Consider the following 57,671-nt stretch of genomic DNA (forward strand, 5'->3'; position numbering starts at 1 on the left):
CGGGCGCGGAGTGGATCGTCGAGACCGCCGCCCCGGGCACCGTCGACATCGACGCGCTCATCGAGCGGACCGAGTTCGACGCCGCAGCCGACGACGCCGCACTGCTCGAGATCGCCTCCGCCGCCGTGGATTCCGCGCTGGACCGGCTCGATCCCGAGGCGGGCGTGGTGGTCCGGTTCGTGTGGCTGGAACCCTCGGACCCCGCCCGCGCGGGCCGGTTGGTCGTCGTCGCGCACCACCTGGTGGTGGACGGCGTGTCCTGGCGCATCCTGGTGCCCGACTTCGTCGCGGTCTGGGGACAGCTCTCGGCCGGGCAGACCCCCGAACTGGTCGCCCCCGCCACGAGCATGCGCACCTGGGCGCACGCGCTGGAGCGGGCCGCCGCCGAACGCGGCCACGAACTGGACTGGTGGCGCGCGGTGGTCGAGGGACCGGACGCGCCGCTGACCGAGCGGCCGTTCGATCCGGCCGTGGACGTCACCGGGGTGATCGACAAGCATCGGGTGGAGGTCTCGCCCGAGGTCACCCGCTCGCTGCTGACCACCGTCCCGGCGCTGTTCCACGGCGGCGTGAACGACGGCCTGGTCACCGCGCTGGTGCTGGCCGTCGCGAAATGGCGTGCCCGCGAGGCGGATTCGCTGCTCATCCGGATGGAGGGCCACGGCCGCGAGGAGGAACTGGTGCCGGGCGCGGATCTGTCGCGCACGGTCGGCTGGTTCACCGCGATCTTCCCGGTGCGGTTCGATCTGTCCGGCATCGACATCGACGCCGCGCTGGCCGGCGGGGCCGCCATGGGCCGCGCGGTCAAGGCGGTCAAGGAGCAGTTGCTCGCCGTGCCGGACAAGGGCCTGGGTTACGGCCTGCTGCGCTACCTGAACCCGGAGACCGCGCCGCTGCTGCCGGAGCGGCTGCCCGGCCAGGTGAGCTTCAACTACCTGGGCCGCGTCTCCGACTCCAGCGTGCCCGAGGCGTTGCGCGGCTTCGGCTGGGTGCCCGCCCCCGAACTGGGTGAGCTGGGCGGCGCCTACGACGCCGATATGCCCGCCATGGCCCCGCTGGACATCAACGCCATCGTGGCCGGGGACCGGCTCAGCGCGCAGATCGGCTACCCGACCACGCTGCTCGCCGCCGACGAGGTCGCCGAATTCGCCGCGCTGTGGGTGCGGGCGCTGGAAGCCGTTGCCCGCCACGCCGATTCGGCCGACGCGGGCGGGCACACACCGTCCGACTTCCCGCTGGTGCGGGTCGCGCAGACCGATATCGACAGCTGGGAGCGGCGCTTCCCGCAGCTGACCGACGTGTGGTCGCTGTCCGCGCTCCAGGGTGGCCTGCTGTTCCACGCCCAGCTCGCCGCCGAATCGGTGGACGTCTACACCGCGCAGGCCGTGCTGACCCTCACCGGCCGCGTGGACGCGGCGCGGCTGCGGGCCGCCGCGCAGGCGCTGGTGGACCGCTACGAGAATCTGCGCACCGCGTTCGTGACCGACGCGCACGGCAATCCGGTGCAGGTCGTGCTCGACGGCGTGCCGGTGACCTGGGCCGAACACGATCGCCGCCGCGGCGGCGACGCGACCGATCTCATCGAGGCCGACCGGATGCGCCGGTTCGACCTCGCCGAACCGCCGCTGATCCGGTTCACCCTGATCCGGGTGGCCGAGCAGCGCTGGTCGCTGGTCGTGTCCAACCACCACATCCTGCTCGACGGCTGGTCCATGCCGCTGCTCATGCGGGATCTGCTGGTGCTGTACGCCACCCACGGCGACACCGCCGCGCTGCCCGCCGTGCGGTCCTACCGCCACTTCCTGGAATGGGTTGCGCGCCAGGATCATTCGGCCTCGCTGGCGGCGTGGACGACCGCCCTGGCCGGGGTGTCGGAGCCGACGCTGCTGACCCGGCCCGATTCGGCGCACGAGATCACCAGCCTGTCCGGCGAGTACTTCTTCGAACTCGACGAGACCACCACCGGGCGGCTCACCGAGCTGGCCGCGCGCCTGGGCGTCACCCCGAACACCGTGCTCCAGACGGCGTGGGGAATCCTGTTGGGCCGCATGACCGGTCGCGAGGACGTGCTGTTCGGCACCACCGTCTCCGGTCGCCCGCCGCAGCTGGCGGGCGTGGAGTCGATGGTGGGCCTGTTCATCAACACCGTCCCGGTGCGGGTGCGGTTCGATCCGGCCGAGCCCGCGCGGGCGCTGCTCACCCGGACCCAGGGCGAGCAGGCCGATCTGCTCGACCACCACTACATCGGGCTGGCCGACATCCAGTCCGCGGCCGGGATCGGCGGGCTGTTCGACACCCTCGTGGTGTTCGAGTCCTACCCGGTCGACGCCGAGGGCCTGCAACGCCAGGCCGCCGATATCGACGGCATGAGCGTGACGGGCCTGGACGCCGCCGACGCCACGCACTACCCGCTGACCCTCATCGCGCAGCTGGACTCCCGCCTGCGCGTGCGGGCGGGCTATCTGCGGGACCTGTTCGACGAGAACACCGTTCGACGCGTCGCCGACCGGCTGGTGCGGGTGCTGACCGCGATCACCGCCGACCCCGAGGCGCCGGTGGGCGAGATCGATCTGCTCGACGCCGCGGAGCGCGAGACGGTGGTCGAGCGGTGGAACGCCACCGACTTCGACCTCGACACCACCGCGACCCTGGTGTCGCGGTTTCAGGACCAGGTCGCCCGCACCCCCGACGCGACCGCGGTCGGCTTCGAGGGGACGAGTCTGTCCTATGCCGAGTTCGCCGACCGGGTGAACCGGCTCGCGCGCTGGCTCATCGAACGCGGCGTCGGCGCGGAATCCTTTGTGGCGCTGGGTATGCGGCGCTCGATCGATCTGGTCGTCGGCATGTACGCGGTGACCGTCGCGGGCGGCGCGTACGTGCCGCTGGATCCGGATCATCCGGCCGAGCGCACCGAGTACATCCTGGCCACCGCCGATCCGGTGTGCGTGCTGACCTCCGGCGAGGATCTGCCGATCGATACCGCGCAGGTGCGCATCGATCTGCTGGATCTGGCGAACCACTCCGGCGAGCCCGTCACCGACGCCGACCGGCGTCATCCGCTGCGGCCGTCGGACACCGCGTACGTCATCTTCACCTCCGGGTCGACCGGTCGGCCCAAGGGTGTGGCGGTGCCGCATTCGGCGATCGTCAACCGCCTGGTGTGGATGCAGTCCGCGTACCGGCTCACCGCCGACGACGTGGTGTTGCAGAAGACCCCGGCGACCTTCGACGTGTCGGTGTGGGAGTTCTTCTGGCCCTTGCAGATCGGCGCGCGGCTGGTCGTCGCCAAGCCGGACGGGCATCGCGATCCGGTCTACCTGGCCGAGCTGATCGCCGCCGAGGGCGTGACGGTCACCCACTTCGTGCCGTCCATGCTGGCGGTGTTCGTCGCGGAAGAGGCTGCCGCGCAATGCGGTTCGCTGCGGATGGTGTTCGCCTCCGGTGAGGCGTTGTCGCCCAAGCCCGCTCATCGGCTGCGCGAGCTGACCGGGGCGGAGCTGCACAACCTGTACGGCCCGACCGAGGCCGCGGTCGACGTCACCTATCACCGGGTGGTCGACGCCGACACCGAGTCGGTGCCGATCGGGCGGCCGGTGTTCAACACCCAGGTCTATGTGCTGGACGGCCGCCTGCGGCCGGTTCCGGTGGGTGTCGCGGGTGAGCTGTATCTCGCGGGCGTCCAGCTGGCGCACGGGTACGTGGCCCGGCCGGACCTCAGCGCGGACCGGTTCGTCGCAAGTCCGTTCGGGGACAGCGGTTCTCGCATGTACCGCACCGGTGACCTGGTGCAGTGGACCGAGGACGGCGAACTCGAGTACCTGGGCCGCACCGACTTCCAGGTGAAGCTGCGCGGCCTGCGCATCGAACTCGGCGAGATCGAATCGGCGCTGACCGCGCTGGACGAGATCGCCCAGTCGGTGGTGCTGGTCCGCGGCGACGCGCACACCGGCGATCAGCTCGTCGCGTATGTGATTCCCGCACAAGGGCTTTCGGTGGACGTCGACGATGTCCGCGAACAGCTGGCCGAACGCCTGCCCGCCTACATGGTGCCGTCGGTGTTCCTGGTGCTCGACGAGTTCCCGCTGAACGCCTCGGGCAAGCTGGACCGCAAGGCGCTGCCCGCGCCGGTGTTCGAGGCCGCGGTGTTCCGGGCCCCGACCACACCGGTCGAGGAGATCGTGGCCGGGGTGTTCGCCGAGGTGCTCGGCGTGCAGCGGGTCGGCCTGGACGACGACTTCTTCGCGCTCGGCGGCAACTCGCTCATCGCCACCCAGGTCGCCGCGCGGCTGTCGGCCGCGCTGGACATGCGCCTGGGCGTGCGCGAGATCTTCGAGGGCTCCACCGTCGCCGCGCTCGCGGCCCGCGCCGAATCCGGTTCGGGCGCGGGCGGACGCGCCGCGCTGACGCCGCAGCCGCGCCCGGATCGGGTGCCGCTGTCGCTGGCCCAGCAGCGCATGTGGTTCCTGAACCGCTTCGATCCCGAATCGGCCGTGGACAACATCCCGGCGGCGGTGCGGCTCTCGGGCCTGCTCGACCGGCAGGCGTTGCAGATCGCCGTCGCCGACGTGCTCGCGCGGCACGAGTCGCTGCGCAGCTACTACCCGGAGGCCGACGGCACGGCCTACCAGGAGGTCGTGCCGACCGCCCGGGTCATCCCCGACCTGACCCCGGTCGAGGTCACCGAGGCCGAACTGCCGCACGCGCTTTCGGCGCTGTTCCTGACCGGCTTCGACGTCACCGCCGAGGTGCCGTTCCGGGCCCGGCTGTTCGAGGTCAGCCCCACCGAGCACGTGCTCGCGCTGGTGGTGCACCACATCTCGGCCGACGGTTTCTCCATGGGACCGCTGACCCGCGACGTGATGACCGCCTACGGCGCCCGCGTCGACGGCGGCGAACCGGCCTGGCAGCCGCTGCCGGTGCAGTACGCCGACTTCGCGCTGTGGCAGCGGGCGGTGCTGGGCCGCGAGGAGGACCCGGAATCGGTTATCGCCCAGCAGATCTCGTACTGGCGCGACCGGTTGCGCGGGCTGCCCGAGCAGTTGGACCTGCCCGCGGACCGGCCGCGTCCGGCCGTGGCCTCCGGCCGCGGCGCGACCTACTCGTTCCGCATCGACGCCGACATCCAGGCGCGGCTCGCCGAGCTGGCCCGCGCGCGCGGCGCGACGCTGTTCATGGTCACCCACGCCGCGCTGGCCGTGCTGCTGTCGCGGCTGTCGGGCGAGCGCGACATCGCCATCGGCACGCCGGTGGCGGGCCGCGGGGAGCGGGCGCTCGACGATCTGATCGGCATGTTCGTCAACACGCTGGTGCTGCGGACCGAGATCGAGCCGGGCGCCTCGTTCACCGATCTGCTCCAGGACGTGCGGACCGGCGACATCGCCGCCTTCGGGCACGCCGATCTGCCGTTCGAGCGGCTGGTGGAGATCCTGAATCCGGCGCGGTCGCAGGCGCGGCATCCGCTGTTCCAGGTGATGCTGGCGTTCCAGAACCTCGGCCAGAGTTCGCTCGAGCTGCCGGGGCTGACCGTCAGCGGCGTCGACCTGCCCATCGACACCGCCAAATTCGATCTGCAACTCGTGCTCACCGAGGAGCCGGGCGCGGGCATCGACGCCCAATTCATCTACGCCACCGACCTTTTCGACGCCGATACGGTGGCGCAGTTCGCGCGGCGGTTCACCCGCCTGCTCAAGTCGCTGGCCGCGACGCCGGACCGGCCGGTCGGCGACATCCCGCTGCTGGACGCGCGGGAGGCGCTGCACGAACTGCGCGGCTGGAACGCGACCGGGCACGAGCTCGGCGCGGGCGCCACGCTGGTGGAGCTGTTCGCGGCGCAGGCCGCGGCCACGCCGGACGCCGTCGCCGTCGTGGACCGCGAGGCCGGGCGGACCCTGACCTACGCCGAGTTCGGCGAGCGGGTGCACCGGCTCGCGCGGCGGTTGGTCGCGGCCGGGGTCGGGCCGGAAACCCTGGTGGCCCTGGGGCTTCGGCGCTCGCTGGACTTCGTGGTGGCCGCGTACGCGGTGCTCGAGGCGGGCGGCGGTTACGTGCCGCTGGATCTGGATCAGCCCGCCGAGCGGATCGGGTACGTGCTCGACACCGCGGGACCGGTCTGTGTGCTGACCAACGCCGCCGACGACTTCACCGCGGGCGAGCTGCCCGTGGTGCGGGTCGATGCCGAGGACGGCGAGGGGTCGGCCGCGCCGCTGACGGACGCGGAACGGATTGCGCCGCTGCGGGATTCGAATCCGGCGTACGTGATCTTCACCTCCGGGTCGACCGGCCGCCCGAAGGGTGTGGCCGTGCCGCATTCGGCGGTGGTCAACCAGATCCGCTGGATCACGGGCGAATACGGCATCGACGCCGACGACGTGGTGCTGTTCAAGACGCCCGCCACCTTCGACGTGTCGGTGTGGGAACTGTTCGGGCCCTTGGCCGTCGGCGGCCGGATGGTCGTGGCGAGCCCCGACGGGCACCGCGATCCGCGGTATCTGGCCGAGGTGATCGCCGCCGAGCGGGTCACCATGACCTCCTTCGTGCCGTCCATGCTGACCGTGTTCGCCGCGGCGGTGACCCCCGAGGCGGTGGCGTCGCTGCGCGCGCTGCTGATCGCCGGTGAGGCGTTCACCTCCGACGCGGTGCGGAAGTTCCGGGCGCTGAGTTCCGGGATCGAGCTGTACAACCTGTACGGCCCCACCGAGTTCACCGTGCACGCCACGCACGCGCCCGTCGCCGACGACGTGCAGGGCGCGGTGCCGATCGGCCTGCCGGTGTGGAACGCGCAGGCGTACGTGCTCGACGGCCGCCTGCATCCGGTGCCGCCGGGTGTCGCGGGCGAGCTGTACCTCGCGGGTGATCAGCTGGCGCGCGGCTACTTCGGCCGCCCCGACCTCACCGCGGATCGCTTCGTCGCCAACCCCTTCGGGGACGGGGACGGCAGTTCCCGCATGTACCGCACCGGTGACCTCGTGCGCCGGGCCGCCGACGGCCAGATCGTCTACCTGGGCCGCACCGACTTCCAGGTGAAGCTGCGCGGCCTGCGCATCGAACTCGGCGAGATCGAGGCCGCGCTCACCGAACACGATTCGGTGTCGCAGGCCGTCGCGCTGGTCCGCTCCGACGCGCGCACCGGCGATCGGCTGGTCGGCTACGTCGTGCCCGCGGGCACCGACATCGATGTCGCCGCGCTGCGCGCGCACCTGGCCGGGCGGCTGCCGTCCTACATGGTGCCCGCCGCGCTCGTGGTGCTCGACGCCATGCCGCTCAACCCGAACGGCAAACTCGATCGCCGCGCCCTGCCCGAACCGGTCTTCGAGGCCCGCGAATTCCGCGCGCCCACAACGCCGGTCGAGGAGATCGTGGCCGACACCTTCGCCGAGGTGCTGGGCCTGGGCGAGCCGGTCGGCCTGGACGACGACTTCTTCGAACTGGGCGGCAACTCGCTGATCGCCACCCAGGTGACCGCCCGCCTCGGCGCGGCCCTGGACGCCCGCGTCCCGGTGCGGGTGCTGTTCGAGGCCCCGACGGTCGGCGCGCTGGCCGCCCGGGTGGAGAGCCACGCGGGTTCGGGCCGCCGCCGCGAACTCACCGCGGGACCGCGACCGGAGGAGATCCCGCTGTCGCTGGCGCAGCAGCGCATGTGGTTCCTCAACCGGTTCGACACCGCCAGCGCGGTCAACAACATCCCGCTGGCCGTCCGGCTGACCGGAACGCTGGATGTGGACGCGCTGCGGGCCGCCGTGCGCGATGTGGTCGACCGCCACGAGGTGCTGCGCACGGTGTACCCGGCCGACGCCGAGGGCCAGGGCGTGCAGGTGATCCTGCCGGTCGGCACGAATATCGCGGAGCTGGAACCGATTCCGGCGACCGAGGCCGAGATCGCCGATCGCGTCGGCGAGGTCGTGCTCACCGGATTCGACGTCACCGCCGAGGTTCCGGTGCGCGCCCGGCTGTTCCGCGTCACCGACGCCGAACGGCCCACGCACGTCCTGGTTTTCGTGGTGCACCACATCTCCGGCGACGGCTGGTCGGTGCGGCCGCTGGCCCGCGACGTGATGATCGCCTACGCGGCCCGCTCGCGCGGCGAGGAGCCCGGCTGGGCGCCGCTGCCGGTGCAGTACGCCGACTTCGCGCTGTGGCAGCGCGAGACCCTCGGTTCGGAGGACGATCCGGCCTCGCTCATCACCCAGCAGGTCGCCTACTGGTCGCGCACGCTGGCCGGGCTGCCCGACCAGCTGGACCTGCCCTCGGACCGGCCGCGTCCGGCGGTCGCGTCGGGTCGCGGTGACGTGCACGAGTTCTCGATCGACGCCGACCTGGTGCGCGGGCTCAACGCCCTCGCCCGCGACCACGGCGCGAGCCTGTTCATGGTCGTGCACGCGGTGTTCGCGGCGCTGCTGGCCCGGTTGTCGGGCGGCGACGACATCGCCGTCGGCACCGCGGTCGCGGGCCGCGGCGAGGCCGCGCTCGACGACGCCATCGGCATGTTCGTCAACACGCTGGTGCTGCGCACGGCCGTCGACTCGGGCGAGCCGTTCACCGAGCTGCTGGCCCGCACCAAGGACGCGGACCTCACGGCCTTCGGGCAGGCGGATCTGCCGTTCGAGCGGCTGGTGGAGATCCTCAACCCGGCCCGGTCGCAGGCGCGGCATCCGCTGTTCCAGGTGATGCTGTCGTTCCAGAACACCGGCCAGGCGTCGTTCGAACTGCCCGACCTCGAGGTGGCCGGGGTGCCGCTGGACGTGGTCACCGCCAAGTTCGATCTGCACCTGAACCTGACCGAACGCTTCGACGCGCACGGCGCGGCCGAGGGCATGAGCGCCGAATTCGCCTATGCCACCGACATGTTCGACCCGGCCACGGTCGCGGCGTTCGCGCGGCGGCTGGTGCGGATGCTGGCGGCGGTGGCCGCCGATCCGACCGTGGTCGTCGGCGACGTCGAACTGCTCGACGACGCCGAACGCCGCAAGGTCCTCGACAACTGGAACGCCACCGCCTACGACATCGACCGCGTGGTGCTGGGCAAGGCCGCGGGCAGCACGCCGCTGACCCTGGCGACGATGTTCCAGCGGCAGGTCGAGCGGACCCCGGACGCGCCCGCGCTGACCTTCGAGGGCGAGACGCTCACCTACGCGGAGTTCGCCGCTCGCGTGAATCGTCTTGCGCGCGAACTCATCTCGCGGGGCGTCGGCCCGGATTCGATGGTGGCGCTGGGGATGCGGCGCTCGATCGAACTGGTCGTGGGCATGTACGCGGTGACCGTCGCGGGCGGCGCGTACGTACCGCTGGATCCGGACAACCCGGCCGAGCGCAACCAGTACGTGCTCGAGACCGCGCGCCCGGTGTGCGTATTGACCACGGCGCGAGACGCGTTCGCCGCCGGAATCGAGATCGACACGCTCGAGATCGACACCCTGGACGTGTCCGCGCGCGCGGACGATCCGGTGACCGACGCCGAGCGCGTCGCGCCGCTGCGCCCGTCGAACACCGCGTACGTCATCTTCACCTCCGGTTCGACCGGCCGTCCCAAGGGCGTGGCCGTCAGCCACGAGGCGATCGTCAACCGCCTGGTGTGGATGCAGGACGAGTACGACCTCTACGAGGACGACGTGGTCCTCCAGAAGACGCCCGCCACGTTCGACGTGTCGGTGTGGGAGTTCTTCTGGCCCTTGCAGGTCGGTGCGCGCCTGGTCGTCGCCAAGCCCGACGGCCACCGCGATCCGGCGTACCTGGCCGACCTCATCACGGCCGAGGGCGTGACCACCACGCACTTCGTCCCGTCCATGCTGTCGGTGTTCGTCGCGGAGCCGAAGGCCGCGGAGTGCACGACGCTCGCCAACGTCTTCGCCTCCGGTGAGGCGCTGCCCGCGACGACCGCGCAGCAGCTCATCGAGCTGACGGGCGCGCGGCTGCACAATCTGTACGGCCCGACCGAGGCCGCGGTGGACGTCACCTATCACGAGGTGACCGCGGCGGATCAGGCGTCGGTGCCGATCGGCCGCCCGGTGTTCAACACCGGTGTCTACGTGCTGGATTCGCGCCTGCACCCGGTCGCGCCGGGGGTCGCGGGTGAGTTGTATCTGGCGGGCGCGCAGCTGGCCCGCGGCTACGTCGCGCGGCCGGATCTGACCGCCGACCGGTTCGTGGCGAACCCCTTCGGAGACCGGGAGGGGCGGTCCGGTTCCCGCATGTATCGCACCGGCGACCTGGTGCGCTGGACCGCGGCCGGGGAGATCGAATACCTGGGCCGCACCGACTTCCAGGTGAAGCTGCGCGGCCTGCGCATCGAACTCGGCGAGATCGAGGCCGCGCTCACCGCGCTGCCCGCGGTCGCGCAGGCCGTCGTGGTGGTGCGCTCGGACGACCGGCTCGGCGATCAGCTCGTCGGCTATCTGGTGCCCGACGCGGGCGCGATCGACCTCGACGCCGTGCGCGCGGCGCTGGCCGAGGAACTGCCCGCGTACATGGTGCCGTCGGCGTTCGTGGTGCTGGACGCCTTCCCGCTCAACGCCTCCGGCAAGCTGGACCGCCGGGCGCTGCCCGCGCCGGTGTTCGAGGCCAAGGTCTTCCGCGCCCCGTCCACCCCGATCGAGGAGATCGTGGCGGGCACCTTCGAGGACGTGCTCGGCCTGGCCCGGGTGGGCGTGGACGACGACTTCTTCGAACTGGGCGGCAACTCGCTGATCGCCACCCAGGTGACCGCGCGGCTCGGCGCGGCCCTGGACACCCAGCTCGCGGTGCGCGATCTGTTCGAGGCCAGCACGGTCGCGGCGCTCGCGATCCGGCTCGAGCAGGGCGCGGGCACCGGCCGCCATCGGCCGCGGCTGGTGGCGGGCGAACGGCCGGAACGGATTCCGCTGTCCCCGGCCCAGCAGCGCTACTGGTTCCTCAACCAGTTCGACACCGCCACCTCGGCCGTCGACAACATCCCGCTGGCCGTGCGGCTGTCGGGCACGCTCGACGTGGCCGCGCTGGAGCAGGCCATCGGCGATGTGTTCGCCCGGCACGAGGTGCTGCGCACGACCTACCCGAGTTCGCCCGAGGGGCCGCGGCAGGTCATCCTGCCCGCGTCCGAGACCGCGCCGTCGCTGACGCCGGAGCCGGTCGACGAGGCCGAGATCATCGGCCGCATCATCGAATTCGCGCTCACCACCTTCGACGTGACCGCCGAGGTGCCGCTGAAGGTGGCGCTGTTCCAGGTCACCGGGACCGACGAGCACGTGCTCGCCTTCACCGTGCACCACGTCGCGGCCGACGGCTCCTCGATGGGCCCGCTGGCGCGCGACGTCATGGCCGCCTACATGGCCCGGGTGCGGGGCGAGGCGCCGCAGTGGACGCCGCTGCCGGTGCAGTACGCCGACTACGCGCTGTGGCAGCGCGCCGTGCTCGGTTCCGAGGACGATCCGGATTCGCTTGCCGCGCAACAGGTCTCGTACTGGACCCGGACGCTGGACGGACTGCCCGACCAGCTGGAGCTGCCCACCGACCGGCCGCGCCCGCCCGCGCAGTCGTTCCAGGGCAAGGCGATCCGCTTCGAGATCGACGCCGACCGGCACGTCCGGTTGCAGGAGCTGGCGCGCGCCAACAACGCGTCGCTGTTCATGGTCGTGCACGCCGCGCTGGCCGTGCTGCTGGCCCGGCTCTCGGGCACCGACGACATCGCGGTCGGCACCCCGATCGCGGGCCGCGGCGAACGCGAACTCGACGATCTGATCGGCATGTTCGTCAACACGCTGGTGTTCCGCACTCGGGTCGACGGCGGCGCGGGCTTCGACGCGCTGCTCGCCGAGGTGCGCGAGCGCGACCTCGAGGCGTTCGCCAACGCCGACGTCCCGTTCGAGCGGCTGGTCGAGGTCATCAACCCGGTGCGCTCGACCGCGCGCAACCCGCTGTTCCAGGTGGGTCTGTCGTTCCAGAACCTGGCCGAGACCGCCTTCGAGCTGCCCGGCCTGTCGGTGAGCGCGGTCGACTTCGATTCGCAGCTGGCCAAGACGGATCTGCACGTCACGCTCTACGACCGGTACCACGAGGACGGCACCCCGGCCGAGATCGTCACCGAATTCGGTTACGCCGTGGACCTGTTCGACGAGTCGACGGTGCAGGGCTTCGCCGACCGCTTCGTGCGGGTGCTGGACGCGATCATCGCCGACACCGCGGTGCCGGTGGGCGATATCGATCTGCTCGACGCCGACGAGAGCGCCCGCATCCTGCGCGCCTGGAACGAGACGACCCGGGACCTCCCCTCCGGCACGCTCGCCGGACTGCTGGACGCCTCGGTCGCCGCGCAGCCCGACGCCGTGGCGCTGGTCGCCGACGAGACGGGTTCCGGTGCGCCGCAACAGGTCCTGACCTACCGCGAACTCGACGCCCGGGTGAACCGGCTGGCGCGGCACCTCGTCGAGCGCGGGGTGGGCGCGGAGGATCGGGTGGCGCTGGCCATCCGGCGTTCGGTGGATCTGGTCGTCGCCATGTACGCGGTCACCCGCACCGGCGCGGCCTACGTCCCGATCGATCCCGCCCTGCCCGCCGAGCGCGTCGACTACATCCTCGAGACCGCCGCCCCGGCGTGCGTGCTGACCACCTCGGCGGAGGAGTTCGACGCGCCCGGCGCGGTCCGGCTCGACGAACTGGATCTCGCGGAATACGCCGACACCCCGCTCACCTCCGACGAGCTGGTGCGCGGCTTCGGCCCGGACAACACCGCCTACGTCATCTTCACCTCCGGTTCGACCGGTCGGCCGAAGGGCGTGGCGGTGCCGCACGGCGCGATCGTCAACCAGTTGCGCTGGGAGACGGCCGAATTCGATCTGGGTCCGGCCGACGCGATCCTGCTCAAGACGGCCGCCACCTTCGACCTGTCGGTGTGGGAGTTCTGGACCGCCGCGGTGTGCGGCGGGCGGCTGGTCATCGCCGCGCCCGAGGGGCATCGCGATCCGGCGTACCTGAACGAGCTCATGCTCACCACCTCGGTGACCACGCTGCACGTCGTGCCGTCCATGCTGGACGCGCTGCTCACCGATGCCGGTGGGACGCTGAGCGATTCGCTGCGCCGGGTGCTGGCCATCGGCGAGGCGCTGCCCGCGGCGACCGCGCGGCGGTTCCGCCGCGCCAACGCCGCCGAGCTGTTCAACCTGTACGGCCCGACCGAGGCGGCGGTGTCGATCACCAGCCACCGGGTCACCGACGCCGACGAGGTGTCGGTGTCGATCGGCGCGCCGGAGTGGAACAGCCGGGTCTACGTGCTCGACGCGCGGCTGCGGCCGGTGCCGGTGGGCGTGCCGGGTGAGCTGTACCTGGCCGGCGCCCAGTTGGCGCGCGGCTACTTCGGGCGGCCGGACCTCACCGCGGACCGGTTCGTGGCGTGCCCCTTCGGGGACGGCGCGGGCGCCCGCATGTACCGCACCGGCGACCTGGTGGCCTGGACCGCCGGCGGCGAACTGGAGTACCTGGGCCGCACCGACTTCCAGGTGAAGATCCGCGGCTTCCGCATCGAACTCGGCGAGATCGAGGCGGCCCTGCTGCGGCAGGACGCCGTCTCGGCGGCGGCGGTGCTCGCGCACAGCGATCCGCACACCGGCGACCGGCTGGTGGCGTACGTGGTGGCGAGCGGGCCCGGCGAACTCGACAAGCAGGCGCTGCAATCGGCGCTCGCGGCCGAACTGCCGTCCTACATGGTGCCGTCGCTGTTCATGCGGCTGGACGCCCTGCCGCTCAACGCCAACGGCAAGCTGGATCGCCGGGCGCTGCCCGAGCCGGTGTTCGAGAAGGCGGTGTTCCGGGCCCCGGTGACGCCGATCGAGCAGATCGTGGCGAACGTCTTCGCCGAGGTGCTGCGGATCGAGCACGGCGGCGTGGGACGCGACGACGACTTCTTCGCCTTCGGCGGCAACTCGCTGCTGGCCACCCAGGTCGCCGCCCGGCTGGGCGAGGCGCTCAACACCCGAGTGCCGGTGCGCATGCTGTTCGAGGCGTCCACGGTCGCCGCGCTGGCGGTGCGGGTCGAGCAGCACGCGGGCGCGGGCGGGCGCAAGGCGCTCACCGCGGGCCCGCGGCCGGAGCGGATCCCGCTGTCGCTGGCGCAGCAGCGGATGTGGTTCCTCAACCGCTTCGACACCCAGTCCGCGGCCTACAACGTGCCGATCGCGGTGCGGCTGTCCGGCGAACTGGACGTGGCCGCCCTGCGCGCGGCGATCGCGGATCTGGTCGCCCGCCACGAGATCCTGCGCACGGTGTACCCGCAGACCGGCGACGGCCCGGTGCAGGTGATTCTGCCCGCCGCGCAAGCGGTTCCGGAGCTGGAGGTGCGCACGGTCGCGCTCGACGGCGTCGAGGAGGCCGTGGTCGCGCTGACCAACACGGTCTTCGACGTCACCGCCCGGGTGCCGGTCCGGATCGCGCTGTTCGAACTCGACGGCGCCGCACACGAATACGTGCTGGCGATGGTGGTCCACCACATCTCCGGCGACGGTTCCTCGGTCGGCCCGCTGACCCGGGACCTGATGATCGCCTACGCGGCCCGCTCGATCGGGGAGGCCCCGAACTGGGCGCCGCTCGCGGTGCAGTACGCCGACTACTCGATCTGGCAGCGCGAGCTGCTGGGCAGCGACGACGATCCGGAATCGTTGGCGGCCAAGCAGGTCGAGTACTGGAAGACGGCGCTGGCCGGGCTGCCGGATCAGCTGGATCTGCCCTCGGATCGCCCGCGTCCGCCGGTGCAGTCCTTCGCCGGTGGCAAGGTCGACGTCCGCATCGACGCCGAAACCCACCGGGCGCTCATCGAATTGGCCCGCACCGAGGGCGCGACCCTGTTCATGGTCGTGCACACGGCGTTGGCGGTGCTGCTGGCCCGGCTGTCGGGCACCGACGACATCGCCATCGGCACCCCGATGGCCGGGCGCGGCGAGGCGGTGCTCGACGATCTGATCGGCATGTTCGTCAACACCCTGGTGTTCCGCACCCGGATGACGGCCGACGAGCCGTTCACCGAACTGCTGGCCCGCCAGCGCGAGGTGGACATCCAGGCGTTCGCCAACGCGGACGTGCCGTTCGAGCGGCTGGTCGAGGTGCTCAACCCGGTCCGCTCGACCGCGCGGCACCCGCTGTTCCAGGTCGGCCTGTCGTTCCAGAACCTGGCCCAGTCCAGCCTGGAACTGCCCGGCCTGCGGGTCGCGGGACTGGACTTCGACACCCAGATCTCGCAGTTCGATCTGCACCTGATCGCCACCGACCGCTACGGCGAGACCGGTGAGCCGGAGGGCATCACCGGGTTCTTCACCTACGCCACCGACATGTTCGAGCGGGACACGGTGCAGGGCTTCGTGGATCGGTTCACGCGGCTGCTCGGCACGATCATCGCCGCCCCGCGCACGCCCGTCGGCGATATCGAGCTGCTCGCCCCGGCCGAGCGCGCCGAGGTGGTCGAGGCCCGCAACGCGACCGGGCACGGCCTGCGGCCCCCTCATGGTCCCGCCGAAGGCGGGGACGCGACCCTGGCGTCGCTCCTGACCGCCACCGCGGCGACCAACCCGACGGCGGTCGCGCTCATCGGTCCCGACGGCGCGGTACTCACCTACGCTGAACTGTCGCGCCGCGTGAATCGCCTTGCGCGCCATCTGATCTCGCTGGGCGTGGGCCCGGAGTCGCGGGTGGCGCTGGCGTTCCGCCGCTCGACGGATCTGGTCGTGTCCATGTACGCGGTGTCGGTCGCGGGCGGCGCGTACGTGCCCGTCGATCCGGATCAGCCCGCCGAGCGCACCGGCTACATCCTGGAGACCTCGGCCCCGGTCTGCGTGCTGACCGACGCGGCCGTCGGCTTCGAGACCGACATCGCGCCCGTGGTGTGGCTCGAGGATCTGACCGCCCGCGAACTCGCGGACACCCCGGTCACCGACGCCGAGCGGGTGCGTCCGCTGCGGCCGGAGCACACCGCGTACGTCATCTTCACCTCCGGTTCGACCGGGCGGCCGAAGGGTGTGGCGGTGCCGCACGCGGCCGTGGTCAACCAATTGCTGTGGAAGACGGCCGAATTCGGGCTGGGCGTGGACGACGCGGTGCTGTTGAAGACCGCGGCGACCTTCGACCTGTCGGTGTGGGAGTTCTGGTCGGCGGCGGTGTCGGGCGGGCGGCTCGTGATCGCCACGGCCGACGGCCACCGCGATCCGGCCTACCTGAACGACCTGATGGTCCGGGAGAACGTGACCACGCTGCACGTCGTGCCCTCCATGCTCGACGCGCTGCTGGTGGAATCCGGTGGGACCCTGGCGCGTTCGCTGCGCCGCGTCCTCGCCATCGGCGAGGCGCTGCCCCCGGCGACCGCGCGGCGGTTGCGGTCCGCCAACCCGCACATCGCGCTGTTCAACCTGTACGGACCCACCGAGGCCGCGGTCTCCATCACCACGCACGAGGTGACCGACGCCGACACGCTCTCGGTGTCGATCGGCGCGCCGGAGTGGAACAGCCAGGTGTACGTGCTGGATTCGCGGCTGCACCCCGTGCCCGACGGGGTCGCCGGAGAGCTGTACCTGGCCGGTGCGCAGCTGGCGCGCGGGTACTTCGCGCGGCCCGACCTCACCTCGGATCGGTTCGTGGCCAACCCCTTCGGCGCGCCGGGCAGCCGCATGTACCGCACCGGTGACCTGGTGGCCTGGCACGAGGGCGAACTCGAGTACCGGGGCCGCACCGACTTCCAGGTGAAGATCCGCGGCTTCCGCATCGAACTCGGTGAGATCGAGGCGGCGCTGCTGGCGTTGCCCGAGATCGCTCAGGTGGCCGTGCTGGCCAAATCCGATGAGCGGACCGGTGATCGGCTGGTCGCGTATCTGGTGCCTTCCGGCACGGATCTCGATGTGCCGCAGGTGAAGTCGGCCCTGTCGACGGCGTTGCCGTCGTACATGGTGCCGTCGGCGTTCGTGGTGTTGGATGCGTTGCCGTTGAACGTGAACGGCAAGCTCGATCGGAAAGCGTTGCCGGAGCCGGAGTTCGAGAGCACGGTGTTCCGTGCGCCGTCGACGCCGATCGAGGAGGTCGTGGCGTCGGTGTTCGCCGAGGTGCTCGGGGTGGAGCGGGTCGGCGCGGACGACGATTTCTTCGCCCTCGGCGGCAACTCACTGCTGGCCACCCAGGTCGCCGCCCGCCTCGGCACGGCCCTGAACACCCGCGTCCCCGTGCGCTCCCTGTTCGAGGCCGCCACCGTCGCGGGCCTGGCCGCCAAGGTCGAACAGCAGGCCGGAGCGGGCGGCCGCCCGCCGCTGGTCGCCGGGCCGCGCCCCGACCGGGTGCCGCTGTCGCTGGCCCAGCACCGGATGTGGTTCCTCAACCAGTTCGACACCTCGTCGTCGGTGGAGAACATCCCGGTCGCCATCCGGCTGTCCGGCGACCTCGACGTGGCCGCGCTGCGGCAGGCCGCCGCGGATCTGGTCGTGCGGCACGAGGTGCTGCGCACGATCTACCCCGAAACGCCGGAAGGCCCGGTGCAGCAGGTGCTCTCGCCCGCCGAGGCGCCGCTGGACCTGACCCCCGTGCGGGTGTCCGAGGACCGCGTCCTCGCCGAGGTGGCCAAGCTGGTCTCCGGCGGATTCGACGTCACCACCGAGATCCCGTTCCACATCCGGCTGTTCCGGGTCACCGACACCGAGCACGTCCTGGTGTTCGTGGCCCACCACATCGCCGCGGACGGCTGGTCCATGGGACCGCTGACCCGGGACCTGATGGTGGCCTACGTGTCCCGCTCGACCGGCGAGGCGCCCGCCTGGGCCCCGCTGCCGGTCCAGTACGCCGACTACTCGGTGTGGCAGCGCGATCTGCTCGGCCCGATCGACGACCCGGACAGCCTGCTGGCGCAGCAGGCCGACTACTGGCGTCAGGCGCTGGCCGGGGTGCCCGACGAGCTGAACCTGCCGACCGATCGGGCGCGCCCGACCGTGCAGTCCTTCGCGGGCGGCCGCGTCGTGTTCCCCGTCCGCCGCGAGCTGCACCAGGGCCTGCAACGCGTCGCCCGCGAGCAGAACGCGACGCTGTTCATGGTCGTGCACAGCGCGCTGGCGGTGTTCCTGGCGCGCATGTCCGGCACCGACGACATCGCGATCGGCACCCCGATCGCGGGCCGTGGCGAGGCCGAACTCGACGATCTGATCGGCATGTTCGTCAATACGCTGGTGCTGCGCACCCACGTACGGGGCGAGCTGACCTTCGGTGAACTGCTGGCGCACGCCCGGGAGGCGGACCTGGCGGCCTTCGCCCACGCCGACATCCCGTTCGAACGGCTGGTGGATCTGCTCGAACCCGAGCGCTCCACCGCGCGGCATCCGCTGTTCCAGGTGGCGCTGTCGTTCGAGAACCTGCCGGAGAGCTCGTTCGAACTGCCCGGCCTGCACGTGCGGGCGGTCGACTTCGACGTCGACATCGCCAAGTTCGACCTGTCGCTGACCATGCGGGAATCCGACGACGAGACCAACGGCATGTACGCCGAATTCTCGTTCGCCCGTGACCTTTTCGACGACGCGACGGTCGAGGTGTTCGCGCAGCGGTTCAGCCGCCTGCTCGAGGCGATCGTGGCGCGGCCGGACACCCCGGTCGGCGACCTGCCGCTGCTGGCGGCGAGCGAATACGAACTGCTCACCCAGGTGCACGGCGACGAGGTCATGGCGACCGGGCTGCTGCCGGACCTGATGACCAACGGGCTGCGGCTGGGCCGCGACCGGATCGCGGTGCGCTACAACGGGCGTTCCATCACCTACGGTGAGATCGACGAACAGTCCTCGCGGCTGGCTCGGGTGCTCATCGGCCGCGGAGTCGGGCCGGAACGTCTTGTGGCCGTGTCGTTCCCGCGTTCCTACGAGATGGTGCTGGCGGTCCTGGCGATCACCAAGGCCGGCGGCGCGCACGTGCCGGTGGACCCGAACTACCCCGAGGACCGGGTGCGGCACATGCTCACCGACTCGGCGGCGGTGCTCGGCATCACCGGGTCGGCGCACGTCGACGGGCTGCCCGACGACGTGGACTGGCTGCTGCTCGACGATCCGGCCACCGACGCCCTGTGCGCGGCCGAATCGGCGGACCCGATCACCGACGCCGACCGGCTCGCGCCGCTGCGCATGTCGCATCCGGCGTACGTGATCTACACCTCGGGTTCGACCGGAAAACCCAAGGGCGTCACCGTGACCCACGCGGGCTTGGGCGGACTGGCCGACGTGGCGACCGGACTGTACGAGCTGGAACCGCAACACCGGTTCCTGCACATCTGCTCGCCGAGCTTCGACCCGTCGGTGCTGGAGTGGGTGTGCGCCTTCTACATCGGCGCCACGCTGGTCATCGTGCCCGGCACGATCATCGGCGGACCCGATCTGGCCGAACTGCTGCGGACCGAGGGGGTCACCCACACCATCATCACCCCGGCGGTGCTGGGCACGATGGATCCGGCCGGGCAGGAACAGCTGCTGGTCACCTCCGTCGGCGGTGACGTCACCACGCCGGAACTGCTGGCCAAGTGGCAGCCGGGGCGCAAGTACTTCAACGCCTACGGCCCCACCGAGACCACGATCATCTCCTCCTACGCGCGGTTGTTCCCGGGTCGCCACATCACCATCGGCACGCCGGTGCACGGCATGTCGGCGCTGGTGCTGGACGCGCGGATGAATCCGGTGCCGCCGGGCGTGGCGGGCGAGCTGTACCTGGCGGGCGGCGCGGTGGCGCGCGGCTACCAGAACCGGGCCGGGCTGAGCGCGGAGCGGTTCGTCGCCAATCCGTGGGGTGCGCCGGGCAGCCGGATGTACCGCACCGGTGACGTGGTGCGCTGGTTCGCCGAACCCGATGAGCGGCACGGCAATCTGGCCTCGCCGCGGGTGCACTGGGAACTCGACTACGTGGGCCGCTCGGACTTCCAGGTGAAGATCCGCGGCTTCCGCATCGAACTCGGCGAGATCGACGCGGTGCTGGGCCGCCATCCCGACGTCGAGTTCGCGTTCACCATGGGCCGCGAAACCGCCGCGGGCGCAACGATTCTGGTGTCCTACGTGCTCGGCGCGCCGGACCGCGCGGTGGATCCGGCCCGGTTGACCGAGTTCGTGGCGCGCACGCTGCCGCCGCACATGGTGCCCTCGGCGATCGTGGTGCTCGACGAGATCCCGCTCACCCCGGTCGGCAAGCTGGATCGGCGGGCGCTGCCGGAACCGGAACTCGCCCCGCGCGAATTCCGCGCCCCCGCCAGCGAGATCGAGGCGGTCATCGCCGCCGTCTTCGCCGAGGTGCTCGGCGTGGAGCAGGTGGGCCTGGACGATTCGTTCTTCGCCCTCGGCGGCGACTCGATCCTGTCCATCCAGCTGGTGTCGCGGGCCAAGGCGCGCGGTGTGCAGTTCACCCCGCGCGACGTGTTCGAGCGGCGCAGCGTCGCCGCCCTGGCCGAGATCGCCACCTTCGGCGCGGAGACCGAGCAGCAGCGCCTGCCGGAACTGCCCGGCGGCGGCGTGGGCGAGATCCCGCTGACGCCGATCATGAGCTCGATCCTGTCGAGCGGGTCGTCCTACCAACGCTTCTCGCAGTCGATGGAGCTGCGGTTGCCCGACGGCATCGACCGGCCGACCCTGGTCGCGACCATCGCGGCCGTGTTCGAGCACCACGATGTGCTGCGAACCCGCTTGCGGCGCACCGAGAATCGGTGGGTCTTCGAGGCGCTGGACCGGCACGCGGTCGACGTCGAGGCGCTGGTGCGCCGGGTCGACCTGCCGGGCGACATCTCCGATGCGGAGCTGACGCGGCGGGCGAGCGTCGAATACGACGCGGCGCTGGGCCGATTGGATCCGGCGAACGCGGCCATGGCGCAGTTCGTGTGGTTCGCGTTCGAGGGCGCCGGGCGGCGGGACGTCCTCCTGGTCGTGGCGCACCACTTCGTGGTCGACGGCGTGTCCTGGCGCATCCTCATCCCGGATCTGGCCGTGGCGTGGTCGCAGCTGGCCGCGGGGCAGCCGGTGGCCCTGCCCGCCAACGGGACCTCGATGCGGCGGTGGGCGCACGCCCTCGCCGACGCGGCCACCGATGCCGATCGGGTCGCGGAACTGCCGTTCTGGCAACGGGTTTCGGCCACGCCGGATCCGCTGCTGGGCGACCGCGCGTTCGATCCCGTCGTCGACACCTTCGCGACCGTGGACCGGGTCGAGGTCAGCCTGCCGGAGGACGTCACCGACGCGGTGCTGACCGCCATCCCGGGCCTGTACCGAGGCGGCGTCAACGACGGACTGCTGTCGGCGCTGGCGCTGGCGGTGTCGCGCTGGCGCGGCGCGGACCACGGCGACGCGACGCTGGTCAAGCTCGAGGGTCACGGGCGCGAGGAGGACGTGGTCCCGGGCGCGGATCTGTCCCGCACGGTCGGCTGGTTCACCAGCGCGTACCCGGTGCGGCTGGATCTGGCGGGCGCGGACCTCGACGACGCGTTCGCCGGGGGCGCGGCCCTGGGCGAGGTCGTGAAGTCGATCAAGGAGCAGCTGCTGGCGGTGCCCGACAAGGGGCTCGGCTACGGCCTGCTGCGCTACCTCAATCCGGAGACCGCCGATCAGCTCGGCGGCGCGGGCCAGATCAGCTTCAACTACCTGGGCCGCGTCGCGGGCGCGGACGGCGACGCGGTGTCGCGGTTCGCGGAGCTGGGCTGGGTGCCGACCGCCGACCTGGGTCGTCTCGACGCCGAGATGGACACCGACATGCCCGCCAACGCGACGATCGATATCAACGCGATCGTCACCGACGGCGCGGCCGGCCCGCGCCTGGGCGCCTCGTTCGCCTTCCCGACGGGTCTGCTGACCCGCGAGCGGGTGGCCGAATTCGCCGACCTGTGGGTCGCGGCGCTGACCGCGCTGGCGCGGCACGCGCAACGGCCGGACGCCGGGGGTCTCACCCCGTCGGATCTGCCGCTGGTGACGGTCGAGCAGTCGGATATCGAAGTGTGGGAACGGGATTACCCCGCGCTCGACGATGTCTGGCCGCTGTCGCCGTTGCAGTCGGGTCTGCTGTTCCACGCGCTGATGACGCAGGCGACGGTCGACGTGTACACCATGCAGGCGGTCGTCGACCTCGGCGGCACGCTGGACGTGGCCCGGTTGCGGGCGGCGGCGCAGGCGATCCTGGACCGCTACCCGAACCTGCGCACCGCCTTCGTCACCGACTCCGACGGGCATGCCGTGCAGGTCGTGCTCGATCGGGTGGAGGCGCCGTGGCGGGAGGTGGATCTCACGCATCTGCCCGAGCCGCAACGACTTCCGGAGTTGCAGCGGTTGGTCGAGGTGGATCGCCGGACGCACTTCGACATGGCCGTCGCGCCGCTCATGCGGTTCACGCTGTACCGGACGGGCGCGGATCGGTGGAGTTTGGGCATCACGACCCACCACATCCTGCTCGACGGCTGGTCGATGCCGCTGCTCATGCGCGACATGCTGGTGCTGTACGCGGTGCGCGGCGATCAGACCGCGCTGCCGCGGGTGACGTCCTACCGCAGCTTCCTGGCCTGGCTCGCCGCGCGCGATCGCGACGCGTCGCTGCGGACCTGGGCCAAGGCACTGTCGGGGGTGGACGAGCCGACCGCGCTCGCGCCGCAGCCGCGCGCGTCCGAGGACTACGAGATCGGCAAGCTGATCACCGAGATCGACGCCGACCGCACCCGCCGCATCACCAAGCACGCCGCCGAACTCGGCGTCACGGTGAACACGCTGGTGCAGGCGGCGTGGGGCATCCTGCTCGGGCGGCTGCTCGGACGCGGCGACGTCGTGTTCGGCGCGACCGTGTCGGGTCGGCCGCCGGAACTGCCCGGCGTCGAGTCGATGGTGGGTCTGTTCATCAACACGCTGCCGGTGCGGGTGCGGGTGGACGACCGGCTCACCGTCGAGGAACTGCTGGGCCGGTTGCAGCGCGATCAGGCGGATCTGCTCGAGCACCACTACGTCGGGCTGACCGATATCCAGCGAATCTCCGGCGCCGGAGCGCAATTCGACACGCTGCTGGTGTTCGAGTCGTATCCGATGGACAAGGAGGCGATCGCCGCCGCCAGCTCCATCGACGGCATGTCGGTCACCGGTGTGGGCGTCAACGACGCCACGCACTACCCGCTGACCCTACTGGTGACCGCGGAGTCGACGATCGAGCTGACCTGGAAGTACCTGGGCAGCCGGTTCACCGCCGACGAGGTGGCCACGCTGTCCGGACGCATGCTGCGGGTGCTCGAGGCGCTGCTCGGCGACACCGACGCGCTCGTCGGCGACATCGACATCCTCGACGAGGACGAACGCGCCCGCATCCTCGCGGGCTCGGGCGATCCCGCCGCGACGGGCGCGGACCGGCCCGCCCGGGTCGGCGCCCGCACGGTCGCCAAGGCCCTCGGCGAGGTGGTCGAGGAGGATCCGCAGGCTCCCGCCCTGCTCGTCGACGGCGCGGAAGTGCCGTACCACGTGGTGGATTCGCGCTCCTCGCAGCTCGCGCGGGTGCTGATCAACCGCGGCGTCGGCCCCGGCGACATCGTGGCGATCGCGCTGCCCCGCTCCCTGGACGCGGCGGTCGCGGTCTGGGCCGTCCACAAGGCGGGCGCCGCGGTACTGTTCGCCGACGGCCTGTCCTTCGGCGAAATCGTCTCCGCCGGAGCCGGTTTCGGCATCGCCCTCGAACCGGCCGCCAAGTCGGTCCGCTGGCTGGTCCCCACCAACCCGAAGGTCCGAGCCGACATCACCGCCGCCCCCGCCCACCCGGTCTCCTACGCCGACCGAGTCCGCCCCCTCCACGAGGACCACCCGGCCTTCATCACCCGCGCCTCCGACGGCACCTGGGTCCGACTGACCCAGGACCAGGCCCTCGACCGAGCCGAATCCCTGCGCGAGACCCACGAAGTCGACTACGAGTCGACGACGTACACCCGCTCCGCCGCCGGCCCCGCGCTCCTGGCCGAGTTCCTGGCGAGCGCCACCGCCGGTGCCCTGTCGGTGCTGCCGAGTGGGGACGCGGACGCGGATGTGACGGACGGGGAGGTCACGCACTGGTTCGTGGACGCGGGGGAGTCGGTGGAGGCCGAGGATGAGGTTCGGGTGATCGTGGTGGAGTGAGGGTTTCGTCTCCGGCCGTCGTGGGGCGTCCGGAGGTGGGCTCGGAGGTAAGCTCCGTTCTTCGTTCAGGAGCGGGGATTTGCTGGCCGAGGATAGGGGAGCCGATGTTCATGCCCGAGATGGCAGCCGTATTTCCGCCCGTCCTGGGCAGATGGACGGCCGCGGATCTCGACCGCATTCCCGAGAACGGTCTCAGGTACGAGGTCCTGAACGGCCAGCTGGTCGTCAGTCCCGCCCCGACGCCGTTGCACCAGAAGCTCTTGACCGGGCTGTTCGCTGTCCTGGAAACGGCTGCGCCGCAGTCCTTTTGGGTGCTCCCCGGCGTCGGTGTACTCAGCGGCGAGGACGAACCCATCCCCGACCTGATCGTCGGTCGAGGGCGAGTGGACATGGACGCGACGGGAATTCCCGCCGACCAGGTACTGCTCGCCGTCGAGATCGTGTCACCACCCACGAGCTTGCAGGATCGTCTGGTCAAACCCCTGCTGTATGCCCAGGCCCGCATCGCGAACTACTGGCGTATCGAAACCGGCCCCTTCGAAGGTCATCGGCCCGGCGAGCAACCTCCGGTGCTGTTCGCGCACGCGCTGGCCCGCGGCCGATACGAGCTGACGCACCGCGTCGCCGCCGGGCGGCCGGTGACGCTGGGTTCACCCTTCGCGGTCACCCTCGATCCCGCGACGCTCCTGAGGTAGGCGGGCGCGTCCGTCCGTTCGCCAGAGCCGGTCGATGTCGCGGGCTCGGATGGCCGTGGCGAGCGCTGATCGAAGGGCCGCGTCGATTGTCTCGGGGATTCCGGTCGTGCCCAGGTCGTGTCGGGCGGTTTCCAGTAGTTCGTCGTCGAGGTCGATGAGGTGTTTTCCCATGGTGCCTTCGTCTTGTCGGGGTACTGTGGATGTTTATCGCCGGGTTTGTCCGGTGTGGGGGTGGGGGCTCTCGACACGCGGGGATTAACAGAACGGGGTGGGGATGGCGATTCCGTAGGGTGGGTCGACTGTTCTGGCTTGGGTTGGAGGAGGGGAGCTTTGGAAACGGATAATTCGCCTGCTTTGCGATTGAGTGGGTTGTACAAGGGATTCGGTGGGCCCTGGGTGGTGGACGGGGTCGCGCTCGAGGTGCCTGCCGGGTCGTTCTTCGGGCTGGTCGGGCCGAACGGGGCCGGGAAGACGACGACGCTGTCGATGGCCGTGGGACTGCTGCGGCCGGACGCGGGGCGGTCGGAGATCTTCGGGTTCGACGTGTGGTCGGATCCGGTGCACGCCAAGACGATCGTGGGCGTGCTGCCCGACGGGCTGGCGTTGCCGGAGCGGCTCACCGGACGCGAATTGCTCACCTACACAGGGCTTTTGCGCGGGATGGCGCCGGGCACGGTGGCCGAGCGCGCCCAGGAACTGCTGAGCGTGCTCGAACTCGACGGCGCCGAGAACACCCTCGTGGTCGACTACTCCGCGGGTATGCGCAAGAAGATCGGCCTGGCGACCGCGCTGCTGCACGCGCCGCGCCTGCTGGTGCTCGACGAACCGCTCGAGGCCGTGGATCCGGTGTCCGCCAGGACGATTCGCACCATCCTGCAACGCTTCGTGGCCTCCGGCGGCTCGGTGGTGCTGTCGAGCCACGTGATGGCGCTGGTGGAGAACCTGTGCGATCGGCTCGCGGTGATCAATCGCGGCCGGGTCGTCGCGGCGGGCACGGTGGACGAGGTGCGCGGCGCGGGCACGCTGGAGGAGGCGTTCGTGCGGCTGGTCGGCGGGCGCGTCGCGGGCGACGAGGGGCTGGCGTGGTTGGCGTCCTGATCCGCATGCGGTGGCGGCTCACCACGCGGGCGATGAGCGGCGGCCGGGCAGCGGTGGGCTTCTGGATCGGGCTGGCGGTCGGCGTCGTCGCGGCCGTCGCCACGGCGGGTCTGCTGGCGGGCGTCGGCTACGCATGGGACGTGCGCGCCGCCACGAACGCCGCCGCCGCGCTGTACGCCGTGTGGACGCTGGGCTGGATCTGCGGCCCCGTGCTCACCGGCAGCAGCGACGAGACATTGCAGCCCGAGCATTTCCGGCTGTTGCCGATCAGCTATCGGCAGCTCGCGGTGGGTCTGCTGGCCGCGGCCTTCACCGGTCCCGCCGCGCTGGTGAATCTCGTGGCGTTCGGCGGGCTGGTCCTGCTCGGCGCCCAATTCGGTGTGCTCCCAGCACTTTTCGCGGTCGTCGGGGCGATCGCGCAGCTCGTGTTCGTGGTCGTGCTGTCGCGGGTGCTGCTGGCGTGGATCGGCGCGGCGATGCGATCGCGGCGCGGCAAGGATCTCGGCGTCGTGCTGGCCGCCATGAGCGGTCTCGCGTACTACCCGATCCAGCTGCTGATCAGCTATGTCGGCCCCCGGCTCGAGCACGCCTCGCCGCCGGTGGCCCTGGCGCTGCGGATCTCCCCGTCGGGCTGGGCGCCGTACGCGGTGGAGGCGGCGGCGCGTGGACAGTGGTGGTTCGGTACGGCCGCGGTGGGTGGTTCGGTACTGCTCTCGCTGCTGCTGTGGCAGGCGTGGGCGGTGCTGCTGCGTCGTCGGCTCACCACCCCCGAGGCCGCGGCCGGTCGGGTGCGCGCGAATTCCGGTGTGGGAGTGCTGGATCGGCTGCTGCCGGCCGATCCGCTGGGCGCGGTGGTGGCCAAGGAGTTGCGCACCTGGTGGCGGGACAGTCGCCGCCGGGCGGCGCTGCTGCCGCTCATGCTGATCGGCATCGTGGTGCCGATCTTCCTGGCGCTGCAACACAATCAGGGCGCCCTGCCGTTCGCGGGCGCGTTCGTGGTGTGGATGGCGGCCATGGCCAGCGCCAACATGTACGGCTTCGACGGCACGGCCATCTGGCAGACCCTGGTGGTCCCCGGCGCCGCCCGCGCCGACGTCCGCGGCCGCATGCTGGCCTGGGTGCTCATCGTCGCCCCGTTCGGCCTGCTCCTCACCCTCGTCCTGCCCCCCGTGGTCGGGCTCGCCAAGCTGTACCCGTGGGGCTTCGCCACCCTGCCGGTACTGCTCGGGGTCGGAATAGGTACGGCCATGTACCTGTCCGTGTACGCCGCGTATCCCGTGCCACAACAACGAGGCAACCCCTTCGCGGGCGGCGGCGCCAACCCCGGCTGCGCCCGCGCCCTCCTCCAGATCACCGTGGGCACCGGCCAGATCATCTTCTGCGCGCCGGTCATCGCGATCCTGACCACGGGGGCCTTGCTGAAAAGCTGGCTGCTCCAATGGGTTGCGGTCCCGGTCGGGATAGCCATCGGTCTCGGGGTGGCGTTGTTCGCGGCTCGGTTGGCCGAGCGGCGGCTACTGGAGCGGGGGCCGGAGCTGTTGGCGGAGGTCAAGCCCCGGTAGGGGGGCTACCCGGTGGCCGTGGGTTTCCCCTTGTCCCTGCTGTTCGGGGGTGGGCTCCCCACGTCCCTGCTGTCCGGGTGGGCTCCCCACCTGCCTGCCGTTCGGGCGTGGGCTTCCCATGTGCCTGCCGTTCGGGCGTGGGCTTCCCATGTGCCTGCCGTTCGGGCGTCGGCTCCCCCATGTCCCTGCCGTCCGCCCGTGGGCTTCCGTTACCCCTCCTCCCGGGCCGTGGGCCTCCCCTTTGTCCCTGCCGTCCGGCCCCCAGGGCCGGACGGCAGGGCTTACCGCACCAGCGGAAAATCCATGGCGGCGGCCATGATTCGCGCTCCCTCGTCGTTCAGATGCAGCCCGTCGCCGCTGTCCAGATCCGGGCGGATGAGGTCCGGATCGTCGGGCGACGCCACGGCCGCGGCGACATCGAAGACGCGATCGAAGACCGTTGTGCCACGCAGCCATTCGTTGATCTCGTGCCGAGCGGGAATGCCGGTGTCGACGCTGAGCCCCGGATAGACGACACCGGCGAACGGCCCCACCGTATTGGCGTAGATCGGCAGCCCCGCGGCGTGCGCGCGGCGAGCGAGTTCGGTGTAGCCGTCGATCAGATCCCTGATCGACGCCGTGCCGTCGAGGATCAGATCATTGATGCCGAAGTTGGCGAGCACGTGGGTGACACCCGGCACCGCCAGCACGTCACGCTCGAAACGGGCCAGCCCGTGCGCGCCCACTTCGTCGGTGAGCAACCGGTTTCCACCGATGCCCTGATTGACGATCCACCCCTCGCGCAGGCGGGCGTTCAGGAAATCGACCGAGCGGTGATTCGCCCCGACGGTGGTCCCCGCCCCCTCGAACCACGAATCCCCGAAGGCCACCACGACCGGTGCGGCCGCGGGCGCGAGGACGTCCACCCCGGTGACGAAGAATCGCGACGTCGACTCCTCGGCCTCGGCGAGATCCGGCGCGGCGACCCGATCGCCCGGCGCGATATAGGCCCTCTCGAACGCGCTGTGCGTGAAGGTGGCGAGCCCGGTCGCCTCGGGCAGGTACAGGCTCAGCACCAGGTCGTCGCCCGCTTCGACGGCCAGATCGATTGCGTCGCTGACGATTTCGTCCCCCGCCTGGATCGTGACCTGATCCGCTCCGTCGAACCGCACGACCCGCTCGGTCTCGCCCACGATCTCCGCACCCGCCTTGCGCAGGGCCACCCGCGCGGCCGCGACCACGAGCGGCTCGGTCCCGTACCGATTACTGAGCCGAACCCGTACCCGCGCACCGCCACCCACCAGGCGCAGCACCTGCCGCACCGTCTCGTCGGCGAAGCCGCGCGACGCTTGCAGCTGAATCCGCTCGTAGGGGCTGATCACCGCGGACCGGAAACCCGCCAGCCAGGTGGACGACATCACGACCTCCAAGTAGTTGCGTCGAGGAATATCCTCGCCGCAACGGTAGGTTCGATTTGTTACGCGTGTCAACTATCCGCGCGGCAAGTTTTTGTTAGAGTGGCGGATATGGACCACACCGACCTCTTCGACGATCCGCGGCTCACCGAGGTGGGCCTGTTGTTCGAGGCCGGGCGGGGTCTACGCATGAAACTGGAGGAGACGTGGTCGGCCAACGGCCTGTCGCTGCTGGACTTCATCGCGCTCATGCGGCTGAGCCGTTCGCCCGGCTCCCGGCTGCGCATGACGGTCCTCGCCGCGCAGACCCAGCTGTCCACCAGCGGCGTGACCAGGCTCGTCGACCGTCTCGAACGCAACGGCCTCGCCCGCCGCGAGGCCGACCCGACCGACCGCCGCAGCTCCTACGCGGTCCTCACGCACGCGGGCGCGGCCCGCCTGGCCAAGGTCCTGCCCGAGTACATCGAGGTCGTCGACCGCTGGTTCTTCACCCCCCTCACCCCCGACCAACGCGAGGCCCTCGTCACCAGCCTGCGCATCATCCGCGACGCCACCTTCCCCGAGGCAACCCAGGTCTCCGACTGACCGAACCCGTCACCCCCCGCCGCTAAGGTGCGCCCATGACGACCGTCACCCACATCAATCCCCCCGACATGCACAGCAACCCGGCCTACAGCCAAGCGGTTCGCATCCCCGCGGGCTACGACACCCTCCACATCGGCGGCCAGAACGGCACGGACGCCACCGGCAGCCTCGTCGGCCCCGACCTGAAATCCCAGTCCCGCCAAGCCCTTCTGAACATCCAGAGCTGTGTCCGAGCCGCGGGCGGCGATCTGGAGAACATCGTCAAGTGGACGATTTTCATCAAAGCGGGCGAGCCCCTTCAGGAAGGCTTCGCCGCCTTCCAGGAAATTTGGGGTCGACGACCCAACCCGCCCGCTATCACGGGAGTCTTCGTCTCCGGCCTGGCGGTCCCGGGGGCATTGGTCGAGATCGAGGCCATCGCCGCCCTTCCGCCCGAGTAGTTCACCTCGCGACATTCTCTTCGCTGGGTCGATGATGGCAACTTCTCGTGAGTAGGGGCACTTGGAATCCGGTTCGGCCCCTACTCTTCGTTTGCGTTATCGCCTTGCTCGCGGTCTCGCCGCTGTCGTTGTTTCTCGTTCACTTCTCCGGCGAACTCTGTACCATCGAAATCCCATCCGCCGAACTTGTCGGACAGATGAAACCGCTCTTCCGGTGGCACGGCATCCTTCTTCCGCTGCCACTCGGCGGCAGAGGCCAACATGCGAGCGACATGTTCCTCGGACGGTGGGTTGGGGTTTTTCCTGAAGGTCTTTCCCCCGATTTCCTTCGACACGGCTATCCCCCTACATTTCATTGCCTGCGACCGGGATGGATTCCGGCGATGATTGCTCGGATTCGGCAATGACCCATCCCCGATGTGCGGGCGTGGGTCCAGCGACATCGTACATGTCCACCGCATTGGGGACAGGATTCTAGGTCGTTGCCCCCGCCGCCAGGGCCGCGCGCCAGCTGCCGTACTCGCTGATGTCCTTGCCCGCCGCAGCCGCGGCGCCATCGCAACCGAAAGCCGTTGTCCAGCAACCATTGTCGAGTTCCACCTTGCCCAGCTGCATCGGGGCCGGGAGGGCGGCGAGGAAGTGACCGAGGGCGGCGGGGGAGAGGAGCCAGCGTTCGCCTGCTATCGAGACGCCGGATTCCTCTGGGGGGCAGCGGGTTACGGCTGGTTTGGGTGGGGTGGTGTCGAGGGCGGCCAGGCGGTAGTGGGGGGACGTACGGACCTCGCCCGCCCAGCGGGCGCCGAGGTCGGTCAGTTGGTGGGCGAGGGGTTGGTCGCGGAGGTGGGCGCCGAAGACGACCAGGTCGTGGGTGGGGGCGATGCGGGTGGGCCAGGGGTGGGTGAGGGGGTGGCCGGTGATGAGGGCGGCGATGTCGAGGGCGATCGCGTCGTCGAAGGCGCGGGCCAGGACGGTCACGCCGAAGCCGGGGGCGCCCGCGGGGACGGATACCGCGCACAGGTCGAAGAGGTTGCAGAAGTTGGTGTAGGTGCCGACTCGGGCGTTCACGCCGATCGGGTCGGCGGTGACGGCCGCGATGGTCGGCTGGATCGGCGCGGTGGGGGTGAGCAGGGCGTCGGCCCCGGCGAGGCTCGCCATGGCGATCGTGCGCAGGCGCTCGACCTCGGCGCGGTCGGTGACGAGGCGATGGGCGGGGATGTCGCGCGCGCCGCGGATGATCGCGCCCACGGTCGGATCGAGGTGTTCGGGGGCGGTGTCCACGAAATCGCCTACGGCCGAGTATCTTTCGGCGACCAGCCCGCCCTCGTACAGCAGTCGCGCGGCGGCCAGGAACGGTTCGGGATCCACCGCGACGAGCCGCGCCCCGCGTTCCCGCAACACGGCCAGCGTCCGCTCGTAGTCGGCGACCCAGTCCGGATCCAGATCCGGCAGCGGATCGAACACCGCCACAACGGGTTCCGGCGGCGCGGCCAGCCGGGTATCACTCGGCCACGCCCGGCCCGGCGCACCCGCGGCCAGCACGCCCATGGCGCGGTCGGCGAGGGCGAGGTCCGCCGCGAGGATCGTCACGCAGTCGTACGAGCGGCAGGCGGGCACGACGCCCGCGGTGGAGATCACCCCGACCGTCGGCTTGATTCCCACGATGCCCTGGAACGCGGCGGGTACGCGTCCCGAACCGGCCGTATCCGTGCCGAGGGCGATATCCGCCTCGCCCCGCGCGACCGCGACCGCTGAACCGGAACTCGAACCGCCCGAGACGAATTCGGGCCGCCGGACGTCGGGTACGACACCGTAGGGGGAGCGCGTGCCGACCAGCCCGGTCGCGAACTGGTCGAGGTTGGTCTTGCCGACCACGACCGCCCCGGCCGATCGCAGCGCGGTGACGGCGTCCGCGTCACGCTCGGGCGAATACGCGTACTCCGGGCATCCGGCCGTGGTGGGCAGCCCGGCCACGTCGATATTGTCCTTGACCGCCAGGCGTAGACCAGCCAATTCCCCTGTGGTCGAGGAGGTTTCGGCGTCGATCTCGCTGTCGGTGCGGCGGCTGATCCAGGTGGTCATGCCTAGCGGGTTCCCTTCGTCTCGGCCAGTTCGCCCGCGGCCCGCCAGGAGTTGCGTTCGGCGGTGAAGGCGGCGGCCTGGCGGGTGCGGAAGTCGGCGATGGAATCGGCGTTGGCCGTGAGGAATTCGCGATAGTCGGCGAGCCGGAACTCACCGTCCTCGGTCCGCAACCGGCAGTCGCCCGCCGCGAAATCGGCTCGCAGATCGAGCAATTCCTCCGCCGACACCGGATACCAGCGAATGCGATCGAAATAGTCCAGCAGCCACGGCCTTTCGGCGTCGCCCGGCGCCCAGCGGTGATTCCACACCTGAGTGGTGCGGCCGACGAACTGGTAGCCGCCCGGCCCCTCCATCCCGTAGACGCACAGGTACGCGCCGCCGATGCCGACCGCGTTCTCCGGCGTCCACGTCCGCGCCGGATTGTATTTGGTGGTGACCAGCCGATGCCGCGGATCGGTGGGCGTGGCCACGGGCGCGCCCAGATAGACGTCGCCGAGGCCGAGCACCAGGTATTCGGCCGCGAAAACGGTGTCGAAGACCTCCGACACATCGGCCAAACCGTTCATGCGCCGGATGAATTCGATATTCCACGGACACCACGGCGCGTCGGCGCGCACCCCGTGCATGTAGCGGATGATGGCCTCGCGGGTGGCCGGATCGTCCCAGGACAGCGGCAGATGCACCGTGCGGCTGGGCACCACGAGTTCCGTCACCGACGGGAGCAGCGCCTCCGCCTCGCGCAGCAGTCGCAGCAGTTTCGGGGTGGCGAGCCGGTCGGGATCGAAGCGGACCTGGAGCGAGCGGACGCCCGGCGTCAATTCGGTGATGCCCGGTTCGCCGCGTTCGAGGAGATGCCGGTGCAGCGCGTGCACCCGGGCGCGCAATCCGAGATCCAGGGTCATATCCCCGTATTCGACCAGTACACCGTCGTTTCCGGCGCGACGATAGGTCACCGACGTGGTGTCGTCGGCGTCGTCGCGGGCCAGCACGCCGTCATCGGCGTCGCCGCCGGAGGACAGTACGAACGGCCACTGCGCGCGTCGGGCGGGACCGGTCTCGCGCAGCGACGCCGCCCGCTCCGCGCGGACCGGGACGAACCGGACCTTGTCGCCCGGCGCGAGCTGGCCGAGCTTCCACCGATCGGCGGCCACCACCGTGACCGGGCAGACGAATCCGCCCAGGCTCGGGCCGTCCGGGCCGAGCAGGATCGGAGTGTCGCCCGTGAAGTCCAGCGCGCCCACGGAGTACGCGGTGTCGTGGATGTTGGACGGGTGCAGGCCCGCCTCACCGCCGTCGGTACGGGCCCACTGCGGGCGAGGTCCGGTGAGGCGCACGCCGGTGCGATCGGAGTTGAAGTGCACCTCGTAGTCGGTCCCGAGAATGGTGTCGAAGTCGGCGCGGGTGAAGAACTCCGGCGCGCCGTGCGGCCCCTCGGTGACGGCCAGCTCCCAGCGTGAGGAGATGACCGGGCGCTCGTCGCCGGGCACCGCGGCGGCGGTCGGGCCGTATTCCGTTCCGAGAGTGAGGCGGTCGTCCACCCGCAGCGCCGCACCCGTCGCGCCGCCGAACCGTCCCAGCGTGAAAGTCGCCGCGCTGCCGAGGTATTCGGGAATCTCGAGTCCGCCCGCGAACAGGATGTAGCAGCGCATTCCCGGTCCGCCGACCGCCCCGACCTCGAGCACCCCGCCCGCCGGGACGGGCACCGAACGCCATTGCGCCACAGGGCTTCCGTTCACGGTCACCGCTGTGGGCGCGCCTGTCACGCACACCGTGGTCGCCGCGGTGAAGCGCAGCACCGGCCCGCTCAGCGTGCACTCCAAACCCGCTGCACCCTCGGAGTTCCCGAGCACCCGATTGCCGAGCCGGAACGACAGATCGTCCATCGGCCCCGACGGCGGCACCCCGACATGCCAGTACCCGACCCGGCCGGGCCAGTCCTGCACGGTGGTCAGCATCCCCGGTCGTAGCACCTCGACATGGCGCGCGGCGGTCACTCGGCTGCGATCCGTCGGCTCCGGACTCCGAGGTCGAGGTTCTTGTTCGGTGATCGCGTGGCCGCCGTCCGTTGTCCCCGGACTCCGGACCTCGGGCTCGCGCGCGGTCATAGCGTCACCACCATCCGTACCGGAGTGGGGTCGAAACCGTTGCAAGGGTTGTTGATCTGGGGGCAGTTGGAGATCAGGACGAGGGTGTCGGTGTCGGCGCGGAGGGTGACCTTCTTGCCGGGGGCGGAGCGGCCGTCGACGATGCCGAGGGTGCCGTCCGGCTCGACGGGGACGTTCATGAACCAGTTGATGTTCGACACCAGATCGCGTTTGCCCAGACCCCACTTCAGGCCCTCGGCGAGGAAGTTCTCCACGCAGGCGTGCTGGTGGCGGGTGTGGTGGCCGTAGCGCAGGGTGTTCGACTCCTGGGAGCAGGCGCCCGCGACGGTGTCGTGATTGCCGACCTCGTCGGCGACGACGGTCATCAGGGCCGTGCCGTTCTCGGTGTAGAGGACGCTGCCGGTAGTAAGAAAGATATTGCGCTGCGCGGTGATCGTGGCCTGCGCGCTGTACCGGTCGGTGGTGTCGGCGGCGGCGTAGAGCAGGCAGTCGACGGCCTGGTTGCCGTGCAGATCGATGATCTCCAGCCGCTCACCCGCGCGGACCACGGTCGACCACGGGGAACGGGCGGGGACGGTCTCGTCGAGAACGATCGTGCTCATGCCGGTACCTCCTGCGGATGCGCTGCGCGCCAAGCGGTTTCGGTGTTCTCGACGGCGCGGCGGTATTCGGGTTCGGTGTTGTACTCGCGGGTGAGATCGCCGGGCGCGGACCAGGCGACCAGATCGAGGTCGGTCGGCGGGGCAGGGTCCAGGGGATGTTCGGCATTGACGACCAGCAGGGTGACCGGCAGATGGATGAGCAGATCGACCGAGGTCCCCGCGCCCGCGCTTCCGGTCGGGACGAGCGCGCCGTCCGACGCCACGCGCACGCCGCGGAACAGGGAGACGGTGGGGCCGATGTCCCGGGGCTCGAGACCGTGTTTCGTACCGGCCAGCCGGAGGATTCGCCGGGCGGCCTGGCCGGGGCCGCAGAGGGCGTCGTGATGGGTGGAGGTGTCGGCCACGATGGTCGCCAGGACGCGGCCCTGATCCGAGAGCAGCGGATGCCCGGGACCGAGGTACGCCTGCCAGGGGACCTTCACCGTATCGGCGACATTCAGCCGCTCCCAAGGGGATTCGGCGCGCAACAGCAGGAGATGGGCGCAGGCCGCGCCGGCGGGATCGCTCAACCGGACCCGAGTTCCCCGGGCCAGGACGATATTCGCGTAGCCGTGCGCCGGGATGCGTTGGGCGACAAGAACTTTGTCGCTGTCTACCTCGTCGGGGAGAGTAGGGGCGGTGATCGTCGCGCTCGCCGCTTGGGCGCGGGCGTGCTCGCGTGCGCCGGTCGTGGACGCGGTGGTCATGGTCTTCCTCTCGTCGGGCCCCGGCCGTCGGGTGCCGCCTTCGGCCGGGGCTTTCGGGTGGGGCGTGCGGCTCAGGCAGGTTGCGGTACGGGTGCGGCCGCGGCGGCGGGCCGGGCGACCACGACGCGGTGCACCACGATGCCGACCAGGATCGTGAGGGCGACGAAAAGCGGTGCGGCCCAGAGCATCCACCAGCCGCCGCCGTTGGGTGTGTAGACCTCCGCGCGCGGCCAGGCGAGGTTCACCGCCATGGCGATGCCCCAGACCACGGCCGCGGCGTTCACGGGGATGCCCCAGCGGCCGAGCGCGAAAAGCCTTTCGCCGGAGTCGGTTTCGGCGGCGGGCCAGCCGGAGATCCGCCGGACGAGCAGGGGCACGGTCACCAGGAGGTAGGCGAGGTACAGGGTGACGATGCAGACGCTCGCGAGGGTGGCGAACAGGGCCGCGTTGCCGAGATTCACCACCAGCAGGGCGATGCCGAGCACACCGATCACCACGGCGGGCAGGACGGGCGTGCCGAAGCGGGGGTGCACGGCCGCGAGCCGACGGGCGAAGGGCAGTTTGCCGTCGCGGGCCATGGAGAACATCAGCCGCGAACCCGCCGTCTGAATCGCCAAGGTGCACACCGTGATAGCGACCGCCACGCAGGCCAGCAACACCTTCCCGGCGGGGCTGTCCAGCTTCGAGGAGATCACGTACGCCAGCCCCTCGGTGCCCAGCTTGCCGTCGTCGAGGCTGGGGGCGGCCATGAGCGCGCCCAGCAGCATCAGGCCGCCGCCGATCCCGGAGACCGTCAGCGCCGTGAGGATGGTGCGCGGGGCGACCCGGCGCGGATTCTTCGTCTCCTCGGAAAGCTCACCGGCGGAATCGAATCCGACCATCACGTAGGCGGCCATGAGACCCGACACCAGGAACGCCGCCCAGTACGGGCCGGGCGCGGCGGTCGAGGTGTCGAACACGACGCCCGGACCGCGATCGGTGTGGGTGAAGAACAGCGCCACCGTGGCGAGCACGCCGACGATCTCGATCGTCACCCCGATCGTGTTGATCCGCGACATGAGTTCGATGCCCACGACATTGACGACCGTCGTCACCACCAGCAGCGCGCTGCCCAGCAGGACCGCGTTCGTCGCGCCCGAGGGGGAGGTCAGCGCGGTGTCGGTGCCGACGAGCTGGAAGCCGCTCCAGATCGAGGGCAGCACCACCTGGAGGGCGATCGCGGCGGCCGCGGCGGTCACGATCTGGGCGATGATCATCATCCAGCCCGCGAACCAGCCGACCAGCTCCCCGGCCAGTCGGCGCGACCACTGATAGATGCAGCCCGAGATGGGGTAGCGCGCGGCCAGTTCCGCGAAGTTCAGGGCCACCAGGAACTGCCCGGCGAAGACGATCGGCCAGGTCCAGAAGAACCCGCCGCCGCCGAAGCCGTAACCGAAGCCGAAGAACTGGAAGATCGTGGTCAGAATCGAGACGAAGGAGAACCCGGCCGCGAACGAGGCGTAGCGGCCGAGCTTGCGATGCAGCACCGGGCGATAGCCGAACCTTTCCAGGTCGGCGTTGTCGGTGAGTTCGGGGGTGAGGGTGGTGGCCATGGGCGGAATCCTTCGGCGTGGTCGCCAATATCTATCGCTCGAAAGTTTTCCAAGCCCGAGGTCACCGATGGTGACGCCGATGTATCCGGCTCGTCTCCGGCCGTAACTTCTGGGTTACCGGAGTTTCTGTCGGATGACAGAAATCTCTCGGCGCAGGTCGGGGCGGGGTTCGTACGGCGGTGGGACAGAATGGGTGTCGTGACGCAACTCGGACCCGGCCGCCCCCGCCTCGGACCGCGGCGTCGTCAGGGCCAGACCCCGCGCGCCGAAATCCTCGACGCCGCCGCGGAATTGTTCACCACCAAGGGGTATGCCAGCACCTCGACCCGCGGCATCGCCGACGCCGTCGGCATCCGTCAGGCGTCGCTGTATCACCACTTCGCCGCCAAGGACGACATCCTCGACGCCCTGCTCGACGAAACCATCACGGGCCCACTGGAACTCGCCCGCGCCCTGCGCGCCGATCCCGCGCCCCCCGAGGTCGCCCTCTACGCCCTCGCCCTCTTCGACGTCCGCCAATTGTGCGCCGCCCGTTGGAATCTCGGCGCCCTCTACCTCCTCCCCGAACTCCGCGCCCCGCGCTTCGAATCGTTCCGCCACCGGCGCGACGAACTCCGGGGCCACTACGAGGAACTGTCCGGCCGGATCGAGGCCGCCACCGTCCCGCCGACCGCCCACGTCCTGCCGTTCCGCCTGGTGGAGTCGGTCATCAACATCCGCTCCGATGAAGGCGCCGCCCCGAGCCGCGCCCACCAGCTCATTCCGGACGCGATTTTGCACATGCTCGGGTGGCACGGGGATGTGGAGGGTGTCCGGGTCGCTGCTGAGGATGTTTTGTCGCGGTTGTCCCTGCCCGCTCGCTAGCGCTCGCGGGCAGGGAACAGGGGGGATCCGGGCAGAGGGGGATCCGAACGGGTCCGGGTAAGAGGGGCACGGGTCGTCGCGGGCCGGGAGGAGACGGGAGGCCGCGGGGCGCAAGAGGGGACCGGGAGGCCGCTGGGCAGGAGGGAACACCGGGAGGCCGCTGGGAGGCCGCGGGACAGGAATGGGCACCAGAGGGCGCGCGGCACGGGAGGGAATCGGGAGGGTGTGGACAGGGGAGGGGATGCGGGGGCAGGGGAGAAGGGCGGTTTCAAGTCATAGCGGATGTGTATACCTCAGGGGAGGTGGGTCGGCGAACTGGTCGTTAACTCGGTGGGCTGGGGTCTATGACGGGAGTGGGCGCATGAGTCATGTGGAGGCCGAGGTGGGGGTGGGGTGGCGGCGGTGGGGGGCGTTGGGGGTTTTGGCGTTGGGGTTGGCGATGGTGGTGTTGGACGGGACGATTGTGAATGTCTCGTTGCCGGTGATCATCGGGGATCTGGGGTTGGGGTTCACGCAGGCGCAGTGGGTGAACAGTGTTTATGCGGTGGTGTTCGCGGCGTTGTTGATCACGGCGGGGCGGGTGGGGGATCGGTGGGGGCGGCGGAAGGTGTTCGCGGTGGGGGTGGTGGTGTTCGTGGTCGGGAGTCTGATCGCGGCGGGGGCGGACGCGCCGGGGACCTTGATCTGGGGGCGGATCGTGCAGGGGGTGGGCGGGGCGGCGGTGCTGCCGGGGACGTTGTCGACGGTGAACGCGATGTTCCGGGATCGGGATCGGGTGATCGCGTTCGCGGTGTGGGGGTCGGTCATGTCGGGGATGGCGGCGATCGGGCCGCTGCTGGGTGGCTGGTTGACGACCTCGTTCACCTGGCCCTGGATCTTCCTGGTGAATCTGCCGATCGGGGTGGTCGTGCTGGCGGGCATCGTCACCCTCGTGCCCGAGACCCGCGAGACCGAACACGCGCGCGGGGTGGACGTCGACGGATTCCTGCTCAGCGCGGCCGGATTCGCGCTGGTCGTCTTCGCGCTCATCGAGGGGCAGACCTACGGCTGGTGGCGGCCGTTGCGGGACTTCCATCTGCTCGGCATCACCTGGTCGAAGAACTTCGTCCTGTCCGCGATCCCGATCCTGCTCGTGGTGGGCCTGGTGCTGCTGGCGCTGTTCCTGCGCTGGGAGCGGCACCGCGAGCAGGTGAATCGCTCTGCGCTGCTGGACCTTTCGCTGTTCGAGCGGCCCGCGTTCCGGTGGGGCAACACCGCCGCGTTCGTGATCGCCCTCGGCGAATTCGGCCTGCTGTTCGTGCTGCCGCTGTTCCTGGTCGACGTGCTGGGACTGTCACCGCTGCGCGCCGGTCTCGTCCTGGCGGCGATGGCCCTGGGCGCGTTCGTCGCCGGTGGCCTGACCGAGGCGCTGGGCCGTCGCCTCGGACCCGTGCGGATCGTGCGCCTCGGCGTGGCGATCGAGGCGGTGGCGATCGCGATTACCGCCCTGTGCGTGTCCGCGCACATCTCGCCGTGGCTGCTGGCGCTGCTGCTGGCCTGCTACGGGGTGGGATTGGGATTCGCCTCGGCGCAGTTGGCCGGAACCGTGCTGGCGGGCGTCCCGCCCGAAGCCTCGGGTCAGGGGTCGGCGACGCAGTCCACGGTCCGCCAGCTCGGGTCGGCCCTGGGCGCGGCCGTGCTCGGCGGCGTCCTGTCGATCGGGCTCGGGCGCTTCCTCGCCGACCGGCTCGGCGATGTGCCCGGCCTCCCCGCGAACGCCGCGGACGAGGTCGCCGAGGCCACCCGCAGTTCGGCGGGCGGCGCGATCACCGGACTGCGCGACCAGCAGGGCACCGGCGCCGTCGTCGACGCCCTGTCGCGCGGTTTCGCCGACGCCACTCGGCTCACCATGCTCGTGGCCGCGGTGTTCCTGCTGCTCGGCTTCCTCGCCGCGACGCGAATCCCGTTGGGCGCGGGCGAGATTCCCGAGACCGAGGACACGCCCGCCGACTGACTCACCAGTCGATCAGATCGAGTTCGCGCAACCGCCGGAACACCAGCATCGAACCCGGCGCGACATGCGGCATCGCCGCGTACTCGCCCCCGGTGAAGTAGCGCAGCTCGGCCACCTCGCTCGTCGGCCGCGGGTCACCGGTCAGATCGGCGGTGAAACAGGTCATGTGCAACCGCACCCCCGGCGCCTCCCCGAACGCCTGACACTCGAACACCCCGAGTTCGCGATGCCCGGCCACCTCCACCCCGAGCTCCTCGCGCACCTCCCGATACAACGCCTCGAGGGGCGTCTCCCCGGGGTCGAGCTTGCCGCCCGCCATGTAGAAGACGTCCTTGTGCGCCGACCGCGCCTGCAACAGCCGCCGATCGCGAACATGGGCCAGCGCGGCCGTGCGAATCATCGGTCCCCTCGGTCAGTGCACCGGCGGTGCGAGCTTCCAATGGTCGTGCAGCGCCTGCGCGATCTCCGGCAGGATAACCACCGGAATCCGCTTCTGCCGCAACATGTTCCGGATCTGAACCACCTGTTCGCGCTTGCGGTGCTCGTAGGCGTTGGAGATCGGGCGCAACACCGGCGGAATGTTGAGCAGCACGATTTCGCCGTGCTTCTCCTCGCCCCCGGCCAGATCCAGCGCCAGCGACCAGCGGGCGCGTTCGTCGAGCGCGAACCGCCCGGCCACCACCCGCTCCCAGTCGATGCTCGTCTCCGAGATCGGCGTGCGCCGATAGATCGCCTGCTCGGTGAGGATCACCACGTCCCGCCCGAACAACGCCGCCAGCAGCGCGATCGCCGCGACCAGCCCGACGAACAACCCGGTGACCACGCGGTTGATCCCGAAGGCCAGGACGAATCCGCCGCAGCAGAGCGCGAGGATCAGCACCGCGAGCGATCCGTACACCGCCGCTCGCCGCCCGGGCACCACACCCGCCCGCACCATACTCATCTCGACCTCCTGGCTACCGCGTCCCCACCGTACCGGGCGGCCGGTCGCGGCTCCCGCCCGATTACGACCGCAACGCGACCGCGGCCTCGGCGGTGTACACCAGGAACGTCAGGCTCTGCTGGAAGTACAGCCGCACCGTATCCGCGTCGTGCGACAGGTAGCCGATCGAAAGGTCTTGTCCCAGTTGCAGATCGAAGTCGCCGCCGCGGGTGGTGAGCACGAAGGCGCCGTCGATGGCGGGCGCCCAGATGATCTCGCCGTTGGGGATCAGCCGCTCGATGTGGGTGCGGATCGGGTGGCCGTGGTCGGAGGTCTCGCTGACCTCGGTGTACAGGTCGGCGCTGAGCAGCACCGAGTACGGGCCGTCCACGCCCGCGAGCCGCAGCGCGGTCAGCGACTGCGCGACCGCCTCGGGCACCAGGCGCGGATCGCCGGGCAGGGTGATCGGCTCGTTGGACGAACTCGCCCGGATGCCCTCGATGGCCGCGGCCGGGTAGCCCTCGAAGATGGCCCGGTCCTCGGCGAAGGCGATCTTCTTCGCGGCGTCCTTGACCGGATCGAGGTCGGCGTCCTGCGCGCCGCGTTCGACGTTGTCGAGTTCCTCGCGAGACAGCGTGAACGGCACCCGCAGCTCGACCAGCGGGGCGACCAGTCGCTGCCGGGCCTGCACGCCCTCGTCGGGCGCGGTGATCGGCGTGGTGCGGCCCAGCCCGGCCGCGGAGTAGGCGGTGCCGTGCGGGCCGGACAGGTCGACGACGCGACGACCGGCGATGTGCCGCTTGAAGGTTCGGGTCGCCTCCTCCTCGATCGCCGACCACGCCTCGGAGGTGATCGGCGCCAGCTCCCGGTGCAGGTTGTTCATGCGTTGCTCCTTTTCAGCGTGCCGATGCCGAGCGAACCGTCCCCGGCGGGTGCGGCGGCGGGCGCCTCCGGCGCGGCCGGGGCGGGTGGGTCGGGCAGATCGTCGAAGAACTCCAGCGGCGGAACGAAGAACAGCGTGCCCGTGACGGCGGTGGAGAAATCGAGGATGCGGTCGTAGGCGGCCTCGTCGCTGCCGAGGAACATGCGCACGAGCATCCGCTCGGTGACGCTCGGGGTGGCCGCGTAGGCGACGTAGTAGGTGCCGAACACGCCCTCGCGCACGCTGCCGAACGGCATATTGGCGCGAATGATCTTGCGCTCGGTGCCGTCCGGGTCGACGAGGGTGTTGACCGCGACGTGCGAGTCGGCGGGCTTGTCCTCGTCGGACAGTTCGAAATCGTCGAGTTTGGTGCGGCCGATGACGCGTTCCTGTTCGCCGACCGACAGCGCGTTCCAGGCGTCGAGGTCGTGCAGGTACTTCTGCACGATCACGTAACTGCCCCCGGCGAATTCGGGGTCCTCGTCGCCGATCAGCCCCGCCGCGACCGCGGTGCGGCCCTCCGGATTCTCGGTGCCGTCGACGAAGCCGAGCAGATCGCGCTGCTCGAAGTAGCGGAAGCCGACCGTCTCGTCGATGATCGTGGCCGCGCCGCGCAGGCGGCCCGCGATCGTCATCGCCAATTCGAAACAGGCGTCCTGGGATTCGGCACGGATGTGGAACAGCAGATCGCCCGGCGTGGCGGGCGCCTGGTGCCGCGGCCCGGCGTAACCCGGAAACTCGTGCAGCTCAGCGGGTTTGGGGCCGGAGAACAACCGGTCCCAGGCGGCGGCGCCGATGCCCGCGATGACGCCGAGATGGGTGCCGGGCAGCCGGAAGCCGACCGAACGACGCAGACCCTGCAGGTCCGCGAGCAGGTCGCGCACGACCTGCTCGCCACCCTCGTCGATGGTGGCGACCAGAAAGATCGCGGCCCGCGTGAGCGGGTCGAGGATCGGTTGCGGCTCACCCATGATCGACAGCCTAGAGGGCCGCACCGACAGATCGACTACTTGGCCACCGTGAGCAGGAACGCCACGTCGTCGATCGCCATCACGCTGTGCCGGGCGTCGGGGAGCACCAGCAGGTCGCCGGGCGAGCCCTTCCATTCGTTGGAGCCGCTGATCAGGGTGAGGGTGCCGGTGAGCACCTGCAGCGTGGCCTCGCCGGGGCTGTCGTGCTCGGACAGGCTCTTGCCCGCGGTCAGCGCGATCACGGTCTGCCGCAGGCTGTGGGTGTGACCGCCGCAGAGCGTCTGGGAACTGCGTCCGCTCGGGGCGGTCGCTGCCAGTTTGAGTTGCTGTCGAGCCACCGCGGTCAGCGATTTCTTGTCCACAAAGGTGAGTATGCCGGACGGATACCCACCGGCCCCGCGAATTCGCCGTTGCGATTTCGCGTCGGTGTCAGCGCAGGTAGCGCAGGATGCGATAGCGGGGTCCGGCGCTCGATTCGCGCCAACCGGTGTCGGAATCCACCGACCATTCCGGGCCGATCTGCGGGGCGTGGGCGTCGCCGGACACCTCGAGATCGACCTCGGTGACCATCAGTTCGGTGGCGTGATCCATTGCGGCGCAATAGATCTCACCGCCACCCATCACCCAGGCCGAGGCGTCGGCCAGGCGCAGCGCCGCCTCGACCGACCCGGCTCGCTCCGCGCCCTCGGCGGACCAGTCCGGTTGCCGGGTCACCACGATGTTGCGCCTGCCGGGCAGCGGGCGGAATCGCGCGGGCAGCGAGTCCCAGGTCTTGCGGCCCATGATCACGGGGAAGCCGCGGGTGACCTTCTTGAAGTGCGCGGAGTCCTCGGGCACCCGCCACGGAATGGTGTTGTCGACGCCGATGACGCCCTGCGGGGTCTGCGCCCAGATCAGCCCGATCACACCGCCACCGGGGCCTTGATCGCGGGATGGTGGCGGTAGTTCTCGATCTCGACGTCCTCGTAGCGGTAGTCGAACAGGCTCGGCGCGGGATGCAGCCGCAGGTGCGGGAACGGGTACGGTTCGCGGCTCAGTTGCTCGCGCACCTGGTCGACGTGGTTGTCGTAGATGTGGCAGTCGCCGCCGGTCCAGATGAAATCGCCGGGCAGCAGCTCGACCTGCTGGGCCATCATGTGGGTGAGCAGGGCGTAGCTCGCGATGTTGAACGGCACCCCGAGGAACAGGTCCGCGCTGCGCTGATACAGCTGGCAGGACAGTTTGCCGTCGGCGACGTGGAATTGGAAGAAGGCGTGGCAGGGGGCCAACGCCATCTTGTCCAGGTCGGCGACGTTCCAGGCGGAGACGAGGATGCGGCGCGAGTCCGGATTCGTGCGCAGCGTCTGCAACGCCTGCGCGAGCTGATCGATGTGGGTGCCGTCGGGCGTGGGCCACGAGCGCCACTGCACGCCGTAGACCGGGCCCAATTCGCCGTCGGCGTCGGCCCATTCGTCCCAGATGGTGACGCCGTGCTCGCGCAGCCAGCGCACATTGGAGTCGCCGCGCAGGAACCACAGCAACTCGTAGACGATCGATTTCAGATGCACCCGCTTGGTGGTGACGAGCGGGAAACCCGCCGACAGGTCGTAGCGGAGCTGGTGTCCGAAGATGCTGCGGGTGCCGGTTCCGGTGCGATCGGACTTCGGCGTCCCGTTCGCCAGCACGTGTCGCAGCAGGTCCTCGTACTGGGTATCGGTGCCCATGCCTGGCAAGCTTACGCATCGTGCAGAAGCTGTTCGTCGTGGGAATCGGGGCCGGGGACCCGCAGCAGGTGACGATGCAGGCCGCCGCGGCGCTGCGGCGGGCCGACGTGTTCTTCGTCATCGGCAAGGGCGAGCGCAAGCGGGAACTGGTCGACGTGCGGGCGGCGGTGCTGGCCGCGCACGCGCGACAGCCCTACGAGATCGTGACGATCGCCGATCCGCCGCGGGAGCGAATCGTGCCGTCGGCGGCGGACTATCGCGAGGTCGTCGAGGACTGGCACGAGCGGCGGGCGGCGTTGCTCGCCGAGGCGTTCGGCCGGGTCGAGGGGGTGGGCGCGATTCTGGTGTGGGGCGACCCGTCGCTCTACGACAGCACATTGCGGATGGTCGAGCGGGTGGCCGCGCGGGAGACGTTGGACTACGAGGTGATTCCGGGCATCACGAGCGCGCAGGCGCTGGCGGCGCGGCATCGGATCGTGCTGCACGACATCGGCGAACCGGTGCACATCACCACCGGGCGGCGGCTGCGCGAGGAGGGGGTGGCGGCGGTGGGATCGACGCTGGTGATGCTGGACGGGGAATGCTCGTTCGCCGAGATCGCCGGGGACGATGTGCACATCTGGTGGGGAGCGTATCTGGGGATGCCGGACGAGACGTTGATCGAGGGGCCGCTGTCGGCGGTGCGGGATCGAATCATCAAGTGCCGCAACGAACTTCGGGAGCGCAAGGGTTGGATCATGGACATCTACCTGCTGCGCCGCACGCAGAGTTAGCCAGGTAGTTGCGAATCGGTCGTTTCGCTGCCAGGCTGGTAGCTCCGGAGCGGTTGTCCCACGACCGAGGAGTGCGCACGTGCTGCATACCGATGTTCCGACCCGTCGCGAAATCGAGGAACTGGCCGCCGCCACCGGCGCGCCGAGCGTGTCGATCTACACCCCGACCGAACCCGCCACCGACGACCCGGACAAGGCCCGGATCGAATTCTCCAATCAGGTGCGCGAGGCGCTCGGGCACGTCGACGGGCGGGACGGGCGGACGGCCCTGGAAGAGGAATTCGACGACCTCATCGAGGACGACGACTTCTGGCGGTACCAGTCGCGGACGCTGGTCGTGCACGCCACGCCGGAGCGGCTGCGCACCTATCGGGTGCCGAATCGGTTGCGGGCGAGTGTGACCGTGGGGGATCGGTTCCTGGTCAAGCCGTTGCTGCGGGCGACGTCGTTTCCGCAGGCGGCGTTCGTGCTGGCGTTGTCCGAGGGCGCGGTGCGTCTGGTCGAGATCAATGCCGACCGGCCCGCGGAACAGGTGCGGCTGCCCGAAATGCCCACCAGCGCAGCCGATCACGCGCGCAAGGCGTCGCTGAGCGGGCGCGCGCCGAAACGGCGGTTGCAGGGCACGGAGGGACGCAAGGTGCTGGTCCGGCAGTACGCGCGGGCCATCGATCACGAGTTGCGGGCGGTGCTGGCCGGGCGGGATCTGCCGTTGATCCTCGCCGCGACCGAGCCGATCGACTCGCTGTACCGCTCGGTGAACAGCTATCCCGGGCTGCTCGCGGAGTCGATCCCGGGCAATCCCGAGGAACTGGCCGACGAGGAGCTCGCGGCGTTGGCGCGGCCGTTGCTGGATCGTTACTACGCCGAGCGGGTGGCGGACGTGCGGGAGCGGTTCGAGCAGGGGCGTTCCGACGGGCGGGCGCTCAGCGACGTGTCCGATGTCGCGCGGGCGGCGACGTTCGGGTCGGTGGACACGCTGCTGGTGGACATCGACGCGATCGTGCCCGGATCGGTGGATCCGGCGAGCGGGGAGGTGACCTTCGCCGACGAGGACGAGGTGGAGGCGCCCGGGGTGACCGACGAGATCGCGCGGCGGGTGCTCGCGAATTCGGGAACCGTGCTGGCCGTGCGCGCGGACGATCTGCCCGACGGCGGGCCGGTGGCGGCGATTCTGCGGTACGTGGTGTAGCTCGTGGTCCGGCGCGGTGTCGGTGGCGGCCGGTAGGCTGCGAACGTGCCCGAGTTACCCGAAATCGTGGCGCTCGAGCGGTTCCTCGCCGAGCATGCGGTGGGCGCGGTCGTCGGGCGGGTCGATGTCGCGGCGCTGAGCGTGCTGAAGACCTTCGATCCGCCGGTGACCGCGCTGTCCGGTCGTGACGTCACGGGCGCGGGGCATTGGGGCAAGCATCTGGGGATGAACTGCGACGGGCTGTGGTTGATCACGCATCTGTCGCGGGGCGGGTGGCTGCGCTGGCTGGACGAGCCGAGCGCGTCGCCGCCGAAGCCGGGCAAGGGGCCGTTGGCCCTGCGGGTGCACTTCTTCACGCCCGAGGGGGCGACGCCCGCGTTCGATCTGACCGAGGCCGGGACCAAGAAGCGGCTCGCGGTGTGGGTGGTCGAGGACCCGATGGCGGTGCCGGGGATCGCGCGTCTCGGTCCCGACGCCCTGGAGATCGACGAGCGACGCTTCGCCGAACTGTTGCGCGGCACCTCGCAGCGCCTCAAGACCGCCCTCACCGACCAGGCCCTGATCGCGGGCATCGGCAACGCCTACTCCGACGAGATCCTGCACACCGCCAAGCTCTCCCCCTTCGCCACCGCGGGCACCCTCGACGAGCCCAGGGTCGCCCAGCTCTACGCCGCCATGCGCGCGGTCCTCACCGACGCGGTCACCCGCTCGGTCGGCCAGGACGCCGCCCGCCTCAAGGGCGAGAAACGCTCCGGCCTCCGGGTCCACGCCCGCACCGGCCTCCCCTGCCCCGTCTGCGGCGACACCGTCCGCGAGGTCGCCTACGCCGACAAGTCCTTCCAGTACTGCCCCACCTGCCAGACCAACGGCAAAATCCTCGCCGACCGCCGCATGTCCCGCCTACTGAAGTGAGGTTTGTGGCGGGGTAGGCCGGGGTGTGGAGGCCGGGACCCAAGTGCACCCGCGTCGGGTCGCGGCTTCGCGACGACCACTTGGGGCCCGGCTTCCGGTGGGGGTGGTCAGGTGAGGGCGGGGACGCGGATGCCTTGCCAGGCGAGGCGTTTGGGGCGGTCGGGGTCGACTTCCAGGCGGGTGGGGTGGGTGATGATCTTGGTGATGCGGTGGGATTCGGTGTAGGGGGGCCAGGAGTCGAGGGGGCGGGCGGTGCGGGCGAAAGCGAGCCAGTTGCTTTGGAATTCGCGTTGGACGGCGAGGAAGCCGCGGTAGCCGCCCGCGACGGTGAGGGAGCGGCCGATGGGGGAGTCGACGCCGCCGAAGACCGGGATGAGGTCGAGGGCGTGGGTCGCGCCGAAGCCCGCCAGGCGGATCGCGCGGGGCGCGTAGTCGAAGCGGTAGACGTAGGTGGGCGCGTGGCGGCTGTGGCCCTCGGCGACGGCGAGGGTCGGCCGCCAGAAGACGAAGTCGCCGCCCATCCGGACGGCCACCTTCGGCGCCGGATAGCCGGGATAGGCCGCCACGATGCGGGATTCGACGTCCTCGCCGCAGCGGCTCAGCGCCTTGCGCAACTGGTCCGGCGTGGTCGGCAGGGTCCGGTCGAAGCGCGAGAACAGCGTCCCCTCATCGCGATTCGTGCCGATGATCAACGGCACCGCGTGCGCCTTGCCCGCGGCGATGGCGTCGATCGGGGCCTGCGGCAGATAGTCGCCGTCCACCACGGGCGCGGCCGGGAACGACCCGGGCTGCTCCCACAGCACATCGCCGATCGCCTTGTCCACGGCCTTGCGAATGTCGTTGGCGGCGGCGGTGGTCAGCGCCCGCGCGGCGTCCTCCGGTGTGGCGCCGAGCCGTTCCACGCACATGCGCGCGAACAGCCGGGCCTCGTCGGCCCCGACGGCCCAGTCCGCGGGCGCGCTCTCGGCGATGGCCCGATGGAACAGCCCGGCCGCCGCGGGCGTGGCCAGCAGCGACACCACCGCGTGCGCCCCCGCCGACTCCCCGAAGATCGTCACGTTCTCCGGATCCCCGCCGAACGCCGCGATATTGCGCCGCACCCACTCCAGCGCCGCGACCTGATCGCGCAGCCCCAGATTCGAGTCGAAAGGCCGTGCGGCGGTGGAGAATTCGCCGAAATCGACATACCCGAACCCGCCGAGCCGGTAGTTCATCGACACCACGACCACATCCCCGCGCACCGCCAGCCGCGCCCCCGAGTACAGCGACAGCGCCGAGGTGCCGAGCACATACCCGCCCCCGTGGATGAACACCATCACCGGCCGCGGTTTCGCCGCGGGCGTGGCGGGGGCCGTGACGTTCAACGTCAGGCAGTCCTCGTCGGTCGGCTGGGCGTTGCGCAGGCCGATCCGCGCCCCGTTGCGGTGCTGCATGGCGGCGTTCCCGAAGCGGGTGGCGTCGCGCACACCCGTCCAGGGCTCGACCGGTTGCGGTGCGCGGAATCGCAGGTCACCGACGGGCGGAGCGGCGTAGGGAATGGACCGCCACCGCAGGGTCCGCCGCCCCGCGTGACCGCGGACGACGCCTTCGGTGGTCGCTACTTCTACCATTTTCGAATGGTAAACCTCACTGCAGATAACCCTCGACCTGCTTGGCCGAATTGACCTGGGCCTCATTCGGATCCGCGCCCTGGTCCATGCGGGCCCGCCGCTGCCGCAGCAGATCCCAGCACTGATCCAGCATCACCTCGAGTTCGGCCAGCTGCCGCCGCTCGGACTCGGGGTCGAGTTCCTTGCCCACGGCCTTGGACCGCAGCTGATGTTCCTGGTCGACAAGGTCCTTGATGCGCGCCAGAATGTCCTGTTCGGTCATGGGACCATGCTACGGCCGATCGCGCGAAGACAATCGGCAACCACATCCAGCGCGTACGGCAGGTCGGCGCGCCCGATCGCGGCGTAGCCGAGCGCGATGCCGAAGGTGTGCCGCGGCCCGAGGTGATGGCGGCCCAGCCCCTCGAGCAGCACGCCCCCGCGCGCGGCGGCCGCGACCACGCGCACCTCCTCGGCCGCGGACGCCAGCGCCACCACGACGTGACTGCCCGCGTCGTCGCCGCGCACGTCGAAGCCGCGCAGCCGCTCGGTCACCAGCGCCCGCCGCGGCGGCATCTCGCGCCGCAGCCGCCGCAGATGCCGGGCCAGATCGCCGTGCCGGGCCAGTTCGGCGACCACGTGCTGGCCCGCCACCGCCGGTCCGGTGCCGGTCGCCTCGCGATGGGCCAGGACGGCCTCGGTCACCCGGGGCGGGCCGACGAGCCAGCCGATGCCCAGCACGGGCGAGAGGATCTTCGAGGTGGTTCCGACGTGGACGACCACATCGGGTCCGAGGGTGGCCAGCAAGGGCAACGGGGCCGTGTCGTACCGCAGCTCGCCGTCGTAGTCGTCCTCGATCACGAGAGTGCCTGTGCGACAGGCGAATTCGACGAGTTCGACCCGCCGCGCGGCGGGCATCCGCGCGCCGAGCGGAAACTGGTGCGCGGGCGTGCAGTACACCGCCGCGACGCCGCGCGGAATCTCGGCGACCCGCAGTCCCGCCGCGTCCACGGGCACCGGCAGCACCCGCACGCCCGCCGCCCGGAACGCCCCGGCCGCGCGCTGATACCCGGGATCCTCCATCGCGACGGTGTCGCCGGGGCGCAGCAGGGCGGCGGCCAGTTCGCCGACGGCCGCGCTCGCCCCGGCCGTCGCGAGCATCCGGGTGTCGCTGCCCGCGCCGAGCCCGCGGTGGCGCAGCAGATGTTCGGCGATCGCCGCGCGGTATTCCGGATCGCCCGCTCTGTCCTTGCGGGTCAACGGGATTCGATCCCCGGCCGCCCGCCACGCCCGCCGCCACGCGGCCCGGTCGATCGCCTCCACGCACGGCGCGCCCGCGGCCAGATCCAGCAGCGCGGACGCCGGACGCGAGGGTGGCGCCGACGCGAGGGGGCGCGGCCCGCGCGCGGGCGAGGCGGTGAGATAGGTGCCCGAACCGCGCCGACCCGACAGCCAGCCCTCGGCGTGCAGTTGGTCGTAGGCGGCGGTGATCACGGTGCGGCTCACGCCGAGCCGGGTCGCCAGCGCGCGGGAGGAGGGCAGCCGATCCCCGCCGCGCAGTCGGCCCGCGGTCGCGGCGGCCCGCAGACCGGTGGCGACCTGCACGGACAGCGGGGTCGGGGCGGCGCGATCGATCGCGAGCGGCAGTTCGTCCAGGGCGTCGGGCATGGAATTGGTCTTCCGATATTTCGTGGAATTGGCCATTCAAGAATGCCATTCGCTCCGCAAACCTGGTTGACATGACCCGCACTCCACTCTCCCCGACCCCGCGCAGCACCCCGACCCGCCTGCGCGACCGCGCCGCCACCGATCGGGCCGCCCTGGACGCGGTGCTCGACGCGGGCCTGATCTGTCATGTGGGCGTGCTCCTGCACGGCGCGCCCGTGGTGCTGCCGACGACCTACGGCCGCATCGACGACACCCTCTATCTGCACGGCTCCACCGGGTCGGGCAACCTGCGCGCCGCGCTGACCGGTGACCTGTCGGTGTCGGTGACGCTGGTGGACGGGATCGTGTACGCCCGCTCGGCCATGCACTTCTCGATGAACTACCGTTCGGCCGTCGTGCACGGCCGCCCGGTCGAGGTCACCGGCGAGGCGGACCGGCTGCGGGCGCTGCGCGCGATCATCGAGCACAACGCGCCCGGGGCCTGGGACGCGGTCCGGCCGCCGAACAAGAAGGAACTCGCCGCGACCCTCGTGCTGGCCCTGGACCTCACGGAGGCGTCGGTGAAGATCCGATCCGGCGACGCGAGCGACGACGCCGAGGACCTGGCCGGCGACGCGTGGGCGGGAGTCCTTCCGCTGCAACGGGTTTTCGGCGCGCCCGTTCCCAATGCCGATCTGCGCGCGGGCATCGAGACGCCCACCCACGTGCTCGACCGGACCGCGACGCGAATCCCGATGTAGACGAACGGGTCTCGTTCACCGTCCGGGGTATCTGCCGTTCACCTTCGGGAAACAAGTGATTTCCCCACGGCTGTCATCGTGCGTGAGTACACCGTGGAGGGGATGACTATGACCGTTGAGTTCGACCCGGCCAAGTTCCGGACGGCCGCGGGCAAGACGCTGGACGTCCGCGACAAGATCAAGGCCGTCATGGACAACCTCACGGCGTCGCTGGACACCGGATCCCCGTGGGGCCGCGACAAGATCGGCTCCCAGTTCTACGACGGCGAGAACGGGTACGGCGCGTCGCACAAGAACCTCTACCAGAACGCGGGCAACTTCCAGACCACGTTCCAGAGCTTCCACGACGGGCAGATCGATTCCGCGCGGCTCATCGAGGGGCAGGACCACGCCACCGGTGACGGTATGCGCTGAGGCACGGGTAGATCTGGATGGCTGAGCTACCCGGTTGGCTCAGTTGGCTCGAATGGGTCGCGGGCTCGGAATGGCCGGACGGTGACCCCGACCGGATGCGCGACGGTGTCGCCACGCCGTGGCGCACCGCCGCGGGCGATCTGCGCAAACTGCTCACCGACATCGAGGAAGCCAAATCGGCGTCGCTCGCGGCCTATCCACAGGGCGTGGGCACCGAGGAGATCAGCAAGGCGTTCGACTCGCTGCTGCACGGGGAGCAGTCGCTCGAGCAGCTGGCGAAGAACTTCGATCTGGTAGCGGAGTCGGCCGACCAGGCGGGCACCGAGATCGAATACACCCAGCTGATGTTCATCACGTCGCTGGGGATGTTGGCCGGTGAGATCATCGCGGCGTGGGCGTTCCCGCCGACCGCGCCCGCGGTGGAGGCGGCGGCGGTCGCGGCGACGCGGGTCGGGCTGCGCATCCTCAGCGAACAGTTGCTGAACGCGGTGCGCCGCATCGTCACCAAGATGATCTCCTCGGCGACGCTGAAGTTCCTCGCCAAGCATGTGGCGATCGATACCGCCCTCGGCACCATTCAAGAGGTGGGCATCGAGGCCTATCAGGTGGCCGAGGGGCATCGGAAGGGGATCAGCTGGGACCAGGTGTTGATCACCGCGGTCAGCTCCGCGGCCGGTGGCGCTGCGGCGGGTCCTCTGGGGGAGAAGCTCGGAGACGCGCTGGGCCGCAAGCTCGGTCAGTCGCTGGGCGGGAAGATCCTCAACGGGGCGATCACCGGCACCACCGCGGGCCTGGTCGGCGCGGGCGCGGGATACGTCGGCGCGACCGCCACTCAACTGGGTCTCGCCGCCCTGGACGGCAAGTTCGGCGAGGCGTGGAAGAACGTCAAGGACGCGGGCATCGATCCGCGCATGTTCACCGCGGGCGCGACCAATGGCGCGATGAGCGGCGCGAACAAGGCCGGGGCGAACCACTTCTGGGAGAAGCACCCGACCGAGGCGATGAATCGGCCGGGGTTCAGCACCCGGATGAACGACCTGTTCAATACCGGGCAGGACGGGCCGAACGGCGCGACGCCACCGCCCGTCGGCGGCGACGGCAGCGCCCCGCCGTCCGGGAACCATCGCGCCGGGGCCGCGCCCGAGGACGGAAACACCAACGGCCAGTCCGGGGTTCAGGCGTCAGGTGGTGGGGGCTCGCACTCCGAGGGGTCGGGCGAGTCGGAGAAGCCGACCCACCCGACGGGATCGCCCGGCTCGCAGGGGGAGTCGGGCTCGCAGGGTGCGGGTGAATCCGGCACACGGGGTTCGGGTCAGCACGACGACTCGGGACAGGCTGGAACGCAGGGCGATTCCGGGAGCGCCGGGGACCACGGCGATACGCACGGTTCGGGTGAGTCGGAAAGTGCTGGGAAGCACGGTGATTCGCATGGTCCCGGTGGGCAGGAGGGCGCTGGGGAGCACGGTGATTCGCACGGCGCGGGGAAGCAGGAGGGTACCGGCGAGCACGGCGCGAGCGGATCGGAAGGCACCGGGAAGCACGGCGATACGCAGGGCGGGGGTACGCAGCAGGGTACCGGCGAGCACGGCGCCAGTGAGTCGAAAGGTGCTGGGGAGCAGGGCGATTCACAGCACGGGGACTCGCGGGGTTCGGATCAGACCGGGAATGCGCCGGTATCGGGGGCGGGCGAGCGTTCGAATGACTCCGGCCAGCAGGGCGCCGGAGCGTCCGACGGTACGCCCGCGGTCCGGCCGACCGGCGCGTCCGGGTCGAGCACCGACGAGGCTGCGGGGCACACCGGGACGAACGAAACCCATGCGCCGCAACAGGATTCCGGAACCAAGACCGCCGAGGCGGCACCGCCGGGCGCCGGGCGCACCGGGGAGACCGACACCAAGCCCGCCACCCCGGCGGAGCACACCGGGGAGCCGGTCAAGGCCGCCGACGCCAACGGCCAACCGCATCCCCCGGGCACGGACGCGCGCGAACCGGGCGTCACCGGTGAGACGCCGAAAAACGAACAGCATCAACAGGTTCCGCCGAACAATGGCGTCGTCGCGGGCGCGCCGCCGGCGAACGGCACCGGATCCACCCCCGGCGCACCGCGCACCGGCGCGCCGACGACCGCCGAGAACCTCGGCGGCACCTCGTCCTCGGCGACACCGCGCGCCAGCGAGCTTCGGGGCGCGAGCGAGGTCCGCACGCCCGGCGAGTCCGGCCCCCGCGACACCGCCACGCCCCGCGCCGGTACCGCCGACCAGACCCGACCTGGCGGCGAAAACCGCACCGAGACAACGACACCCGCCGACCGCCGAGCGGGCGCGGCGACCGGACGCCAGCCGAACGGCGAGACCAGGGCCGGTGTGCAGGCCGCCAGCGGCCAGGAAGCCACCCCCGCGAAGAACGGCCGCCAGCAGACCGACGGCACGAACGGCAAGCGCCCGGGCGAGGAGCAGACCGGACCGCTGGTCGCGCCGATCGCGGTCCCGGTCGACGAGAGCGCGCCGCGCCCACAACCGGCTCGCGCGGGCGGTGGCGGCGGTAAGGAACCACCGTCGCGCCCACCACGCACCGGCGGCCCGCCCGACGAGCCGGGCGACGAATCGCGCCGCGGCGGCAACGAACCCAAGAGCGGAACGCCCAAGAGCGCGGAACCGAAGGGCGACAACCCCTTCCAGCTCGAATCGACCCTCCTCGAGCCCACCGCGTTGGAGCCCTCCGGGCGGGTGCGCGAGATCGTCGTGGAGATCGACGGCGAACAGGTGACGGTCCGGGTGGTCCCCGACGGCGAGGGCGGCTGGAAGCCCGCGCCGCCGGAGCACGCGACCACCGCCCCGGACCGCGGGACCAGCCCCGAGGAGCAGTCCAGGCTGCGCCGCGCCTGGCAGCGCGTCCGGGAGTTCCTGAGCCCCAGGGGTTTCGAGGGCAAGTCCTACAAGTACCCGTCCGGATCGGGCAACGACTCGAAGGGGCAGACCGCCGTCAAGGACGGCATCAAGCACGCCCCCGAACTGTTCGAGAACCACCCCGCCCCGCATCCGGCCCCGCATCCGCAACCGCACGGCCCGGTCGCGAGCCCCGCCTCCGAGCACGGCGAACACGGCAGCGACCCGGTGGCGCGCATTCTCAAGGAGGGCGCGACCGCTTGGAAGAACCGCGAGCATCTGCCGTTGCTGGGTCGCCTGTCCGCGCGCATGGCGATCGAGGCGGGGGAGTACACCCCGGTGCACGATGCCGACGGCGCGGAGTACAAGCCGTGGCTGACCGACGTCGATCCGGTCGAGGCGCACCGCAATATCTCCGACGCGCTCGAGGGCGGCTACATCGACCGCGACACGGCCGCACAGGATCTGCGCGATCTGCTGTCGGTGGTCGACGACCCCGCGCTGCGGCACGAGATCCTGCTCGATCTGGCCCGGCACGACCTGGTGCCGCGCGCGGAGGGTCTCGCCGCGCTGGTGGAGAACTTCCGCGCGGTCACCGATCCGGAACTGCGCGACCGCATCATCAACGATCTGGCGTTCCACGATCTGATCGGGATCGACCGGATCATCGATCTCGAGAACGAGCCGATCCCCGATCCACCCGACCACCCCGCGCCCGACGCCCAGCACCACCACGACGACGGGCCGCCGCCCGCGGACGAAACGCTCACCGAACTGGCGGAGCGCCTGGGCTTCCGGCTGCCGGACGAATCACCCGAGACCATCCGGCGCGTCCTCGCCGAACAGGAATACCGCACGCTGCGCACGACCGCGGCGATCGAGGGACTCGCCGACGCGGCCCGCCGCTACCACGAGGAGGTCACCCGCCCCTACGGCTGGCGCGACGCCGACGGACAGGCCCGGCCCGATGTCGCGGGCGAATTGCCGCGCGGCCCCGAGGGTCCCGCCGTCCCCGTGCCCAAGGGCGAGGTGCCGCGCAGCTTCTTCGACGACAACCCGGTCGGGCACTTCCTGAGCGAACTCATCGCCGCGCGCGGCGACAACCTCGGCCTGCGCGATATGACGCCGATCGGCAACGGCGCCGACCCGCTGCCGGAGTGGGGGCATGTCGGCGACAATCCGGAGGTCGGCCGCGACGACGGTCTGCTCGCGTTCTTCGAACACGCCCTGCGGCGCGACCAGCTGCGCGAGGAATTGTCCACGTGGGCACAGATGTTCGGCCTCGGCTTCGACGAGGTGATCGGCAACCATCCGGACGGCACCCCGGTTCTGGACGAGACCCTGAACCGGCTGCGCGATCAGAACGCCGCGCGCGCCGACCGGCTCGCCGAACTGCGCGACGCGGCCGAGGCGGTGCTCCCGCCCGAGGAGACGCCCGTCGGCGAGCGGCACGGCGACCAGGCCGCGCGGGTGCCGATCGGCGACGGCCAGCCCGACCGCCTGGTCGTGGTCGACGGGGAGCGCCCCCGCGACGAGGTGCTGGCGAATCTGCTTGCGGCGCACCCGGATCTGGCCGAGGCGGTGAACAAGGGGGAGGTCGTCGTCGACTACCGCAAGGTGCGGTTGGACGAGGCCGGGGATGTGCACCTCGATCCGATCGACACCCCCGAGGTGCGCCACCACCGCGGCACCCTCGACGGCGGGGACGTCGTCGTCACGATGGTGCGCGACGGCGACGGCGAATGGCGGGCGGTCCCGCACGATACCGATCCGGCCGCGGGCACGCCGTCGGCGGACATGGCCCCGCCCCGGTCGCCGCGGGAGTTGCTGGGCGATCTCGTGGATGTGGCGCGCGAGCTGGGCCTCGGGCCGCAGGACGTGGCGCGACTGCTCACCGATCCCGAACATCTCGCCCGCACGATCGCGGATATGAAGCTGCTCAACGCGGTACGCGCCGGGCAGGTCGAGGCGTTGAGCGATTACGCCCGCGCGATGAACGACATGCAGACCTACCACATGTTGCAGTCGAGCGACGGCAAGGGCCGCGCCCCGCTCGCGCAGCTGCTCCGTCTGGGTGAGTCGGAGCTGACGGCCGACGCCATGGCGCATCGGCTCGCCGACTCGGATCAGCGAAATGCGTTGCGCCGCCAGCAGATCAAGGCGTTGATCGATTACGCGAAGCTGGTGCGCGGCGTGGACGCCGACGCCGTGAACGCCGCGCGCGATCGGCTGGTGCGGCGGTTGCTCGGCGACGACGCCGGTCTCACCGAGTTGTCCCCGCTCAAGCCGAAGGTCTCCGACAAAGGACCCGTGGACTGGGTGGCCGATCCCACCGGCCTGGACCCGAAGAAGCTGTTCAAGGCGATCCGGGCGCTGGAGCGGCAGGGCGACGCGGGACATCAGCGGGTGCGCGACGCGCTCGAGGAGTACACCCGGGCGCTGCTCGACGCCGATCCGTATTCGCACGGCGCCGACGGTGACCGCCCGCCCGCCGATCCGCGGGTGGGCGATGCCGAGGCGCCGGTGCACGACACCGACGCCCTGCCGGGCCTGCGCGACATCATCGCCGACGCGATGGGCGCCGCCGATCCGCGCGAATTCGGCCGCGCCGTCGCCGATGCCGCCGCCCGGGCCGCGGAAAACGCGCCGCCGTACGATGATTCGGATCCGCGACCCGAGCCCGCCGACGACTGGGCCCGCCTGCTCGGCGTCGATCTCGCCGACGCCGATCCCGAGACGTTCATCAAGGTCTACGAGGCGTTCCGCGACGGCCGCATCGACAAACACGAGGGCCCGCAGGATCTGCCCGCCGCCACCCAGGCCCTGCGCGACGAGGTCCGGCAGCGTCAGGACCAGATCAACCGGCTCGCCGACCTCGCCGAGCGGCTCCAGCAGGCCGATCGCGGCCTGGGAGAAGGCGAGCGCCCCGCGGCCGAGGGCAGCCCGGAACACCGTGCGTCGCAATCGAATTCGGAGGGCGACCGGCCTCGTCCGTCCGAGGCCGTGCGGCGGGAGCTCGACAAGTACGACGAATCGGCGCGCAGGCGCACCGAGGAGGCCGAGCGGCTGCACCGCGAGATCATGGAGCGGATCGAGCGGCTGCGCCGCGAGCTGGACGCCCCACTCGACCTGCCGGAGGTGGAACCGGCCGCGCCGCACCGGG

31 protein-coding genes (2 of these 31 only partly in view) are annotated in these 57,671 nt (G+C 70.8%); 14 read left to right on the forward strand and 17 right to left on the reverse strand.

Annotated features, from left to right (window positions below):
* The 4 genes from ACFYTQ_RS12325 to ACFYTQ_RS12340 all read left to right on the forward strand — a co-directional run.
* Positions 1–24,065, forward strand: partial view of a non-ribosomal peptide synthase/polyketide synthase gene (locus ACFYTQ_RS12325; protein WP_387359769.1) — the 3' portion only. 19,720 nt of this gene lie to the left of the window's left edge; only the last 24,065 of its 43,785 coding nucleotides appear in the window; its start codon lies off the left edge, out of view; it ends in the stop codon at positions 24,063–24,065.
* Between the two features lie 104 nt (positions 24,066–24,169).
* Positions 24,170–24,760, forward strand: coding sequence for a Uma2 family endonuclease (locus ACFYTQ_RS12330; RefSeq protein WP_387359771.1), 591 nt, complete (start codon positions 24,170–24,172; stop codon positions 24,758–24,760).
* Between the two features lie 330 nt (positions 24,761–25,090).
* A complete protein-coding gene (locus tag ACFYTQ_RS12335) occupies positions 25,091–25,858 on the forward strand; it encodes an ABC transporter ATP-binding protein (RefSeq protein ID WP_387359774.1) in 768 nt (255 codons plus the stop codon).
* Positions 25,843–27,420, forward strand: a complete 1,578-nt coding sequence (locus ACFYTQ_RS12340; RefSeq protein WP_387359776.1) for a hypothetical protein — start codon at positions 25,843–25,845, stop codon at positions 27,418–27,420. The genes ACFYTQ_RS12335 and ACFYTQ_RS12340 overlap by 16 nt, the downstream gene beginning before the upstream one ends.
* Positions 27,421–27,701: 281 nt before the next feature.
* On the opposite strand, the gene ACFYTQ_RS12345 is transcribed toward ACFYTQ_RS12340, so the two are convergent.
* Positions 27,702–28,817 carry a GDSL-type esterase/lipase family protein gene (locus ACFYTQ_RS12345; protein ID WP_387359779.1) on the reverse strand — a complete coding sequence of 372 codons (1,116 nt, stop codon included), beginning with the start codon at positions 28,815–28,817 and terminating at the stop codon, positions 27,702–27,704.
* A gap of 108 nt (positions 28,818–28,925) precedes the next feature.
* Between ACFYTQ_RS12345 and ACFYTQ_RS12350 the strand changes: the two genes are divergently transcribed.
* Positions 28,926–29,399: a MarR family winged helix-turn-helix transcriptional regulator gene (locus tag ACFYTQ_RS12350; RefSeq protein ID WP_387359781.1), complete on the forward strand. Its 474-nt coding sequence runs from the start codon at positions 28,926–28,928 to the stop codon at positions 29,397–29,399.
* A gap of 35 nt (positions 29,400–29,434) precedes the next feature.
* A complete protein-coding gene (locus tag ACFYTQ_RS12355; RefSeq protein WP_387359783.1) occupies positions 29,435–29,839 on the forward strand; it encodes a RidA family protein in 405 nt (134 codons plus the stop codon).
* A gap of 80 nt (positions 29,840–29,919) precedes the next feature.
* On the opposite strand, the gene ACFYTQ_RS12360 is transcribed toward ACFYTQ_RS12355, so the two are convergent.
* From ACFYTQ_RS12360 to ACFYTQ_RS12385, 6 genes are all read right to left on the reverse strand, one after another.
* Positions 29,920–30,174: a hypothetical protein gene (locus tag ACFYTQ_RS12360; RefSeq protein WP_387359785.1), complete on the reverse strand. Its 255-nt coding sequence runs from the start codon at positions 30,172–30,174 to the stop codon at positions 29,920–29,922.
* 139 nt (positions 30,175–30,313) lie between these two features.
* Positions 30,314–31,918, reverse strand: coding sequence for an allophanate hydrolase (gene atzF, locus ACFYTQ_RS12365; protein WP_387359787.1), 1,605 nt, complete (start codon positions 31,916–31,918; stop codon positions 30,314–30,316).
* Positions 31,919–31,920: 2 nt separating this feature from the next.
* Complete coding sequence (locus ACFYTQ_RS12370) at positions 31,921–33,873, reverse strand: 5-oxoprolinase/urea amidolyase family protein (RefSeq protein ID WP_387360192.1); 1,953 nt, start codon at positions 33,871–33,873, stop codon at positions 31,921–31,923.
* Positions 33,874–34,019: 146 nt separating this feature from the next.
* The gene (locus tag ACFYTQ_RS12375) at positions 34,020–34,625 is read right to left on the reverse strand and encodes an urea amidolyase associated protein UAAP2 (protein WP_387359789.1); all 606 of its coding nucleotides are present in this window, start codon (positions 34,623–34,625) and stop codon (positions 34,020–34,022) included.
* Positions 34,622–35,371 (reverse strand): DUF1989 domain-containing protein, encoded by a 750-nt coding sequence (locus ACFYTQ_RS12380; protein ID WP_387359791.1) that lies wholly within the window; start codon positions 35,369–35,371, stop codon positions 34,622–34,624. Before ACFYTQ_RS12380 ends, ACFYTQ_RS12375 begins: the two co-directional genes overlap by 4 nt.
* Positions 35,372–35,442: 71 nt before the next feature.
* Complete coding sequence (locus tag ACFYTQ_RS12385; protein ID WP_387359793.1) at positions 35,443–36,963, reverse strand: amino acid permease; 1,521 nt, start codon at positions 36,961–36,963, stop codon at positions 35,443–35,445.
* A 198-nt stretch (positions 36,964–37,161) separates the two neighbouring features.
* Between ACFYTQ_RS12385 and ACFYTQ_RS12390 the strand changes: the two genes are divergently transcribed.
* Positions 37,162–37,827: a TetR/AcrR family transcriptional regulator gene (locus ACFYTQ_RS12390; protein ID WP_387359795.1), complete on the forward strand. Its 666-nt coding sequence runs from the start codon at positions 37,162–37,164 to the stop codon at positions 37,825–37,827.
* A gap of 361 nt (positions 37,828–38,188) precedes the next feature.
* Entirely contained in the window at positions 38,189–39,820 is a 1,632-nt protein-coding gene (locus ACFYTQ_RS12395) for an MFS transporter (RefSeq protein ID WP_387359797.1), read from the forward strand.
* A 1-nt stretch (position 39,821) separates the two neighbouring features.
* Here the strand turns inward: ACFYTQ_RS12395 and ACFYTQ_RS12400 are convergent, their stop codons facing one another.
* From ACFYTQ_RS12400 to ACFYTQ_RS12430, 7 genes are all read right to left on the reverse strand, one after another.
* Positions 39,822–40,220: an NUDIX domain-containing protein gene (locus tag ACFYTQ_RS12400; protein ID WP_387359799.1), complete on the reverse strand. Its 399-nt coding sequence runs from the start codon at positions 40,218–40,220 to the stop codon at positions 39,822–39,824.
* 12 nt (positions 40,221–40,232) lie between these two features.
* The gene (locus tag ACFYTQ_RS12405) at positions 40,233–40,763 is read right to left on the reverse strand and encodes a hypothetical protein (RefSeq protein WP_387359801.1); all 531 of its coding nucleotides are present in this window, start codon (positions 40,761–40,763) and stop codon (positions 40,233–40,235) included.
* Positions 40,764–40,824: 61 nt separating this feature from the next.
* A complete protein-coding gene (locus ACFYTQ_RS12410) occupies positions 40,825–41,625 on the reverse strand; it encodes a family 1 encapsulin nanocompartment shell protein (protein WP_387359803.1) in 801 nt (266 codons plus the stop codon).
* Positions 41,622–42,635, reverse strand: a complete 1,014-nt coding sequence (locus tag ACFYTQ_RS12415) for a Dyp-type peroxidase (RefSeq protein WP_387359805.1) — start codon at positions 42,633–42,635, stop codon at positions 41,622–41,624. The genes ACFYTQ_RS12410 and ACFYTQ_RS12415 overlap by 4 nt, the downstream gene beginning before the upstream one ends.
* Before the next feature lie 35 nt (positions 42,636–42,670).
* Complete coding sequence (locus ACFYTQ_RS12420) at positions 42,671–42,997, reverse strand: cupin domain-containing protein (RefSeq protein ID WP_387359807.1); 327 nt, start codon at positions 42,995–42,997, stop codon at positions 42,671–42,673.
* Positions 42,998–43,064: 67 nt separating this feature from the next.
* The gene (locus ACFYTQ_RS12425; RefSeq protein ID WP_387359809.1) at positions 43,065–43,541 is read right to left on the reverse strand and encodes a dihydrofolate reductase; all 477 of its coding nucleotides are present in this window, start codon (positions 43,539–43,541) and stop codon (positions 43,065–43,067) included.
* Positions 43,538–44,338 (reverse strand): thymidylate synthase, encoded by an 801-nt coding sequence (locus ACFYTQ_RS12430; RefSeq protein ID WP_387359811.1) that lies wholly within the window; start codon positions 44,336–44,338, stop codon positions 43,538–43,540. The genes ACFYTQ_RS12425 and ACFYTQ_RS12430 overlap by 4 nt, the downstream gene beginning before the upstream one ends.
* A gap of 20 nt (positions 44,339–44,358) precedes the next feature.
* Between ACFYTQ_RS12430 and cobF the strand changes: the two genes are divergently transcribed.
* The 3 genes from cobF to ACFYTQ_RS12445 all read left to right on the forward strand — a co-directional run bounded on the left by cobF (position 44,359) and on the right by ACFYTQ_RS12445 (position 47,212).
* Positions 44,359–45,111 (forward strand): precorrin-6A synthase (deacetylating), encoded by a 753-nt coding sequence (gene cobF, locus ACFYTQ_RS12435; RefSeq protein WP_387359813.1) that lies wholly within the window; start codon positions 44,359–44,361, stop codon positions 45,109–45,111.
* 79 nt (positions 45,112–45,190) lie between these two features.
* Positions 45,191–46,300, forward strand: a complete 1,110-nt coding sequence (locus ACFYTQ_RS12440; protein WP_387359815.1) for a hypothetical protein — start codon at positions 45,191–45,193, stop codon at positions 46,298–46,300.
* Positions 46,301–46,345: 45 nt separating this feature from the next.
* Entirely contained in the window at positions 46,346–47,212 is an 867-nt protein-coding gene (locus ACFYTQ_RS12445) for an Fpg/Nei family DNA glycosylase (protein ID WP_387359817.1), read from the forward strand.
* A gap of 107 nt (positions 47,213–47,319) precedes the next feature.
* Here ACFYTQ_RS12445 and ACFYTQ_RS12450 read toward each other — a convergent pair whose 3' ends face one another.
* From ACFYTQ_RS12450 to ACFYTQ_RS12460, 3 genes are read right to left on the reverse strand one after another with little or no spacing between them, the layout of a single operon-like run.
* On the reverse strand, positions 47,320–48,822 hold the full coding sequence (locus ACFYTQ_RS12450) for a carboxylesterase/lipase family protein (RefSeq protein WP_387359819.1): 1,503 nt from the start codon (positions 48,820–48,822) through the stop codon (positions 47,320–47,322).
* 16 nt (positions 48,823–48,838) lie between these two features.
* Positions 48,839–49,084, reverse strand: coding sequence for a DUF2630 family protein (locus ACFYTQ_RS12455; RefSeq protein WP_387359820.1), 246 nt, complete (start codon positions 49,082–49,084; stop codon positions 48,839–48,841).
* Positions 49,081–50,505 (reverse strand): PLP-dependent aminotransferase family protein, encoded by a 1,425-nt coding sequence (locus tag ACFYTQ_RS12460; protein ID WP_387359823.1) that lies wholly within the window; start codon positions 50,503–50,505, stop codon positions 49,081–49,083. The genes ACFYTQ_RS12455 and ACFYTQ_RS12460 overlap by 4 nt, the downstream gene beginning before the upstream one ends.
* A 35-nt stretch (positions 50,506–50,540) precedes the next feature.
* Here ACFYTQ_RS12460 and ACFYTQ_RS12465 point away from each other — a divergent pair, with 35 nt between their 5' ends.
* From ACFYTQ_RS12465 to ACFYTQ_RS12475, 3 genes are all read left to right on the forward strand, one after another.
* The gene (locus ACFYTQ_RS12465; RefSeq protein ID WP_387359825.1) at positions 50,541–51,209 is read left to right on the forward strand and encodes a pyridoxamine 5'-phosphate oxidase family protein; all 669 of its coding nucleotides are present in this window, start codon (positions 50,541–50,543) and stop codon (positions 51,207–51,209) included.
* 102 nt (positions 51,210–51,311) lie between these two features.
* Positions 51,312–51,623, forward strand: a complete 312-nt coding sequence (locus ACFYTQ_RS12470; protein WP_387359827.1) for a hypothetical protein — start codon at positions 51,312–51,314, stop codon at positions 51,621–51,623.
* Between the two features lie 17 nt (positions 51,624–51,640).
* Positions 51,641–57,671: part of a hypothetical protein coding region (locus ACFYTQ_RS12475; RefSeq protein ID WP_387359829.1), annotated on the forward strand (this coding region is incomplete at its 3' end). The annotated region continues 15,911 nt past the right edge of the window; the window shows 6,031 of its 21,942 annotated nt.

The sequence above is a fragment of the Nocardia sp. NPDC004068 genome (assembly GCF_042874315.1).
In the GTDB taxonomy this organism is placed as follows: Bacteria; Actinomycetota; Actinomycetes; order Mycobacteriales; family Mycobacteriaceae; genus Nocardia.

Bases quoted from the DNA above. Each gene is read 5' to 3' on its own strand.
- ACFYTQ_RS12455 (WP_387359820.1), bottom strand. From the start codon at position 49,084: ATGACCGAACAGGACATTCTGGCGCGCATCAAGGACCTTGTCGACCAG.
- ACFYTQ_RS12385 (WP_387359793.1), bottom strand. From the start codon at position 36,963: ATGGCCACCACCCTCACCCCCGAACTCACCGACAACGCCGACCTGGAA.
- ACFYTQ_RS12380 (WP_387359791.1), bottom strand. From the start codon at position 35,371: ATGACCACCGCGTCCACGACCGGCGCACGCGAGCACGCCCGCGCCCAA.
- ACFYTQ_RS12465 (WP_387359825.1), top strand. From the start codon at position 50,541: ATGACCCGCACTCCACTCTCCCCGACCCCGCGCAGCACCCCGACCCGC.
- ACFYTQ_RS12410 (WP_387359803.1), bottom strand. From the start codon at position 41,625: ATGAACAACCTGCACCGGGAGCTGGCGCCGATCACCTCCGAGGCGTGG.
- ACFYTQ_RS12330 (WP_387359771.1), top strand. From the start codon at position 24,170: ATGTTCATGCCCGAGATGGCAGCCGTATTTCCGCCCGTCCTGGGCAGA.
- ACFYTQ_RS12460 (WP_387359823.1), bottom strand. From the start codon at position 50,505: ATGGCCAATTCCACGAAATATCGGAAGACCAATTCCATGCCCGACGCC.
- ACFYTQ_RS12370 (WP_387360192.1), bottom strand. From the start codon at position 33,873: ATGCTGACCACCGTGCAGGACTGGCCCGGCCGGGTCGGGTACTGGCAT.
- ACFYTQ_RS12405 (WP_387359801.1), bottom strand. From the start codon at position 40,763: ATGAGTATGGTGCGGGCGGGTGTGGTGCCCGGGCGGCGAGCGGCGGTG.
- ACFYTQ_RS12415 (WP_387359805.1), bottom strand. From the start codon at position 42,635: ATGGGTGAGCCGCAACCGATCCTCGACCCGCTCACGCGGGCCGCGATC.
- ACFYTQ_RS12350 (WP_387359781.1), top strand. From the start codon at position 28,926: ATGGACCACACCGACCTCTTCGACGATCCGCGGCTCACCGAGGTGGGC.
- ACFYTQ_RS12395 (WP_387359797.1), top strand. From the start codon at position 38,189: ATGAGTCATGTGGAGGCCGAGGTGGGGGTGGGGTGGCGGCGGTGGGGG.
- ACFYTQ_RS12450 (WP_387359819.1), bottom strand. From the start codon at position 48,822: ATGGTAGAAGTAGCGACCACCGAAGGCGTCGTCCGCGGTCACGCGGGG.
- ACFYTQ_RS12470 (WP_387359827.1), top strand. From the start codon at position 51,312: ATGACTATGACCGTTGAGTTCGACCCGGCCAAGTTCCGGACGGCCGCG.
- ACFYTQ_RS12375 (WP_387359789.1), bottom strand. From the start codon at position 34,625: ATGAGCACGATCGTTCTCGACGAGACCGTCCCCGCCCGTTCCCCGTGG.
- ACFYTQ_RS12400 (WP_387359799.1), bottom strand. From the start codon at position 40,220: ATGATTCGCACGGCCGCGCTGGCCCATGTTCGCGATCGGCGGCTGTTG.
- atzF (WP_387359787.1), bottom strand. From the start codon at position 31,918: ATGACCACCTGGATCAGCCGCCGCACCGACAGCGAGATCGACGCCGAA.
- ACFYTQ_RS12345 (WP_387359779.1), bottom strand. From the start codon at position 28,817: ATGTCGTCCACCTGGCTGGCGGGTTTCCGGTCCGCGGTGATCAGCCCC.
- ACFYTQ_RS12355 (WP_387359783.1), top strand. From the start codon at position 29,435: ATGACGACCGTCACCCACATCAATCCCCCCGACATGCACAGCAACCCG.
- ACFYTQ_RS12430 (WP_387359811.1), bottom strand. From the start codon at position 44,338: ATGGGCACCGATACCCAGTACGAGGACCTGCTGCGACACGTGCTGGCG.